This is a genomic window from Streptomyces luteogriseus, assembly GCF_014205055.1.
Lineage (GTDB): Bacteria > Actinomycetota > Actinomycetes > Streptomycetales > Streptomycetaceae > Streptomyces > Streptomyces luteogriseus.
This window is the reverse complement of the sequence record NZ_JACHMS010000001.1, coordinates 6,089,444-6,145,749: the sequence shown is the minus strand read 5'-3', so window position 1 is coordinate 6,145,749 and position 56,306 is coordinate 6,089,444. Positions and strand designations below refer to the sequence as shown.

The 56,306-nt window shown below is 72.2% G+C and carries 51 protein-coding genes and 1 tRNA gene (2 of these 52 running past the window's edge); 30 read left to right on the top strand and 22 right to left on the bottom strand.

From position 1 onward, the window contains the following. Positions 1-700, top strand: the 3' portion of a protein-coding gene (locus tag BJ965_RS27260) for a helix-turn-helix domain-containing protein (protein WP_184911921.1). The gene continues 206 nt to the left of window position 1, outside the view; 700 of the gene's 906 nt are visible here — the last part of the coding sequence; the start codon falls outside the window, past its left edge; the stop codon is at positions 698-700. Between the two features lie 3 nt (positions 701-703). On the opposite strand, the gene BJ965_RS27255 is transcribed toward BJ965_RS27260, so the two are convergent. Then, the gene (locus BJ965_RS27255) at positions 704-1,519 is read right to left on the bottom strand and encodes an SAM-dependent methyltransferase (RefSeq protein WP_184911919.1); all 816 of its coding nucleotides are present in this window, start codon (positions 1,517-1,519) and stop codon (positions 704-706) included. Between the two features lie 102 nt (positions 1,520-1,621). After that, positions 1,622-1,777, bottom strand: coding sequence for a hypothetical protein (locus tag BJ965_RS27250; protein WP_184911916.1), 156 nt, complete (start codon positions 1,775-1,777; stop codon positions 1,622-1,624). Between the two features lie 368 nt (positions 1,778-2,145). On the opposite strand from BJ965_RS27250, the gene BJ965_RS27245 reads away from it, so the two are divergent. Genes BJ965_RS27245 through BJ965_RS27225 form a run of 5 tightly spaced genes read left to right on the top strand, consistent with a single transcriptional unit; the run spans position 2,146 to position 7,576 of the window. Then, positions 2,146-3,354 (top strand): prenyltransferase/squalene oxidase repeat-containing protein, encoded by a 1,209-nt coding sequence (locus BJ965_RS27245; RefSeq protein ID WP_184911913.1) that lies wholly within the window; start codon positions 2,146-2,148, stop codon positions 3,352-3,354. Further along, a complete protein-coding gene (locus tag BJ965_RS27240; RefSeq protein ID WP_184911911.1) occupies positions 3,351-3,989 on the top strand; it encodes an SCO2322 family protein in 639 nt (212 codons plus the stop codon). The genes BJ965_RS27245 and BJ965_RS27240 overlap by 4 nt, the downstream gene beginning before the upstream one ends. Continuing rightward, the gene (locus tag BJ965_RS27235; RefSeq protein WP_313667109.1) at positions 3,982-5,073 is read left to right on the top strand and encodes an energy-coupling factor transporter transmembrane component T; all 1,092 of its coding nucleotides are present in this window, start codon (positions 3,982-3,984) and stop codon (positions 5,071-5,073) included. The genes BJ965_RS27240 and BJ965_RS27235 overlap by 8 nt, the downstream gene beginning before the upstream one ends. Continuing rightward, on the top strand, positions 5,070-6,731 hold the full coding sequence (locus BJ965_RS27230; RefSeq protein ID WP_184911908.1) for an ABC transporter ATP-binding protein: 1,662 nt from the start codon (positions 5,070-5,072) through the stop codon (positions 6,729-6,731). The genes BJ965_RS27235 and BJ965_RS27230 overlap by 4 nt, the downstream gene beginning before the upstream one ends. After that, positions 6,728-7,576: an ECF transporter S component gene (locus BJ965_RS27225; RefSeq protein ID WP_184911897.1), complete on the top strand. Its 849-nt coding sequence runs from the start codon at positions 6,728-6,730 to the stop codon at positions 7,574-7,576. Before BJ965_RS27230 ends, BJ965_RS27225 begins: the two co-directional genes overlap by 4 nt. Before the next feature lie 203 nt (positions 7,577-7,779). On the opposite strand, the gene BJ965_RS27220 is transcribed toward BJ965_RS27225, so the two are convergent. Further along, positions 7,780-9,015, bottom strand: coding sequence for a cytochrome P450 (locus tag BJ965_RS27220; RefSeq protein WP_184911895.1), 1,236 nt, complete (start codon positions 9,013-9,015; stop codon positions 7,780-7,782). A gap of 218 nt (positions 9,016-9,233) precedes the next feature. Here BJ965_RS27220 and BJ965_RS27215 point away from each other — a divergent pair, with 218 nt between their 5' ends. Next, positions 9,234-10,403 (top strand): steroid 3-ketoacyl-CoA thiolase, encoded by a 1,170-nt coding sequence (locus BJ965_RS27215; RefSeq protein WP_184911892.1) that lies wholly within the window; start codon positions 9,234-9,236, stop codon positions 10,401-10,403. Here BJ965_RS27215 and BJ965_RS27210 read toward each other — a convergent pair. After that, on the bottom strand, positions 10,387-10,581 hold the full coding sequence (locus BJ965_RS27210) for a DUF397 domain-containing protein (protein ID WP_184911883.1): 195 nt from the start codon (positions 10,579-10,581) through the stop codon (positions 10,387-10,389). The two genes, BJ965_RS27215 and BJ965_RS27210, sit on opposite strands and share 17 nt — an antisense overlap. Beyond that, positions 10,550-11,389 carry a helix-turn-helix domain-containing protein gene (locus tag BJ965_RS27205; protein WP_184911881.1) on the bottom strand — a complete coding sequence of 280 codons (840 nt, stop codon included), beginning with the start codon at positions 11,387-11,389 and terminating at the stop codon, positions 10,550-10,552. Before BJ965_RS27205 ends, BJ965_RS27210 begins: the two co-directional genes overlap by 32 nt. 124 nt (positions 11,390-11,513) lie before the next feature. On the opposite strand from BJ965_RS27205, the gene BJ965_RS27200 reads away from it, so the two are divergent. From BJ965_RS27200 to BJ965_RS27190, 3 genes are read left to right on the top strand one after another with little or no spacing between them, the layout of a single operon-like run. Then, positions 11,514-11,894 carry an ATP-binding protein gene (locus BJ965_RS27200; protein ID WP_184911879.1) on the top strand — a complete coding sequence of 127 codons (381 nt, stop codon included), beginning with the start codon at positions 11,514-11,516 and terminating at the stop codon, positions 11,892-11,894. A gap of 30 nt (positions 11,895-11,924) precedes the next feature. Next, on the top strand, positions 11,925-12,755 hold the full coding sequence (locus tag BJ965_RS27195; protein WP_184911877.1) for a hypothetical protein: 831 nt from the start codon (positions 11,925-11,927) through the stop codon (positions 12,753-12,755). Further along, on the top strand, positions 12,752-16,954 hold the full coding sequence (locus BJ965_RS27190) for a caspase family protein (RefSeq protein ID WP_184911875.1): 4,203 nt from the start codon (positions 12,752-12,754) through the stop codon (positions 16,952-16,954). The genes BJ965_RS27195 and BJ965_RS27190 overlap by 4 nt, the downstream gene beginning before the upstream one ends. Positions 16,955-16,957: 3 nt before the next feature. Here BJ965_RS27190 and BJ965_RS27185 read toward each other — a convergent pair whose 3' ends face one another. Next, positions 16,958-19,006, bottom strand: coding sequence for a bifunctional glycosyltransferase 87/phosphatase PAP2 family protein (locus tag BJ965_RS27185; RefSeq protein WP_184911872.1), 2,049 nt, complete (start codon positions 19,004-19,006; stop codon positions 16,958-16,960). Positions 19,007-19,383: 377 nt separating this feature from the next. On the opposite strand from BJ965_RS27185, the gene proP reads away from it, so the two are divergent. Then, positions 19,384-20,769 (top strand): glycine betaine/L-proline transporter ProP, encoded by a 1,386-nt coding sequence (gene proP / locus BJ965_RS27180; protein ID WP_184911869.1) that lies wholly within the window; start codon positions 19,384-19,386, stop codon positions 20,767-20,769. A gap of 89 nt (positions 20,770-20,858) precedes the next feature. Further along, positions 20,859-21,530 carry an O-methyltransferase gene (locus BJ965_RS27175; protein ID WP_184911867.1) on the top strand — a complete coding sequence of 224 codons (672 nt, stop codon included), beginning with the start codon at positions 20,859-20,861 and terminating at the stop codon, positions 21,528-21,530. A gap of 31 nt (positions 21,531-21,561) precedes the next feature. Here BJ965_RS27175 and BJ965_RS27170 read toward each other — a convergent pair whose 3' ends face one another. After that, positions 21,562-21,954 carry a hypothetical protein gene (locus BJ965_RS27170; RefSeq protein WP_184911865.1) on the bottom strand — a complete coding sequence of 131 codons (393 nt, stop codon included), beginning with the start codon at positions 21,952-21,954 and terminating at the stop codon, positions 21,562-21,564. A 91-nt stretch (positions 21,955-22,045) separates the two neighbouring features. Between BJ965_RS27170 and BJ965_RS27165 the strand changes: the two genes are divergently transcribed. Continuing rightward, a complete protein-coding gene (locus BJ965_RS27165) occupies positions 22,046-22,453 on the top strand; it encodes a DnaJ family domain-containing protein (RefSeq protein ID WP_184911862.1) in 408 nt (135 codons plus the stop codon). A gap of 18 nt (positions 22,454-22,471) precedes the next feature. On the opposite strand, the gene BJ965_RS27160 is transcribed toward BJ965_RS27165, so the two are convergent. Further along, on the bottom strand, positions 22,472-23,155 hold the full coding sequence (locus BJ965_RS27160) for a hypothetical protein (protein WP_184911860.1): 684 nt from the start codon (positions 23,153-23,155) through the stop codon (positions 22,472-22,474). A 4-nt stretch (positions 23,156-23,159) separates the two neighbouring features. Continuing rightward, positions 23,160-23,855 carry a hypothetical protein gene (locus tag BJ965_RS27155; protein ID WP_184911857.1) on the bottom strand — a complete coding sequence of 232 codons (696 nt, stop codon included), beginning with the start codon at positions 23,853-23,855 and terminating at the stop codon, positions 23,160-23,162. A 170-nt stretch (positions 23,856-24,025) separates the two neighbouring features. Here BJ965_RS27155 and BJ965_RS27150 point away from each other — a divergent pair, with 170 nt between their 5' ends. Further along, positions 24,026-24,517 carry a GNAT family N-acetyltransferase gene (locus BJ965_RS27150; protein ID WP_184911855.1) on the top strand — a complete coding sequence of 164 codons (492 nt, stop codon included), beginning with the start codon at positions 24,026-24,028 and terminating at the stop codon, positions 24,515-24,517. 2 nt (positions 24,518-24,519) lie between these two features. On the opposite strand, the gene BJ965_RS27145 is transcribed toward BJ965_RS27150, so the two are convergent. Further along, on the bottom strand, positions 24,520-26,571 hold the full coding sequence (locus BJ965_RS27145; RefSeq protein WP_184911852.1) for an MDR family MFS transporter: 2,052 nt from the start codon (positions 26,569-26,571) through the stop codon (positions 24,520-24,522). Between the two features lie 159 nt (positions 26,572-26,730). Here BJ965_RS27145 and BJ965_RS39540 point away from each other — a divergent pair, with 159 nt between their 5' ends. The 3 genes from BJ965_RS39540 (at position 26,731) to BJ965_RS27130 (ending at position 30,480) form a co-directional block, all read left to right on the top strand. After that, positions 26,731-28,188 carry a peptidoglycan-binding protein gene (locus BJ965_RS39540; protein ID WP_313667104.1) on the top strand — a complete coding sequence of 486 codons (1,458 nt, stop codon included), beginning with the start codon at positions 26,731-26,733 and terminating at the stop codon, positions 28,186-28,188. 27 nt (positions 28,189-28,215) lie between these two features. Continuing rightward, entirely contained in the window at positions 28,216-28,758 is a 543-nt protein-coding gene (cpt, locus tag BJ965_RS27135; RefSeq protein WP_184911850.1) for a chloramphenicol phosphotransferase CPT, read from the top strand. A gap of 141 nt (positions 28,759-28,899) precedes the next feature. After that, positions 28,900-30,480: a TIGR03086 family metal-binding protein gene (locus BJ965_RS27130; RefSeq protein WP_246546048.1), complete on the top strand. Its 1,581-nt coding sequence runs from the start codon at positions 28,900-28,902 to the stop codon at positions 30,478-30,480. 8 nt (positions 30,481-30,488) lie between these two features. Here the strand turns inward: BJ965_RS27130 and BJ965_RS27125 are convergent, their stop codons facing one another. Together BJ965_RS27125 and BJ965_RS27120 are read right to left on the bottom strand one after the other, a co-directional pair. Next, positions 30,489-31,148: an HAD-IA family hydrolase gene (locus BJ965_RS27125; RefSeq protein ID WP_184911839.1), complete on the bottom strand. Its 660-nt coding sequence runs from the start codon at positions 31,146-31,148 to the stop codon at positions 30,489-30,491. A gap of 212 nt (positions 31,149-31,360) precedes the next feature. Then, entirely contained in the window at positions 31,361-31,942 is a 582-nt protein-coding gene (locus tag BJ965_RS27120; RefSeq protein WP_031109598.1) for a TMEM165/GDT1 family protein, read from the bottom strand. Positions 31,943-32,334: 392 nt separating this feature from the next. Here BJ965_RS27120 and BJ965_RS27115 point away from each other — a divergent pair, with 392 nt between their 5' ends. The 6 genes from BJ965_RS27115 to BJ965_RS27090 all read left to right on the top strand — a co-directional run bounded on the left by BJ965_RS27115 (position 32,335) and on the right by BJ965_RS27090 (position 39,739). Further along, positions 32,335-32,979, top strand: coding sequence for an HNH endonuclease family protein (locus BJ965_RS27115; protein WP_184911836.1), 645 nt, complete (start codon positions 32,335-32,337; stop codon positions 32,977-32,979). A gap of 77 nt (positions 32,980-33,056) precedes the next feature. Further along, positions 33,057-34,694 (top strand): alkaline phosphatase D family protein, encoded by a 1,638-nt coding sequence (locus tag BJ965_RS27110; RefSeq protein ID WP_184911833.1) that lies wholly within the window; start codon positions 33,057-33,059, stop codon positions 34,692-34,694. Between the two features lie 278 nt (positions 34,695-34,972). Continuing rightward, positions 34,973-36,910, top strand: a complete 1,938-nt coding sequence (locus BJ965_RS27105; protein WP_246548283.1) for an FAD/NAD(P)-binding protein — start codon at positions 34,973-34,975, stop codon at positions 36,908-36,910. Positions 36,911-36,993: 83 nt separating this feature from the next. After that, the gene (locus tag BJ965_RS27100; protein ID WP_184911828.1) at positions 36,994-37,446 is read left to right on the top strand and encodes a DoxX family protein; all 453 of its coding nucleotides are present in this window, start codon (positions 36,994-36,996) and stop codon (positions 37,444-37,446) included. Positions 37,447-37,730: 284 nt separating this feature from the next. Next, positions 37,731-38,327, top strand: a complete 597-nt coding sequence (locus BJ965_RS27095) for a DedA family protein (protein WP_184911825.1) — start codon at positions 37,731-37,733, stop codon at positions 38,325-38,327. 50 nt (positions 38,328-38,377) lie between these two features. Beyond that, a complete protein-coding gene (locus tag BJ965_RS27090) occupies positions 38,378-39,739 on the top strand; it encodes a phosphatase PAP2 family protein (protein ID WP_184911822.1) in 1,362 nt (453 codons plus the stop codon). A gap of 92 nt (positions 39,740-39,831) precedes the next feature. Here BJ965_RS27090 and BJ965_RS27085 read toward each other — a convergent pair whose 3' ends face one another. After that, positions 39,832-40,062 (bottom strand): DUF2277 domain-containing protein, encoded by a 231-nt coding sequence (locus tag BJ965_RS27085; RefSeq protein WP_030836998.1) that lies wholly within the window; start codon positions 40,060-40,062, stop codon positions 39,832-39,834. Positions 40,063-40,163: 101 nt separating this feature from the next. Here BJ965_RS27085 and BJ965_RS27080 point away from each other — a divergent pair, with 101 nt between their 5' ends. Beyond that, positions 40,164-41,060 carry a ketopantoate reductase family protein gene (locus tag BJ965_RS27080; RefSeq protein WP_313667099.1) on the top strand — a complete coding sequence of 299 codons (897 nt, stop codon included), beginning with the start codon at positions 40,164-40,166 and terminating at the stop codon, positions 41,058-41,060. Positions 41,061-41,111: 51 nt separating this feature from the next. Beyond that, entirely contained in the window at positions 41,112-41,465 is a 354-nt protein-coding gene (locus tag BJ965_RS27075) for a hypothetical protein (protein WP_184911820.1), read from the top strand. Between the two features lie 15 nt (positions 41,466-41,480). On the opposite strand, the gene BJ965_RS27070 is transcribed toward BJ965_RS27075, so the two are convergent. Next, entirely contained in the window at positions 41,481-42,149 is a 669-nt protein-coding gene (locus tag BJ965_RS27070) for a DUF305 domain-containing protein (RefSeq protein WP_184911817.1), read from the bottom strand. Positions 42,150-42,244: 95 nt separating this feature from the next. Beyond that, entirely contained in the window at positions 42,245-42,673 is a 429-nt protein-coding gene (locus BJ965_RS27065; RefSeq protein WP_313667098.1) for a DUF6153 family protein, read from the bottom strand. A 178-nt stretch (positions 42,674-42,851) separates the two neighbouring features. Here BJ965_RS27065 and BJ965_RS27060 point away from each other — a divergent pair, with 178 nt between their 5' ends. Next, entirely contained in the window at positions 42,852-43,403 is a 552-nt protein-coding gene (locus tag BJ965_RS27060) for a hypothetical protein (protein WP_184911815.1), read from the top strand. A gap of 74 nt (positions 43,404-43,477) precedes the next feature. On the opposite strand, the gene BJ965_RS27055 is transcribed toward BJ965_RS27060, so the two are convergent. Then, positions 43,478-43,552: transfer RNA gene (locus BJ965_RS27055), tRNA-Val, on the bottom strand. Positions 43,553-43,764: 212 nt separating this feature from the next. Between BJ965_RS27055 and BJ965_RS27050 the strand changes: the two genes are divergently transcribed. Then, a complete protein-coding gene (locus BJ965_RS27050; RefSeq protein ID WP_184911813.1) occupies positions 43,765-44,538 on the top strand; it encodes a DUF4097 family beta strand repeat-containing protein in 774 nt (257 codons plus the stop codon). A gap of 74 nt (positions 44,539-44,612) precedes the next feature. Then, on the top strand, positions 44,613-46,013 hold the full coding sequence (locus BJ965_RS27045; RefSeq protein ID WP_184911811.1) for a hypothetical protein: 1,401 nt from the start codon (positions 44,613-44,615) through the stop codon (positions 46,011-46,013). A 19-nt stretch (positions 46,014-46,032) separates the two neighbouring features. Here BJ965_RS27045 and BJ965_RS27040 read toward each other — a convergent pair whose 3' ends face one another. From BJ965_RS27040 to BJ965_RS27030, 3 genes are all read right to left on the bottom strand, one after another. Beyond that, on the bottom strand, positions 46,033-47,205 hold the full coding sequence (locus tag BJ965_RS27040; protein ID WP_184911808.1) for an amidase domain-containing protein: 1,173 nt from the start codon (positions 47,203-47,205) through the stop codon (positions 46,033-46,035). Positions 47,206-47,312: 107 nt separating this feature from the next. After that, positions 47,313-48,590, bottom strand: coding sequence for a hypothetical protein (locus tag BJ965_RS27035; protein WP_184911805.1), 1,278 nt, complete (start codon positions 48,588-48,590; stop codon positions 47,313-47,315). A gap of 61 nt (positions 48,591-48,651) precedes the next feature. Further along, positions 48,652-50,808, bottom strand: coding sequence for a transglycosylase domain-containing protein (locus BJ965_RS27030; RefSeq protein WP_184917595.1), 2,157 nt, complete (start codon positions 50,806-50,808; stop codon positions 48,652-48,654). Positions 50,809-51,059: 251 nt separating this feature from the next. Here BJ965_RS27030 and BJ965_RS27025 point away from each other — a divergent pair, with 251 nt between their 5' ends. Beyond that, positions 51,060-51,281: an FmdB family zinc ribbon protein gene (locus BJ965_RS27025; RefSeq protein ID WP_184911803.1), complete on the top strand. Its 222-nt coding sequence runs from the start codon at positions 51,060-51,062 to the stop codon at positions 51,279-51,281. Between the two features lie 57 nt (positions 51,282-51,338). Further along, entirely contained in the window at positions 51,339-52,106 is a 768-nt protein-coding gene (locus BJ965_RS27020; RefSeq protein WP_184911802.1) for a DedA family protein, read from the top strand. Here the strand turns inward: BJ965_RS27020 and BJ965_RS27015 are convergent. The 3 genes in view from BJ965_RS27015 to BJ965_RS27005 are tightly spaced (at most 20 nt apart) and all read right to left on the bottom strand, a layout consistent with a single transcriptional unit that may run on beyond the window. Further along, positions 52,027-52,836, bottom strand: a complete 810-nt coding sequence (locus tag BJ965_RS27015; protein WP_184911801.1) for an HAD family hydrolase — start codon at positions 52,834-52,836, stop codon at positions 52,027-52,029. The two genes, BJ965_RS27020 and BJ965_RS27015, sit on opposite strands and share 80 nt — an antisense overlap. Next, the gene (locus BJ965_RS27010; protein WP_221513227.1) at positions 52,836-55,424 is read right to left on the bottom strand and encodes a phosphoribosyltransferase; all 2,589 of its coding nucleotides are present in this window, start codon (positions 55,422-55,424) and stop codon (positions 52,836-52,838) included. Before BJ965_RS27010 ends, BJ965_RS27015 begins: the two co-directional genes overlap by 1 nt. Positions 55,425-55,444: 20 nt before the next feature. Then, positions 55,445-56,306: the 3' portion of an HpcH/HpaI aldolase/citrate lyase family protein gene (locus BJ965_RS27005; RefSeq protein WP_184911799.1), read on the bottom strand. The gene runs 305 nt beyond the window's last position; 862 of the gene's 1,167 nt are visible here — the last part of the coding sequence; its start codon lies beyond the right edge, outside the window; the stop codon is at positions 55,445-55,447.

Below are 56,306 nucleotides of genomic sequence, written 5' to 3'. Positions count from 1 at the left end.
CAAACTGCGGGACGTCGCCGATCTGCTCACCCTCTACGGCGTCACGGACTCGGCCGAGCGCGCCACCCTGCTGGCGCTGGCCGAGCAGGCCAACACCCCTGCCTGGTGGCGGTCGTACAGCGATGTCGTACCGGCCTGGACGCAGACCTACCTCGGGGCCGAGCAGGCGGCGAGCCTCATCCGCTCCTTCCGGGTGCAGCGCGTCCCCGGACTGCTGCAGACCGCCGACTACGCGCGGGCCGCCGTGCGGCTCGTGCACCCGGACGCCGGTACGGCGGAGGTCGACCGCCGGGTCGCCCTGCGGATGGCCCGCCAGCGGATCCTGCACCGGCAGCCGGCGACCCGGTTGTGGGCCGTGATCGACGAGGCGGCGCTGCGCCGCCCGGTGGGCGGCATCCGTGTCATGCGGGACCAGCTCAGGCATCTCATCGAGATCTGCCGGCTCCCGCACGTGACGGTGCAGATCCTGCCGCTCGCCGTCGGCGCTCACGCCGCGGAGAGCGGCCCGGTCACCATTCTGCGGCTGCCCGGTGGGCAGTTGCCCGACGTGGTCTACCTGGAGCAGCTCACCGGCGCCCTCTACCCCGACCGGCCGGCCGAGATCGAGTGCTACTGGGATGCCATGAACCGGCTGGTGGTCGAAGCCGAGTCACCGGACGAGACTCCGACCATCCTGCACCGGGTCCTTCAGGAGACCTGAGGGTCAGCGCTTGAGGGCGACGCCGCCGTACTGGTGCACCTCCGCCGGCAGGCCCAGGGCCGCCGCGTCGGGACGCCAGCGCGAGCAGGACGCCACCCCCGGTTCGAGCAGCTCCAGGCCGTCGAAGTAGCGCGCGATCTGCTCGGGACTGCGCAGGATGTACGGGATCGAGCCGCCGTCGTTGTACTGCTGGATGGCCCGGACGTAGTCCTCGCTGGTGTCGGTGGAGTCGTACTGCACGAGGTAGCTGCCGGGCGGCAGGGCGTCCACCAGCCGGCGCACGATCGAGCGGGCCTCGTCGTGGTCCTCGATGTGGCCCAGGATGCCCATCAGCATGAGGGCGACGGGCCGGTCGAAGTCGAGTGTCTTCCCGGCCTCCCGGACGATGGCCCCCGGATCGCGCAGGTCGGCGTCGACGTAGTTGGTGACGCCTTCCGTCGTGCTGGTGAGCAGGGCGCGGGCGTGGGCCAGCACCAGCGGGTCGTTGTCGACGTAGACGATCCGGCTCTCCGGGGCCACCCGCTGGGCGATCTGGTGGGTGTTGTCCACGTTGGGCAGGCCGGTGCCGATGTCCAGGAACTGGCGGATGCCCTCTTCGGCGGCGAGGTGGCGTACGGCGCGGGCGAGGAAGTAGCGGGCGGCGCGGGCGCCGGTCTCGATCCCGGGGAAGAGTTCACGGAACGCGTCACCGGCGACCCGGTCGACTTCGTAGTTGTCCTTCCCGCCCAGCCAGTAGTTCCAGATCCGGGCCGAGTGCGGCACCGAGGTGTCGATCTTGGGGAACGGCTCCTGCTCGGCGTTCTCCACCTGGTCGGTCATGGACGCTCCTGCGTGTGTGGTCGGGGGCCCCACGTTAGCCGCTCCATGCCCTGAAGAGGATCAACTCCTCGGCGGCACCCAGGAGTTCGACTTCGGCCCGACTCATCGTCGGATGGGCACCCCGGCGGCGCAGGGCCTCGGCCAGGACGGTGCGGGTGAGCGGGGACGGGCCGTCGAGGAGGCGGTGAGCATGGTGTCGTCGGGTGCGGAGAGGGAGTCACCGGCGACGGCGGCCTGGCCGAGGACGACCGCGGTCACCGCCCGGTCCAGCCCCGGGGCACCCTCCGCCACAACAGCCGGGCGCGGGAAAACCACCCCGCCACCCCGGCCGCACCAGGCCGAGCCGTCCGCCCACCCGGCCCCCTCGGCCCGATTCCTACGTGCGGGTACAGTGAGCGGGTCGTCATCACACCGTACGGGGGAAAGCCGGTGCAATTCCGGCGCTGACCCGCAACCGTGAACTGCCGCCCGGCGGCGGTGAGCCGGATCGCTTCGTACGGTTTCGTGACCGGCTCACGTGCCCGGCGGTCCGCCGGTGCACGGCACCGTCGAGGTATACGGAGCCGAGCCGCCGGGGGGTGCCCCGTGCTGCCCGGCTCCCCCACAGGGAGAGGCACCCGCCGATCATGAACGTTCGCCGCAGCGCCGCGGTCCTGGCCGCCGTCGCCGTGATCGGCGCCGCCACCCCGGCCGCCGCCGACCCGTCCCCGTCGCCCTCCCAGGCGCTTCCGTCCGCTCTGTACGGCGGCACGGACCCGAAGTACGACGGTGTCTGGCGCCAGTCGCTCGCGCTGCTCGCGCAGGACACCGTCGGCGTGAAGCCGGCGGCGAAGTCCGTGCAGTGGCTGACGCGGCAGCAGTGCGAGAACGGCTCCTTCGCCGCGTACCGCCCCGACCCCACCGCCGCGTGCGACGCCAAGACCATGCTGGACACCAATGCCACGTCCGCCGCCGTGCAGGCCCTCACCGCGCTCGGCGGGCACGACGACGTCACCGGAAAGGCCGTCGGCTGGCTGAAGTCCGTGCAGAACGAGGACGGCGGCTGGGGCTACTCGCCCGGCGGTGCCAGCGACACCAATTCGACGTCGGTCGTCATCGGCGCGCTCGCCGCCGCGGGCGAGAAGCCGGACCGGGTCGAGAAGGACGGCAAGTCGCCCTACGACGCGCTGCTGAAGCTCGCCCTGCCCTGCGGCGGGGACGGCGACGGCGCCTTCGCGTTCCAGCCGGACAAGAAGGGCGAGCTCGCCGCCAACGCGGACGCCACGGCGGCCGGTGTGCTCGGCTCCCTGGGCAAGGGCATGGTCGTCGAGCCCGGCAAGAAGTCCGACACGACCTGCGAGAAGGCCACCACGCCGGAGCAGGCGGCGGCGAACGGCGCCGGTTACCTCACCGCCGCCCTGACCAAGGACGGTGGGCATCTGATGTCCGCCCTGGCCGGTGCCGAGCCCCAGCCCGACTACGGCAACACCGCCGACGCGGTCGTCGCGCTCGCCGCACAGGGCGACACCGCCCAGGCGGAGAAGTCGGTGCGGTGGCTGGAGAAGAACTCCGCGGTCTGGGCCGCGCAGAGCGGTCCGGCCGCCTACGCCCAACTGATCTTCGCCGCCCACGCGACGGGCACGAACCCGCGCGACTTCGGCGGCGCGGACCTGGTGAAGCAGCTGGGCGCGACGGGCCCGGCCCCGCAGACGGCCGGTGAGACCAAGGCCGCGGACGAGAAGGACGACTCCGGCTCGGGCCTCTTCGGCGTCTGGTGGTTCGTCGGCGTCTGCCTGGTCGCCGGCATCGGCATCGGCTTCCTGTTCTCCGGCCGCAAGAAGAAGCAGCAGCCGTGATCCGCCGGGTCCTGCTCCTCCTCCTGGCCTCGCTCCTGCTGTGCGCGGGCGCGGGCCAGGCCAAGGCCGCCGGTTACCGGTACTGGTCGTTCTGGGAGCGCGACGGCGAGCAGTGGGTTTACGCCACCCAGGGCCCTTCCCTGGCCCGCCCCTCGGACGGTGACGTCCAGGGCTTCCGCTTCGCGGTGAGCGAGGACTCCGCGAGCGCGACCCGGCCGCGCGGCACGGCCGACTTCGCGACGATCTGCGCGAGGACGCCCGCCAAGGACGGCAGGAAGCGGGTGGCCCTGGTCATCGACTTCGGCACCCCGGCGGACGCCCCCGGCGGCGAAACCCCGCCCGCCGCCCGCACGGCCTGCGCCCGGGTATCCTCCGACGCGACGACGGCCGAGGCCCTGGCGGCGGTGGCCAAGCCGCTGCGGTACGACACCAACGCCCTGCTGTGCGCGATCTCGGGCTATCCGGAGAAGGGCTGCGGCGAACAGGTCTCGCAGCGGCAGGACCAGCAACAGAAACCTGCGGCCGAAGAGAAGACCCCGTCGGACGACGGTCCGTCCCTCGGCCTGGTCGCGGGCATCGCCGTGGTGGTGCTCCTGGGCGGGGCGGCGATCTGGCAGGTACGGCGGCGTGGGTAGCGCCACCCGGCGCGGTCACCGGGCGCAACTGCACCCCGGAGCCTGGTGGCTCTGGGCGCTGGCGCTCGGCACGGCGGCCACCCGCACCACCAACCCCCTGCTGCTCGCCCTCCTCATCACGGTCTCCGCCTACGTCGTGGCCGCCCGCCGCCCCGACACCCCCTGGTCCCGCTCCTACGGCGCCTTCGTCAAGCTCGCCCTCGCCGTGATCCTCATCCGTCTGCTCTTCGCGATCGTCCTCGGCTCCCCCATCCCGGGCACGCACACCCTCCTCACCCTCCCCGAACTCCCCCTCCCCGCCTGGGCCCAGGGCATCCGTCTCGGCGGCGAGGTGACCGCGGAGGCCCTCACCTTCGCCCTGTACGACGGTCTGCGACTGGCCACCCTCCTCATCTGCGTCGGCGCCGCGAACGCCCTCGCCAACCCCTCCCGCCTCCTCAAGTCCCTCCCGGGCGCCCTGTACGAGATGGGCGTCGCGGTCGTCGTCGCCCTCACCTTCGCCCCGAACCTCATCGCCGACGTCCAGCGCCTGCGCGCCGCCCGCCGTCTGCGCGGCCGGCCGGACAAGGGCATGCGGGGCCTGCTCCAGGTGGGCCTCCCGGTCCTGGAGGGCGCGCTGGAGCGCTCGGTCTCCCTCGCCGCCGCGATGGACGCCCGCGGCTACGGCCGTACCGCCCAGGTCCCGCCCGCCGTACGGCGTACCACCGCCGCGCTCACCCTCGGCGGTCTGCTGGGTGTCTGCGCGGGAACGTACGGCCTGCTCACGGCCGAAGGTGCCGCCTACGGCTTCCCCCTGCTCCTCGTGGGTCTCGCCGCCGCCCTCGCGGGGCTCAGGCTCGGCGGACGCCGCTCGCCGCGCACCCGCTACCGGCCGGACCGCTGGGACGTGCGCGCCTGGCTGGTCGTCGCCTCCGGCGTCGCGGTCGCGGCCCTGCTCGCCCTCGCCGCGGCCCGTGACCCGGCGGCCCTGCACCCGGGCGTGGTCCCCCTGGTCGCCCCCACCCTCCCCCTCTGGCCGGCCGCGGCCGTACTGCTCGGCCTGCTGCCCGCGTTCGTCGCCCCCGATCCCGAGGAGCCGTCGTGATCCGCTTCGAGGATGTCTCCGTGACGTACGACGGGGCTCCCGAACCCACCGTCCGGGGCATCGACTTCGAGGTCCCGGAGGGCGAACTCGTCCTCCTGGCCGGTCCGTCCGGCGTCGGCAAGTCCACGGTCCTGGGCGCGGTCAGCGGGCTCGTCCCGCACTTCACCGGCGGCACCCTGCGCGGCCGGGTCACGGTCGCCGGCCGCGACACCCGCACCCACAAGCCGCGTGAACTGGCCGACGTGGTGGGCACGGTCGGCCAGGACCCGCTCTCCCATTTCGTCACCGACACCGTCGAGGACGAACTGGCCTACGGCATGGAGTCGCTGGGCCTCGCCCCGGACGTGATGCGGCGCCGCGTCGAGGAGACGCTCGACCTGCTCGGACTGGCCGGCCTGCGCGACCGGCCGATCGCCACGCTCTCCGGCGGCCAGCAGCAGCGCGTCGCGATCGGCTCGGTGCTCACCCCGCACCCGGGCGTCCTCGTCCTGGACGAGCCGACCTCCGCGCTCGATCCGGCGGCCGCCGAGGAGGTGCTGGCGGTCCTCCAGCGGCTCGTCCACGACCTCGGCACGACCGTCCTCATGGCCGAACACCGCCTGGAACGCGTCATCCAGTACGCCGACCAGGTCGTCCTGCTTCCGTCCCCGGGCGCACCCCCGATCCTGGGCGACCCGGCCGAGGTGATGGCCGTGTCCCCGGTGTACCCCCCGGTGGTGGCCCTGGGCCGCCTGGCGGGCTGGTCCCCCCTCCCGCTGACGGTCCGCGACGCCCGCCGCAGGGCAGCAGATCTGAAGCTACAGCTGGAAAACGCCGCTCCCGAGGGGCGCGGGGAACCGCGCGACAAGCCACAACCGCCCCGCACCCGCAAACACTCCGAACCGCCCACCCCGGTAGGCGCAGCCCACGTACAAGCTCTCTCGGTCACCCGCGCCCGCGTCCAAGCCCTGCACCACATCACCCTCACCATCACCCCCGGCGAGACCATCGCCCTCATGGGCCGCAACGGCGCCGGAAAATCCACCCTGCTCAACTCCCTCGTGGGCCTGGTCAAGCCCAGCTCCGGAACCGTCCGCCTCGGCGAAGCCACCCCCCACCGCACCGCTCCGAAGGACCTCGTCCGCAAGGTCGGCCTCGTCCCCCAGGAACCCCGCGACCTGCTCTACGCCGACACCGTCGCCGCCGAGTGCGCGGCGGCCGACCAGGACGCCGGCGCCGACCCCGGCACCTGCCGGGCCCTGGTCACCGAGCTGCTGCCCGGCGTCACCGACGACACCCATCCCCGGGACCTCTCGGAAGGACAGCGGCTCGCGCTCGCCCTGGCCGTCGTGCTGACCGCCCGGCCCCCGCTGCTCCTGCTGGACGAGCCGACCCGGGGCCTGGACTACGCGGCGAAGGCCCGGCTCGTCGCGGTGCTGCGCGCCCTGGCCGCCGAGGGCCACGCCATCGTCCTGGCCACGCACGACGTGGAACTCGCCGCCGAGCTCGCCGACCGGGTGGTGCTCCTGGCCGAGGGCGAGGTGATCGCGGACGGCCCGACGGCCGACATCGTCGTCTCGTCACCGTCCTTCGCCCCGCAGGTCACCAAGATCCTCGCGCCCCAGCACTGGCTCACGGTCCCCCAGGTCCGCGCGGCACTGGAGGAGACCGCCCGATGAGTCTCCGGACGACCACCCGCCCGCCCGCGCAGCGACAGGCCCGGGCCGTCCGTCTCGGCCCCCGCTCCGTCACCGCCCTGGCCCTGGTCAGCGCGGTGGGCGTGGCCGGCTTCGGCTGGCCCTTCCTCGCCCCGCCCACCTCGCGGATCGGCGCGCACGCGCAGGACGCGCCCTGGCTCTTCGCCGGCGTCCTCGTACTGCTCGTGGCGGTCGTGGCCGCGGCGATCTCGGAGTCCGGTCTCGGCCCGAAGGCGGTCGCGATGCTCGGCGTGCTGGCCGCCACGGGAGCGGCCCTGCGGCCGATCGGCGCCGGTACCGCCGGTATCGAGCCGATGTTCTTCCTGATGGTGCTGAGCGGCCGGGTGCTCGGACCGGGTTTCGGGTTCGTCCTCGGCTCGGTGACGATGTTCGCGTCCGCGCTGCTCACGGGCGGGGTGGGGCCGTGGCTGCCGTTCCAGATGCTGGCGATGGGCTGGTTCGCGATGGGCGCGGGCCTGCTGCCCGGCCCGGACCGGCTGCGCGGGCGGGGTGAACTGGCCATGCTCGCCGGCTACGGCTTCCTCGCCGCGTTCGCCTACGGCACGGTGATGAACATGGCGGGCTGGCCCTTCATGAGTGCCCTCGCCTCGAACGTGGCCTTCGACCCGCACGCGCCGGTCGCCGGGAACCTGGCCCGTTTCGTCGCGTACTGCCTGGCCACGTCGCTGGGCTGGGACCTGGGCCGGGCCGTCGTCACGGTCGTCCTGACGCTCACCCTCGGCCCGGCGGTGCTCAGGGCGCTGCGCCGGGCCACACGCCGGGCGGCCTTCGAGACGCCGGTCACGTTCGAGGCATCCCGGCAGTGAGGCCCCCCACATGACCCGCGTCACGTACGAACCAGGGTCGTAGGAACAAGTCCACGGTCAGAGGAGCAGAGCAGCGCTGACCTGCGGCCCGGCCTAGTAAGACAGGGCTTGGCCGGCACGGGCGGGCCCTGTTTCCCTGGACGACCAGGCGACGGCCCCCTGATCCCCGGGGCCGTCGCCTGTGCCATGTCCGGACCGGTACCTCAGCCCGTGCTCACCGGAAGCTCCTTCACCCCGTTGATCCAGGCGGACCGCAGCCGGCGCGGATCCCCGACCAGCCTCAGCCCGGGCATGGCGTCGGCGATCGCGTTGAAGATGAGGTTGATCTCCAGGACGGCGAGGGACTTGCCCAGGCAGTAGTGCGGACCGCCGCCGCCGAACCCGAGGTGCGGGTTGGGGTCGCGGGTGACGTCGAAGGTGTCCGGCTCGTCGAAGACCTCGGGGTCGTGGTTGGCGGATGCGTAGAACAGTCCCAGCCGGTCGCCCTCGCGGATGCGCTTGCCGCCGAGTTCGGTGTCCTGGGTGGCCGTGCGCTGGAAGGCGGCGACCGGGGTCGCCCAGCGCACGATCTCCTCCGCCGCCGTCTCCGGGCGGTCGCTCTTGTACAGCTCCCACTGTTGCGGGTGGGTGAGGAAGGCGTGCATGCCGTGGGTGATGGCGTTGCGGGTGGTCTCGTTGCCCGCGACGGCCAGCATCAGCACGAAGAAGCCGAACTCGTCGGAGCTGAGGTTGCCCTCGTCCTCCGCCGCGACGAGCTGCGTGACGATGTCGTGGGCCGGGCACTGCTTGCGGTCGGCGGCCATGTTCATCGCGTAGGCGATGATCTCCGTGGCGGACTCGGCGCCGACCTCCTCGGTGATGGCGTACTCGGGATCGTCGTACGCGATCATCTTGTTGGACCAGTCGAAGATCTTGTCGCGGTCCTCCTGGGGGACGCCCATCAGCTCGGCGATCGCCTGGAGGGGCAGTTCGCAGGCGACCTGGGTGACGAAGTCGAAGGGCCCGGCGTGCGCGCGGGCGGACGCGACGATGGAGTGGGCCCGGGCCCGCAGCCGGTCCTCCAGCGCCCGGATGGCGCGGGGAGTGAACCCGCGCTGCACGATCTGCCGGACCCGGGTGTGCTCCGGCGGGTCCATGTTCAGCAGGATCAACCGCTGTGCGTCGATGGCGTCGCGTTCGATGTGCTCGTTGAAGCGGATGATCGCCGTGTTGAGGGACGACGAGAACAACTCCGGGTGCGTGGAGACGTACTTGACGTCGGAGTGCCGGGTGACCGCCCAGTAGCCGTCGTCCTGGAAGCCGGCGAGACCGGTCGGCTGCGCCACCCAGCAGACCGGTTCGGCCCGGCGCAGCTCGGCGAACTCCGGCAGGGGGACGCGCTGGTGCAGCAGGTCGGGATCGGTGAAGTCGAACCCGTCGGGCAGCGCGGGACAGGGCATGGGCGGCTCCCACCACTCGTACCGGCTCTGAGGCCTGACGGCCCATCAGCTGTGCGGAGTTGCGGTGACGGTAGTAACGGGTTCTACAAGTAGCAAGAGGCACGGGCCCGCCAATTGCCCGCATGACTATTGCGGTCACCGAGCGGCCCTCAGCACACTACTCACAGAACTAGAACGCGTACTAGTTCCGCTGAGCCTCCCGGAGAGGACCCGCACCCATGGCTGCCGAACCCGTGATCGTCGAAGCCGTACGCACCCCCATCGGCAAGCGCGGCGGCGCGCTCGCCCATCTGCACCCCGCCTACCTCCTGGGCGAGACCTATCGCGAACTCCTCGGCCGCACCGGCATCCCCGCCGACTGCGTCGAGCAGATCGTCGGCGGCACGGTCACCCACGCCGGCGAGCAGTCCATGAACCCCGCGCGCACGGCCTGGCTGACCATGGGCCTGCCCTACGAGACGGCCGCGACGACCGTCGACGCGCAGTGCGGGTCCTCGCAGCAGGCCTCGCACATGGTGGCCAACATGGTCGCGGCGGGCGTGATCGACGTCGGCATCTCCTGCGGGGTGGAGTCGATGTCGCGGGTGCCGCTGGGGTCGGGCTCGAAGCACGGGCCGGGCAAGCCGTTCCCCGACGAGTGGAACGTGGACCTGCCCAACCAGTTCGAGGCGGCCGAGCGCATCGCCCGGCACCGGGGCCTGACCCGCAAGGACGTCGACGCGCTGGGTCTCGCCTCGCAGGAACGGGCCGCCCACGCCTGGGCGGAGGAGCGCTTCAAACGAGAGACGTTCGCGGTCCAGGTCCCCACGACCGAGGAAGAGCAGCATGCCGGCCAGGGCATGTGGCGCCTGGTCGACAAGGACGAGGGGCTGCGCGACACGACGGCGGAGGCGCTCGCCGCGCTGAAGCCGATCATGCCGACGGCGGTGCACACGGCCGGGAACTCGTCGCAGATCTCCGACGGGGCGGCGGCGGTCATGTGGGCGTCGAAACGGATGACGCGGGCGCTGAAGCTGCGCCCCCGGGCCCGGATCGTGGCCCAGGCCCTCGTGGGATCCGACCCCCACTTCCACCTCGACGGTCCGATCGACGCGACCAAGGCGGTCCTGGGCAAGGCCGGGATGTCGTTGCGGGACATCGACCTCGTGGAGATCAACGAGGCGTTCGCGTCGGTGGTGCTGAGCTGGGCGCGGGTCTTCGACCAGGACCTGTCGAAGGTGAACGTCAACGGCGGCGCGATCGCGCTCGGGCACCCGGTGGGAGCGACCGGGGCCCGGCTCATCACGACGGCGCTTCACGAACTGGAGCGCGCGGACAAGGAGTTCGCGCTGATCACCATGTGTGCGGGGGGCGGCTTGGCCACCGGCACGATCATTCAGCGGTTGTAGACGTCCAGTTGATGAAAGTGGTGAAGGCGGCGGGATCGAGGGTGAGGATCGGTCCCGCCGGGGTCTTGGAGTCGCGTACAGCGATGGCGGCAGAGGCTTCGGCGACCTCTACACAATCACCGCCCTGGTCACCGCTGTAGCTGGACTTACGCCACAGGATCCCCACCTTGCTGGCCATAGCGTTCCTCCATTACGCGCCGGATCAACTCCGCCGAGTCCTTGAGGGAAAGCGCGGCGGCACGAAGATGATCGTAACGGAGCGAGCAGTCCTTGACGGTGTCCGGGTTTGCGGTCGGATGCCCGCTGCCATACCCCTCGGTATAGACAATGTCCGGGTCGCGTTCGAATCGGTAGAGGTTGAATGCGCCTTGGAGCCCGACGTGCGCTCCGACCGAAAACGGGAGCACCTGGATGTTGACCCTGGGGTTGTGCTCGAAGGCCAACAGGTGGGCGAGTTGGTTCCGCATGGTCTCTGCACCGCCGATTTCCTGGTGCAGCGCCCCCTCGCTGATGACCATCCACAAGACCGGCGGCACCTCCTTGTCGAAGATGCGCTGACGGGCCAGACGTACGGCGGTGCGGTCGTCCAGATCCGCCTGATCCAGCACACCGAGGACGGAACGGGCGTAGGACTGCGCCTGGAGGAGACCGTGTACCACGTGGGTCTGAAACGTGCAGATCTCCAGCGCCCTCGCCTCCAGCTCCGCCACCTGCTGGAACCACGCCGGAAGCCGACTCCGCAGCACCAACTCGACGAGCCGGGAGAACATGCCGTCCGTGCCCAGGGCCGCATCCGCCCGTTCACTGAACTCCGGCGTCGGAAGCTTCCTGGCCGTCTCGATCTGGCCCACCAAGGAGCCGGTGTAGTTGAGGATGTCCCCCAACTGCCGCTGCGTCAGCCCGGCGGCCTCCCTGTGCCGCCGCAGCTCGAAGCCGTAGTAGTCGAGCGGCGACGCGCCCGGGTCAAGGGCGTTGATGTGGGTCACGGCAGAAGCCCCTCTCACGCAACTCGGTCCACAACGGAACCGGTTGTATCCGCTCCGTAGCCGAGGGTAGTCACCGCACGTCAGCCTCGTCCCGTGAACGAATACATTCCCGCCCCAGTACGCGATGCGCCTCACCGTCGGTGAACACGCCCCCCGCCACATCCGCCGTATCGTCCGCTCGTTCCTCGGCGAGTGGCACATGCCCGAGCTGTCGGACGCCGTCGAGCTGGGCGTGACCGAGCTGCTCGCCAACGTCGTACGGCACGTCCCGGACCGCCGCTGCGCGCTGCTGTTGCTGCGGCAGCGCACGGGCGTACGGGTGGAGGTCACGGACGGCAGCGACGAACTGCCGCGTCTGCCGGACACGTTGGACGCGGAGTCCGAGAACGGCCGGGGCCTGCTCCTGCTGGACGCGGTGGCCGACAAGTGGGGCGTGTCGCTGTGGTCCGGGGGCGGGAAGACCGTGTGGTTCGAATGCGGGGCCGACGCCGTCACTCTAGAGTGAAGGACCTTCAGAACGCGGGGGACGGATGCGATGGCGCGGATTGTCGGCGTGCACGGGGTGGGCAAGCAGCGGCTGGGGAGCAACACGCTGCTGAAGGACTGGGAACCAGCGCTTGCCGACGGCCTCGACCGGGCGGGCGGTCCTCGACTGGCCTCCGGCGACCTGCATATGGCGTTCTACGGGGACCTGTTCCGGCCCCCCGGGCGCACCCTGGCCGTCGGCGACCCGATGTTCACGGCGGACGACGTGGACGAGGCGGAGACCGAGCTGCTGATGGAGTGGTGGGCGGAGTGCGCCCGGGTCGACCCGGCCGTGCCGCCGCCCGGCGGGGACACCCTGGCCCGCTCCCCCCGGGCGGCGCAGACCGCGCTCAGGGTCCTCCAGCACTCGCGGTTCTTCGGGGGCCTCTCCTTGCGGGCCCTCGTCTTCGACCTGAAGCAGGTCCGCCGCTATCTGATGGACGACGACCTGCGCGTGGCGGCCAGGAAGCAGGTCGAGGAGGCGATCGGACCCGACACGCGGGTCGTGGTCGCGCACTCACTGGGGTCGGTCGTCGCGTTCGAGGCCCTGTGCGCGCGGCCCGGGCACGGCGTGCGGGCGCTGGTGACCCTGGGATCGCCGCTGGGCATGCGGATGGTGGTCGACCGGCTGCGGCCCGGGCCGGAGACCTGGCCCGGTACGACGTCGTGGACGAACGTCATCGACGAGGGCGATGTCGTGGCCGCGGTGAAGGACCTGTCCCTGTTCTTCGGGACGGGCGTCGTAGGCAAGGTCGTCCACAACGGCTCGCACGCGCACGACGCCACCCTTTACCTCACGGCGAAGGAGACGGGCGAGGCGGTGGCGGAGGGTCTGGCATGAGCGGGACCGGGCCGCGGCGCTATCTCATCGCGACCGCGGTCAGCCACTACCCCAATGCCCCCTCCGAGCTGGAGTGGGACCGGCCGGGCCTGGTGGAGGCCCGCCGCCGGATCGTCGAGCTGTTCACGGAGGAGCTGGGCTACGCGCATGTGTCCGATCTCGGCCTGAACCCGACCAAAAATCAACTGACGCGCGAGTTGCGCGAGTTCTGCCGGTCGCCGGAGCGCCGCGCGGACGATGTCGTCGCCGTGTACATCGCGGGGCACGGGGAGGTCCTCGACAACGGCGACTACGTGCTGCTGACCGCCGACACCGAGCCGGACGACCTGTACGACGCGCTGCTGCCCAGCACCCTGGCGCGCAAGATCCTCGCCGGGACGAAGGTGCGCCGGCTGCTGCTGATGCTGGACACCTGCTTCTCCGGCCAGGCCGGCAACGAACTGCTGTCCGCGATGGCCAGGTTGAAGAACGACTGGCGTGAGGACGAGGCCGGTCTTGCGGTGATCACCTCGGCGCAGCCGAGGGAACTCGCGCAGACCGGCGCGTTCCCGGAGCTGCTCACGGAGGCGGTGACCAGCTTCGCCACGGCGGGCTACACACCGCCCCTGCTGGCGCTGGACGCGGTCGTGAGCGCCACCCGCACCAACCCCAAGCGCCCCGACTTCCAGCACATCGGCCTGGAGATCATCGGCCTGACCGGGGAGATCCCGCCGTTCCTGCCGAACGCCAAACACAGCAACCGCCTCTCCCACACCGACCTGGCCCTGCAACAGGCGGCCGAGTGGGACGAGCAGGACAAGCGCCGGGACGTGGAGTTCCGGACGCGGCTGCTGCGCCGGGCGATGGGCCACAGCGACCCCAGCCGGGTGGGCTGGTGGTTCTCGGGCCGCCACCAGGCCCTGCACGACATCACCGCGTGGCTCGCGGCCCCGGCGGCCGAGGCGCGCCCGGCCCTGGTGGTCACCGGTGCCCCCGGCTCCGGCAAGACCGCCGTCCTGGGGCTGCTGGCGGCGGTGAGTGATCCCGAGTACCGGCGCACGGTACCGCTGGCGTCGATCGGCGTACGCGCCGGTCACCTGCCGCGTCCGAAGGCGATCGGCACGGCGGTGTACGCGCAGAGCCTCACCGACCAGCAGATCATCCGGGCCGTCGCGGCGGCGCTGCGCCTGCCGCAGGTGGAGGCGGTGGCGGACCTCCTCAACCACCTCGGCGCCCGCCCAGTCCCCGACCGCCCGCACGTCGTCCTCATCGACGGCCTGGACGAGGCGGCGACCCCGACGACCTTGTGCAGTCAGGTACTCCGCCCCCTGATGGAACTGGCCGCCCCGCACCTGCGCCTGTTGCTGGGCACCCGCCCGCACCTGTTCGGCGCGCTCGGCCTCAGCGCGGACGGCCACATCGACCTCGACTCGCCGCGGTACGCCGACCCGGAAGCCGTGCTCGTCTACACGGTCCGCAACCTCCTGGACGCCCACCGCGACTCCCCGTACGTCGACTGCCCCCACGACATCCGTCTGAAGGTGGCGCACGCGGTCGCCGCCGCGGCGGGCACCTGCTTCCTGGTCGCCCGCATCACGGCGGGCACCCTCGCCGCGACCCCGGACCTGCCCGACCCCTGCGATCCGGCCTGGCGCCGCTCCCTGCCCAGCGCGGCGGCCGACGCCATGCACCGCGACCTCCACCAGCGCTTCGGCGCCGACGCGGCCCGCATCCTCGCACTGTTGCGCCCCCTGGCCTACGCGGAGGGCCAGGGCCTGCCCTGGGAGGACATCTGGGCCCCCCTCTCCTCGGAACTCGCCGGCCGCCCGTACACCAACGACGACCTCCACCAACTCCGGCGCGACGCCGGGGCGTACGTGGTGGAAGCGGTGGAGGACGGCCGCTCGGTGTACCGGCTGTACCACGAGTCGATGGCCGAGTATCTGCGGCAGGGGCAGGACGCGCCGCGGGTGCAGCGGGCGTTCACGGAGGTGCTGCGGCGTTCGGTGGGGTATGCCGTCGACGGCCTGCCCGACTGGGCGCGGGCACACCCGTACACGCTCCGGCACCTGGCGACCCACGCGGCCGACGCCGGTCTGCTGGACACCCTGCTGTCCGACATCGAGTTCCTGGTCCACGCCGACTACGACACGCTCATGCCGTGTCTGCTGGAGGCCGAGAGCGACGAGGCCCAGCTGAACACGGCGGTGTTCCGGTCGTGCCTGCATGTGTTGCGGCATCTCGACGCGGCGGCCCGGCGGCAGGTGCTCGCGGTGGAGGCGGCCCGGTTCAACGTGCCGCATCTGGTCGAGGCGCTCAACGGCAAGGCGGACCGGCGGGCGTGGACGCCGGTGGCGGCTTCCGGAGGGCAGGTGTCGAGCAACCTGCGCAACGCTCTGACCGGGCACACGGGGCTGGTGAAGGGGCTCGCGTGCACGGAGGTGAACGGGCGGCCGATCGCCGTGACAGGGTCGCAGGACCTGACGGTGCGAATGTGGGATCTGATCACGGGTGACCCCGTGGGCACTCCCATGACCGGGCACACCGCGGAGATCGAGGCGGTGGCCTGCACCGAGGTGAACGGCCGTCCGGTCGCCGTGAGCGTCTCCCGCGACCAGACGGTACGGGTGTGGGACTTGGAGGCCGGGCGGGCCGCCGGGGAGCCGATGCGTGGCCACTCGGACGCGATCCACGCGGTCACGTGCTCGCGTCTGGACGGCAGCCCGGTCGCCGTCACCGGCAGTTGGGACGGGACGGCACGGGTATGGGACCTGACCACCCGTCAGGCCGTGGGCCGGCCGGTCAACGGCACCGGGATGGTGAACGCGCTGGCGTGTGGCGTGCTGAACGGCCGTCCGGTCGTCGCCACCGGATCGACGGACTCGCTGCGCCTGTGGGATCTGACCACCCGTCGACGCGTGGCGAGGCTGGACCGCAGGTGGGACTCGGACTGGTACAACGCGGTGGTCTTCGAGGAGCTGGACGGCCGCACGGTCGTCGTGACGGCCGACCGCCGGGGGCGGGTGCGGGTCTGGGATCCCCAAAGGCGCCGGGTCATGGCCGAGTTCACCGGCCACGAGGGCTGGGCGTCCTCGGTGGCGTGTGCGGTGATGGACGGGAGGCGGGTGGCCGTCGCGGGCTACGAGCACGGGACCGCACAGATCTGGGACCTCGAGGACGGTCACCCAGTCGGACCGCCCATCGGCGGTCACGCCTTCCCGCTGCTGAACGTGGCCTGGGCCGAGTTGGCCGGACAGCCGGTCGTCATCACCAGCGCCTACGACACCCTCAGGATCTGGGATCCCTCACAACGGGGGTTCGGCAGTCCGGTCGTCGGGCACACCCAGCGCGTTCTCGCCGTCGACCAGGCGGTGCTGGACGGCCGTCCGGTCATCGTCACCGGCTCTCAGGACAGCACCCTGCGCAGCTGGTATCTGTCGCCCGACTTCCACAGCACCGAGCCGGTGATGGACCACGAGGGCGAGGTCGCGACCGTGACGTGCAGAGTCGTCAACGGCCGCCAAGTGGCCGTCTCCAGCTCCCGCAGCGCGACGGTGGTCTGGGACATCGCCACGGGCCGGGCGGCGCACCCGCCGTTCGTCAACGAGGAGGACTCCTCCGCGCGCACGAGGTGTGTGGAGCTGAACGGCCGTGAGGTGCTGGTGACCGGGACGATGGAGGGCTCGGTTCGGCTACGGGATCTGGCGACGGGTGAGTCAGCCGAGCGCTACACCGCGGGCAGGACCGGAATCTGGGTGGACTACTGCGTCATTGACGGGCACCTCGTCCTCGCCGCCGCCTCCGTGGACGCGCCACTGCGTGTAAAGGACGTGGCCACTGGCCGCACGCTGGGCGAGACGGCGCACAGTCACCTGTTCAGAGCCCTGACCATCGGATGGCTGAAAGACCGTCACGTGGTGGTGACCGGAACCGAGGCGGGGACCGTGCACCTGTGGGAGCTGCCCGGGTGCCGGCCTCTCGGCGAGCCCCTGACCGGCCACACCAGATCCGTCTGGTCCGTCGGCCTCGCCGAACTCGACGGCCGCCCCGTCGCCCTCACCGGCTCCGCGGACAACACCGTACGGATCTGGGACCTGGAGCACCGCACCACCCTCGCCGTCATCCACCTGCCCGGCCCCTGCAGGGCCGTTTCGCTCAGCGAGGACGGTCTCCTGGTCTGCGCCTTCGGGAACGACATCGCCGTTTTCACCCGCCGATGAGGATCACCTCGGGGTACGGTCCCGCAGATCCGTGGTCCCGCTGCCGACCTCCGTGGCCGCCACCGCCCGCGCCCGCGGCCCCTGGAGGAAGTACGTCACCCCGAAACCCACGGCCACCACCGCCGCTCCCCCCACCGCGTCCAGCACCCAGTGGTTCGCCGTCGCGACGATCGAGGCGAGGGTGAGCAGCGGATGCAGCACGCCCAGCGCCTTCATCCACCACCGTGAGGCCAGGACCGCGATCACGACGCCGCACCACAGTGACCAGCCGAAGTGCAGGGACGGCATGGCCGCGTACTGGTTGGTGAGGGCCGTGAGCGTGCCGTAGTCGGGCTGGCTGAAGTCCTGGACGCCGTGCACGGTGTCGATATAGCCGAGCCCCGGCATCAGGCGCGGCGGGGCGAGGGGGTAGAGCCAGAAGCCGACGAGGGCGAGCAGCGTGGCGAAGCCCAGGGCGGAGCGGGCCCAGCGGTAGTCGCCGGGGCGGCGCCAGTAGAGGACCGCGAGGACGGCCAGGGGCACCACGAAGTGGAACGACGTGTAGTACTGGTCGAGGAAGTCCCGCAGCCGGTCGATCCCGACGACGGTGTGGTTGGCCCAGCGCTCGATGTCGAGGTGCAGGACGCGCTCGAGGTCGTAGATCTGCCTGCCGTGCTCCTCGGCCTCCGTGCGCCCGGCGGAGTTGCTGCCGCCGCCCGCGGCGAGGCGGACCTGGGTGTAGGCGGCGTAGGTGACGCGCAGGAGGAGCAGTTCCAGGAGGAGATTCGGCCTGGTGAGGGCCCGGCGCAGGAACGGCGGCAGCGGCACGTGCCGGAAGCGGGCCGGGGCGGCGGGCGCGTAGGAGGCCGACTCGGGCGACCGGTAGAAGGGCGAGCCGCGGGGCAGGAACGGCACGGCGGTGGCGGCGGCGAGCGCGGCGAGCAGGACGACGTTGTCCCGCAGCGGGTGGAGGGCGTCCATGTCCGGCAGCAGCATGCCGGCCGGCAGCGTCATGACCAGGACGACGGCGACCGGCCACACATAGCGGTCGCCGGCGCGAGTGCCGGCCCGGCCGACGACCGCGAGCAGCACCCACAGCAGCTGGTGCTGCCAGGCCGTGGGGGAGACGACGATCGCCGCGCAGCCGGTGATCGCGACGGCGAGCAGCAGCTGTCCGTCGTCGAAGTACCGCACGGCCCGGCGCAGGGCCAGGACGGCGACGGCCGCGCCGAGCGTCAGGAAGAGCGCGATCTCCAGGGGACCGTTCAGGCCGAGCCGGAGCAGGGCGCCGTGCAGGGACTGGTTGGCGAGGTCGTCGGCCCGGCCGCCGAGGCCGGCGCCCGCCATGTGGTGGACCCAGTAGCGGTGGGAGTCGTGCGGCATCGCCGCCCAGGCGAGCCCGGTGCCGGCGGCGAAGGTGACGCCGGTGGCGAGCGCGGCGCGTCTGCGGCCGGTGCACCACAGCAGGGGCGCGAACAGCAGCAGCGTCGGCTGGAGCGCCGCCGCGAGGCCGATGAGCAGACCGCTGGTGCGCTGACCGTGGGCGGTGAAGCAGCCGAGCAGGACGAGCAGGACCGGGATGATGCTGGTCTGGCCGAGCGAGAGGGTGCTGCGCACGGGCAGGGACAGCATCAGCAGGCTGACGGCGACCGGCGCGGCCAGCAGTGCCGTGCGGCGGCCGACCGGCTGGGGCAGGGCGCGGGCGGCGATCACACCGAGGGCGACGACGAGCAGCAGCGTGCCGAAGGTCCATCCCCAGCCGAGGGCCTGTTCGGCCGAACGGGTGAGGGGCTTGAGGACGAGCCCGCCGAAGGGCGTGCCGGTGAAGCGGGTGGAGTCGTAGAGCGAGCCGTTCACGTGCAGGACGCCGTTCGGGCCGACCCAGGTCTCCAGGTCCGTCAGCCGCTCACCGCGCGGGGTGGCGAGGACGACGGCCACCTGCCGGGCGGCGAGGACGGCGGCGATCAGCCACAGCCCCGCGCGGGCGACCCGCAGACGTGTGCGGGCCCCGCCGACGGCCGTCGCTCCGAAGCCTTCCGCCGGCCGTCCGCCGCCGTGATCCGCATTCGCCACGCCTCGTCGGCCTCCCACACCAGTCCATCCCGTATGTCCCGAATATGGGTATTTCTCCTGCGAACCCTATGGGGACGGTGTGGCTTCGGGGAAGCAGACGCGGCTTCCGGGAAAGGAGGAGGGGGGCGACATCGACCGCGCACAGACGGCGTGGCGGCCTCTCGCGGAAGCGATAAGGATCACATGAAGATCGACGGTGAACCGCTTTCCGCGGGGCAGAAGCGCCTGCACAGCGCCGATTTGCGTGCAGTATGCAGCCAACTCCGTACCGCCCGTAAGCGGAGCAAATCCGCCTATCGTCGCTTTTCGGCCCGTACGACAGCGCCGCCGCGCGGGACCACGTCCCTGTCCCCCGTCGAAAGGTAGGCGAGCGAGTCTTGTCGACTGCCTCAGTCGTCGCCCCCGCGTCCCTCGTGAAGACCCGCACGGCGAAGGCCCCCGACCCCACGGTCACCGACCCCGCGCTCGTCAAGCGCGCCGTGAAGGCGGCCGCGCTGGGCAACGCGATGGAGTGGTTCGACTTCGGCGTCTACAGCTACATCGCGGTGACGCTGGGCAAGGTCTTCTTCCCCTCGGGCAACCCCACCGCCCAGCTGCTGTCCACGTTCGGCGCCTTCGCCGCGGCCTTCCTGGTCCGCCCCCTCGGCGGCATGGTCTTCGGCCCGCTCGGCGACCGCGTGGGCCGCCAGAAGGTCCTCGCCCTCACCATGATCATGATGGCGGCGGGCACCTTCGCGATCGGTCTGATCCCGTCGTACGCGACGATCGGTGTCGGCGCGCCGATCCTGCTCCTGGTGGCGCGGCTCGTGCAGGGCTTCTCCACCGGCGGCGAGTACGCGGGCGCCTCCACGTTCATCGCCGAGTACGCCCCCGACAAGCGGCGCGGCTTCCTCGGCAGCTGGCTGGAGTTCGGCACGCTGGCCGGCTACATCGGCGGTGCGGGCCTGGTCACGATCATGACCGCCCTGCTCTCCACCGACGACCTGACCTCCTGGGGCTGGCGCATCCCGTTCCTGATCGCGGGCCCGATGGGCATCATCGGCCTCTACCTGCGGATGCGCCTGGAGGAGACCCCGGCGTTCGCGGCCGAGGCCGAGAAGGCCGAGAACAACCGCCCGAAGACGCCGCTGCGCGAGATGGTCACCGGCCAGTGGCGCGCGCTGCTGCTCTGCGTCGGTCTGGTGCTGGTCTTCAACGTCACCGACTACATGCTGCTGTCGTACATGCCGAGCTACCTGACCGGTCAGCTGCACTACGACGAGACGCACGGCCTGCTGGTCGTCCTCGGCGTGATGGCCGTGATGATGATCGTCCAGCCGTTCGCCGGCGCGCTGACCGACCGCGTCGGCCGCCGCCCGGTGATCGCCACCGGCTGCGCGGGTTTCCTGCTGCTGTCCGTCCCGGCCCTGCTGCTGATCCGCGAGGGCAGCCTGCTCGCGGTCGCGCTCGGCATGGGTGCCCTCGGCATGCTGCTGGTCTGCTTCACGGCGTCGATGCCCTCCGCGCTGCCGGCGCTGTTCCCGACGAAGGTCCGCTACGGCTCGCTGTCGATCGGCTTCAACGTCTCGGTGTCCCTGTTCGGCGGCACGACCCCGCTGGTGGTCACGGCCCTGATCGGCGCGACCGGGAACATGATGATGCCCGCGTACTACATGATGGCCGCGGCCGTGGTCGGCGGTTTCGCCGTGTGGCGCATGGCAGAGTCGGCGGGGCGTCCGCTGCCCGGCTCGGCGCCCTCGGTGGCCGGCCGACACGCCGAGTGAAATCCCGCTGACAGCGACCCGCGCACCAACTATCTTCGTCAGCGCCAGTAGTTAGGGATGCTAACTATGCTGACGAAAGGTAGAGGCGCATGAGCGAGTCGCACGTCTGGGACGAGGTCGACGCCTACTTCACCGCCCACCTCGCCCCGGACGACGAAGCCCTGGCGGCCGCCCTGCGGGACAGCGACGCCGCCGGGCTTCCGCACATCAACGTCGCGGGAAACCAGGGCAAGCTCCTGCAGCTCCTCGCCCAGATCCAGGGCGCCCGCCACATCCTGGAGATCGGCACGCTCGGCGGCTACAGCACCATCTGGCTGGGCCGCGCCCTGCCCGCCGACGGACGGCTGGTCTCCTTGGAGTACGACCCGCAGCACGCCGAGGTCGCCGTCCGCAACATCGCCCGCGCCGGCCTGGACAGGCTGGTCGAGGTGCGGGTGGGTCCGGCCCTGGAGTCGCTGCCCAAGCTGGCCGACGAGAATCCGCCCCCGTTCGACCTGGTCTTCATCGACGCCGACAAGGCCAACAACCCGCACTACGTGGAGTGGGCCATCAGGCTCACCAGCACGGGCAGCCTGATCGTCCTCGACAACGTCGTACGGGGCGGCCGGGTCGTCGACGCGGACAGCACCGCCCCGGACGTGACGGGCACCCGCACCGCGATCGAGCTGATCGCCGCCCACCCGAGGCTGAGCGGCACCGCGATCCAGACGGTCGGCATGAAGGGCTACGACGGGTTCGCCCTGGCGCGCGTGCTGGCGTGAGGCGCCGCCGCCCGGGGTGCCGGGCGCGCCGTCACACCTCGTGATAGAAGCCCACGTTGACGCTGCGCGGGGCGGTGCGGTCCTGGATGATGATCTCGCCGCTGCCGCCCCTGGGCAGCGGGACGGTGCCGCCGTAGGCGAGGGGCTGGATGTACTCCCCCATGATCAGCCGCACTTCGGAGGACGGGTCGGGCTGGGAGCCGCGCAGCCAGGTGAGCTGCCAGGTCCCCTCCGGCCCGCACAGGAACTCCAGGTGGACGCGGGAGACGAACAGCCAGTCGTCCGGCGTGCTCAGCCGGCACACGGACTTGTCGCGGCCCACCCGCAGCACCGCGCCCGGCTCGCTCGGCGCGTCGGCCATGAGCATGCCGGCCGTGGCTCCGGCCTCCGCCTCCGCGACGGTGGCCATGGTGAGTTCGAGCACGTGCGCTCCTTGTCCGAGACGTCCTGGGTGGGACTGCAAGCCCGCCGAATGATAGAACGCCTGGCTGCGCGGTGTCCGGCACAATGGCCTCATGACCGAGCGGAAGCCACCAGGCGTCGACTTCGAGTCCTGGGTCGACAAGCAGATCCGTGACGCGGAAACGCGCGGGGAGTTCGAACGACTGCCGGGGGTGGGCGAACCGCTCCCCCCTGAGATCGAGAGCACCTACGACGAACTGTGGTGGGTCAAGCGGAAGATGGCCCGCGAGGGCTTCTCCGTCCTCCCGCCGGCGCTGGCCCTGCGCAAGGAGGCGGAGGACGCGCTGGAGGCCGCGCTCGCGGCCCCCTCGGAGCGGATCGTCCGGAAGATCATCGGCGAGATCAACGACAAGATCCGCGAGATGATGTTCAAGCCGCCGCCCGGCCCCCCGCTGGGAAAGAAGCCGTACGACGTCGAGGACGTCGTACGGCAGTGGCGGGAGCGCCGGGCGGATCACTGACCGGGGATTCACCCCGGCTCACACGTGCAGCAGCCGTTCGGCCAGCTCGCGGTAGTCCTTCAGGGCCAGCCGGAGCTGCTCGGTGTCGGCCGACGACACGGACCTGCCCTCGCCGCCCTCGACGGACTGCCAGGAGTGGCGCAGGGTGCGACGGCGCTGTGTCACGGCCTCGGTGAAGCGGGCCGCGATCTCCTCCAGCACGTGGTCGGCCTCCTCGACGGCGGCCCGGGGCCCGTCGACGAACCCGGCGACGGCGTGCTGCAGCTGCGAGCCGAACTTGTCGGAGTCGTCGTGGTCGAGGAGATGGGCCCGGTTCTTGGCGGAGCCGACCTTGTCGGGGCCGGTGCCGTGATCGCCGCGGGGTGCTTCGGCGCCGAGCCGGTCGGTGGCGTGCCGGTCGGTGGCGTCCGGACCGTGCCGGTCGGTGCCGTGCCGGTCCGTGCCGGGCAGGTCCGTGCCGTGCCGGTCGGCAGCGGGTACGTCCGTGCCGTGTGCCGCGGCGCGGTCCGCGTCGGTGCCGTGCGTGGCGCCGCGTTCGGTCTCGATGCCGCGCGTGGCGCCGCGGTCCGTGTCCAGGTCCCGGGCCGTGTCGTGGCCCGGGCCCGGTGCGGTGGTGCGGTGGCCGGTGCCCAGGGCGCTCTCGCCGCGGGCGTCCGGCGCGGCCGGCGTGTGGTCGCCGGGCGGTCGGGTCATGTCGGTCATTGCCTCAACTCTCCTTCGCCTGACGTCGGTTCATCGCCCACGGCATGTGGCCGCCGCGGGACGGGGCCTTGCGGCCGCCGTTCAGAGCGGCGCGCTCGCGGCCGCTGTCGTGCCGTCCGCCGGTGTGGCCGTCGCCGTCGTGGCGGGCCGGCTTCACCAGCTCCTCGAACAGGGCGCGGGCCGCCACAAAGGCCTCACGCATGTCTTCCGTACCCTGGCCGCCGTCACGGGCGTCCTCCGCGCGCAGGTGCGCCGCGCGGTGCACGCGCCGGTAGCCGTCCACGTGGTGGGCGTGGTGCACGGACAGCGCGGCAAGCTGTTCCTCGTACTGCCCGCCGTCCGGGAAGCCCCGGGCACCGGCGACCTCGGCGAGCAGCCGGTCCGCCTCGGCGACGGCCTCGCGCGGCGAGTCGACGAACCGCTCCTGGGCGGCCGTCCAGCGCGCCTCGTACTGCTCGCGCCGCGCCGGCTCCAGCGGCCGCTCGCGCAGCTCGCCGTGGCGCTGCACGCGCTCGGCCAGTTCGCGCTCGGCCGCTGTGGCGTCACCGTCGTGCCGGGCGACGGCACGGTCGTACTCGGGTCCGAAGCGCCGCTTCAGGCTCGGGCCGCGCCGAGGCCCGCGGGCGCGCAGGGTCATGACGGCCGCGATGATGACGACCGCCGCTATCACGATCAGAGCAATGATCAGGCCAGTGGACATGAATGCCTTCCGGGTTCTCGGCCCAACCGGCTCTCCTCGCGAGCCGGTTCGCCCGTCGGGTGTCCCCAAAGCCCGCCCCCAAACGGCGCCCGGGCGCAACCGGGGCGCGAACAGGTGGCCGGGACTATTCGCTTGCGTGTCCGGTGGGGCGCCTGAGGAGAATGCGGTTCATGACCTGGACCGTGACTCCGGAGCCGTACGACTCCCCCGTGGCCGCCGCTCTGTGGCGTGCGTACTACACCGAGGTCAGCGACCGCTGGTACCTGCTGCACGAGGGGCGCCGGACCGACCCCGCGGAGCTGGAGCGGGAGATCGCCGCCCAGCCTGGTACCGACCTCGCCCCGCCGGACGGCCTGCTGCTCGTTGCCCGGTACGGCGGTGAGCCGGCCGGCAGCGCGGGCGTACGGCTGGTGGACGGCACGACCGCCGAGCTCAAGCGGGTGTTCCTGCGCGAGCCGATGCGCGGCAGGGGCGGCGCCCCGCTGCTGGTCGGGGCCGCAGAGAAGGCCGCCCGCGCGCTGGGCGCAACCCGGATGATCCTCGACACCCGCAGCGATCTCGTCGAGGCCCGCGGCCTCTACTCCCGCCTCGGCTACACCGAGACCGGGCCGCACAACGACGACCCGTACGCGGAACACTGGTTCAGCAAGGTGCTGGCCTGAACTCAGGCCCTCTCCCGCGTGGAGCGCACGCTGTACGGCCGCTCGCGCCGCGATCCGCACAGTTCAGCGGTCAACTCCCGCACGAGCCGCTGCAGATCGGTCGGCCGGTCCGGCCCCCACCAGTCGCCGAGCAGCTCGGCGAGGGACTCCTCACGGGCCTCGGCCAGCCGGTCGGCGACCCCACGCCCCTGGTGGGTCAGGACCATGTCGACGCCCCGGCGCACGGCGAGACGGCGCTCTTCGGCCTGCCGGGCTGCCTCCATGACCACGGTCAGCGGGATGGACATCGCGTCGGCGAGCACGCCCGGTTCCACGGAGCCGTGGCGCCGCATCCGCAGCAGCAGCCAGCTCGTGGCGGGCATCAGGTCGTAGCCCGCCCGGGCGGTGATCTTCCGGTAGATCTCGCGCCGCCCCGCGCGGGTGCCGAGCACCGACAGCGCCCGGCACACCTCGTCGTACGAGGACCGCTCGACGGGGTTGCTGGCGAGGGTCTCGGTGACGTCGGGCGCGGTGACCGAGCCGCGCAGCCGGTCCTCCTTGAGGAACCAGGCCAGGACGAAGCCGGCGAGCGCGACGGGGGCGGCGTACAGGAAGACGTCCGTGATGGAGACGGCGTAGGCGTGCAGGGCGGGTGGGCGCAGGCCGGACGGCAGGGCGGCGATGCCGCGCGGGTCGGCCTCCAGGGTGTCCACGGAGATGCCGGGCGGGAGCCGGACGCCCCGGAAGGCGTCCGTGAGCTGGTCTCCGAGCCGCCCCGCGAAGACCGTGCCGAAGACGGCGACGCCGAACGAGGCGCCGATGGACCGGAAGAAGGTCGCGCCGGAGGTGGCCACGCCCAGGTCCTCGTAGGGGACGGCGTTCTGCACGATGAGCACGAGGACCTGCATCACCAGGCCGAGTCCGAGGCCGAAGACGAAGAAGAAGCCGCTCAGCTCGGCGGTGGAGCTGTGCTCGTCGAGCTGGTGGAGCAGGAGCAGCCCGAGCGTGGTGATGCCGGTGCCGGCGATCGGGAACACCTTCCAGCGGCCGGTGCGGCTGACGATCTGCCCGGAGGCGGTCGAGGCCAGCAGCAGGCCCAGCACCATCGGCAGCATGTGCACCCCGGACATGGTCGGGCTGATGCCCTGCACGACCTGGAGGAAGGTCGGCAGGTACGTCATGGCGCCGAACATGGCGAACCCGACGACGAAGCTGATCAGGGCGGCGAGCGTGAAGGTGCGTACGCGGAACAGCTTGAGCGGCAGCACGGGTTCGGCGGCCCGCCGCTCGACGGCGACGAAGGCGACGGCGAGGACGACGCCCAGGACCGCGAGACCGACGATCTGCCAGGACCCCCACGCCCAGGTCGTCCCGCCGAGCGAGGCGACCAGCACCAGGCAGGTGGCGACGGCGGCGATGAGGAAGGTGCCGAGGTAGTCGATGACGTGCCGTTGCGCCGTTCGCGGGATGTGCAGCACTGCGGCGATCACGGCGAGCGCGACGACGCCGACGGGCAGGTTGACGTAGAACACCCAGCGCCAGCTCAGGTGCTGGGTGAACAGCCCTCCGAGCAGCGGCCCGAGCACACTGGTCGCGCCGAACACGGCACCGAACAGGCCCTGGTAGCGGCCGCGTTCGCGAGGCGGCACGAGATCTCCGACGATGGCCATCGACAGCACGATCAGCCCGCCGCCGCCGAGCCCCTGAAGGGCCCGGAAGGCGATCAGCTGCGCCATGTCCTGCGCGGCGCCGCACAGCGCGGACCCGATCAGGAAGATCACGATCGCCGTCTGGAAGAGCCTCTTGCGTCCGTACTGGTCGCCGAGCTTGCCCCACAGCGGGGTGGCGGCGGTCGCGGCCAGCAGATACGCGGTGACCACCCAGGACAGGTGGTCCAGGCCGCCGAGATCGCTGACGATCGTGGGCAGCGCGGTCGACACGATGGTCTGGTCGAGGGCGGCCAGCAGCATGCCGAGGAGCAGGGCGCCGATGGAGACCAGGACGTTCCCGGGCACCTGCTCCTGCGGGGCCGCGCCCGGGGGCGTCAGCGTGGTGGCGTTCGCGTCCCCGGCCATACGACCTCCCGAGTCTCCTGTGACATTTTCCATCGTGACCGCTGTGACCGGTTATGGCCCGCCGGGCCCTTTTGGAAGCTGCGCTTCCGGGGGCTCCTCGACCGCGCTGTGGAGAAGATCTGGATAATCTCTGGAGTTCGCGAGGGGAGGGAGGAACGCGTGGAACCGCCCAACGGCCACCCGTGCCCGGAGTGCGGCGCGCCCAGACAGCGGGACAACACCCCCGCCTGCGCCTGCACGCACCGCGCCGCCGAGGCCCTCCGTGACGCCCGCACGGCCCAGGCGGCGGCAGCGGAGGACTTCGACCCGCTGCGGATCCGCCCGTACGTGGAGATCGACGCCGGGGCCTCCGGCGGGCCGGACGCGGACACGGCACGCACCGCCGACGAGGGACAGCGGACCCCACCGGCCGGGGCGCCGACGCCACCGCGCCCGGGGGGACCCACGGGGGCGTCACCCCAAGGCACACCGGGCCCGGCCGCGACGGTCCACAGCACCGCACTCCCGCACGCAGACACCCCCAGGCCGCCCGGAAACAGCTCCGCACCGACTCCGCGGGCCCAGGGCTCAGCTTCGGCGACCGGAGGCGCACCAGGCCCGGCCACGGCGGACAACCGCACCGCACCCCCGCACGGAACCGCCCCCAGGACGCCCGGAAACGGCTCCGCACCGACACCGCGGACCCAGGACCGAACGGCCGAGGACGCACGGGGCCCGGCCCTCGCGGCGGACACCGAAACCACCCTCCCGCACGCCGGGGCCTCCCGCCCCGGCAGTGCCGCCCGGCCGCCCTCCCCCGCCGACGCCACCATGCCCCTGTGCCCCGTGGCCCCGGACGCGACCGCCGTTCTGCCGGCCGCCGCCCCCGTCACCGCGGCGCTTCCGACGCCCCTGGCTCCCGCCGCGACCGAGCCGAGCGTCACCGATCTGCGCATGTTCGACGGCACGAGGGGGGCGGATCGCGCCGCGCCGGAAGGCGGCGGGCCCGGCAGACGCCGGCCGCGCCGGCGCAGCACCCTCCTGATCGCCGCCGCCGGCGCCTGTGTCGCCGTCGTCGCCGCGGCCGGGTACGCGAGCGGACTGTTCTCCTACGAGAGTCCGTCCCGGGACACCGCCCTGCCGGACGACATCCGCGCGAGCGTGCCGGACGCCCCGTCCAGCAGCGCGGCGTCCACGCCCCCGCAGGGCGGCGGTGCGGCCGCTCCCCCGGCACCGGCCGCACCGCCGCCGTCGCCGTCCCGCAGCGGGAGCCCGTCTGCTTCACCGTCTCCGTCCGCGCCGAGCGCCTCGGCGAGCCCGTCGCGGTCGCCCTCCCCGTCGGCCTCACAGCCGTCCGCCTCGGCGACCGGTCCCGAGCAGGCGCCCCCGGACAGCGGCCGCCAGAAGGGCGGCCCGACCGTCCTGCGCCTCGGCGACCGCGGCCCGGAGGTCACCGAACTCCAGCTCCGTCTGCGGCAGTTGCACCTCTACGACGACGACACCGACGGCAGTTTCGACGACCGGCTGGCCGACGCGGTCCGTACCTACCAGTGGTCGCGCGGCATCCAGGTCGACGACCTCGGCGTCTACGACCGGGCGACCCGGGAGAAGCTGGAGTCGGAAACCCGCGAGCCATGACCGGTCCGGGCCCCCTACCGTGATGGCGTGACCACTCAGGTGATCGTCCTCAACGGCGGTTCGAGCTCGGGCAAGTCCGGGATCGTCCGGTGCCTGCAACAGGTCCTGCCCGATCCGTGGCTGGCCTTCGGGGTCGACTCGTTCGTCGACGCGCTGCCCGCGAGGCTGCGGGGCTCGGACGGCGGGATCACCTTCGCGGCGGACGGCGGCGTGAGCGTGGGCGCGGAGTTCCGGGCCCTGGACGCGGCCTGGACCGAGGGCATCGCCGCCATGGCCCGTGCGGGCGCCGGGATCATCGTCGACGACGTCTTCCTCGGCGGCCCGGCGTCCCGGCAGCGGTGGGAGAAGGTCCTGGCCGGCCTCACCGTGCTGTGGGTGGGCGTCCGGTGCGACAGCGCGGTCGTCGCGGGGCGCGAGATCGCCCGGGGAGACCGGGTCGGGGGCATGGCCGCGTCACAGGCCCGGGTCGTGCACGAGGGCATGAGCTACGACGTCGAGGTGGACACGACGCACACCGAGTCCCTGGAGTGCGCGCGCGTCATCGCCGCCCACGTGACGGGCTGCCGGTAGGGCGTCCACCCCACGTCGTCGGCGGGACCGCCGCGGTGTCCGGCGAGGGCAGCACGGGCCGGTGGGAGGTATCGGTGTCTGCCGCGTCGGAGCATGAGGCTGCTTGACTCTCCCACGAAGGGAGAGTCGAAGGTGGAGCACATGCGCAGCGACGATGCGTCGCGGCCCACGTGGAGCATCGGGGCCGTGGCACGGCAGACCGGGTTGCCGGTGAAAGTGGTCAGGCACTGGTCGGATGTGGGCGTCGTGACACCGGTCGGCCGGACGGCCGGCGGCTACCGCCGCTACGACACAGCCGGCGTGGCCCGGCTGCACCTGGCCCGCACTCTGCGGGACCTGGGGTTGGGGCTCGGTGAGATCCGGGCCGCCCTGGATCACCAGGACGGGCTCGCCGAGGTGGCGGCCGCGCACGTCGATGCACTGGAAGCCCAGATCCGCCGCCTGCGGACTCATCAGGCGGTCCTGCGCACCGTCACCCATCGCACCACCCATGAAGGACTCGACCTGATGACCCGTAATGCCCGCATGTCTCCCGACGAACGCCGCAAGCTGGTTCACGACTTCCTCACCGACACGCTCGACGATCTGGATGTGCCCCACTTCCGCGAGGGGCTCCTCGCGGCCGGCTCCGGCCTTCCGGAAGATCCCACCGATGAGCAGGTCGCGGCGTGGCTCGAACTGGGCGAGCTGGTCGCCGACGGGGAACTGCGTCCCGCCATGCGGCGCCTCGCGGAGTACGCCGCCCGTCATGGGCGGGGAGGGCAGGACTCCTCCGTGGCGGAGGAGATGCGCACACTCACCGACGCCTGGACCGCACGCGTCCGCACCGCCATGCGGGCCGGCACCGCAGCCGACTCCCCGGCTGCCGACGAGGTCGTCGCCGACATCGTCGCCGCGTGGCTGCCCAGCCGCGCGAACATCGACCCCGCCGTGACCACCGACGGCGCCGAGGCACGCGAACGCTTGAACGAGCAGCTCACCGCAGCGGCCGAGCCCGCCGTCGAGCGCTTCTGGCAACTGCTGTGCGTCCTCGGCGGCCGTCCCGCACCCGCCGGGATCGCCGAGGAAGGGCAATGGCTGACCACCGCGCTGCGCGCCAACCCCGCACCCGGCGCGCACGACGCCCGGCTCGAAGCCCTCTACGCGGATGACACCGACCCCTGGCCGGGCGGTGTCCTGGACGCTTTCACACGGGTCCAGGACACTGTCGGCGCACTCGTGCGCGCGACGGCGCCGGACCGGTTCGACCTGCCGACTCCCTGCGAGGACTGGACCGTACGGGATCTGCTCGACCATCTGGTGTGGGAGAACATCATCTGGGGCGGCCTGGCTCACGGCACGCCCCCCACCGACGGCCACACCGAGAACCACCTCGGGGACGACCACGTCGCCGCCTTCGAGGCCGCCGCCTCCCGGGCTCGCGAGGCCTTCCGGCAGCCGGGCATGCTGGAGCGCCCCTTCGGCCCCGCCCCCGGCCGTCGCGTGGTCGAGCAACTGCTCGTGGAGCTGCTCGTGCACGGCTGGGACCTCGCGACCGCGCTCGGTCACGACCGGGACCTGGAGCCCGACATCGCGCGCGCCGCCCTGCCCGTCGTCCGGGAGATCTACGGCGGCCTCCCCCGCACCGCCGGCGGATCCATCGCCTCAGCGCAGCCCGCTCCCGAGCATGCGCCGGCTCTTGATCACGTGGCCGCGTTCCTCGGCCGCCGCACCTCGGACTGAGCGGCCGGTCACCCGATGTGCAGCCGAATCGTCCCGTCCGCACCGGCTTCCACACGCACCGTCGTCAGGTCCTCCACCACCACGTCCGGCTCGTGGAAGGCGGCCCGCGGCCCGATGCCGACCACCGTCATCCCGGCGGCGCGCCCCGCCGCTATCCCGGCTCCGGAGTCCTCGAACACCACACAGTCCGCGGGGGCGATCCCCAGCTCGGCGGCGCCCTTCAGGAAGCCCTCGGGGTCGGGCTTGCTCGCCCCGACGGACTCCGCCGTCACCCGCACCTCGGGCAGGTCCAGACCGGCCGCCGCCATCCGCGCCGTCGATAGCGGCACATCCGCGGAGGTCACCAGCGCGTGCGGCAGCCCCCGGAGCGAGGCCAGGAACTCCGGCGCCCCCGGGATCGCGACGACCCCGTCGGTGTCGGCCGTCTCGTCGGCGAGCATGCGGGCGTTGTCGGCGTGGTTCTGTTCCATCGGCCGCTCGGGCAGCAGCAGCGCCATGGAGGCGTAGCCCTGCCGGCCGTGGACGACCTTCATGACGTCGTCCCCGTCGAGCCCGTGACGCTCGGCCCAGCGCCGCCAGACGCGTTCGACCGAGGCGTCCGAGTTGACGAGGGTGCCGTCCATGTCCAGCAGGAGGGCGCGGGCGGTGAGCACGGCGGTGGCCGTCATCGGCAGCTCCAAGGCTCGGGGCGCGTTCCAGCGCGAGTGGGGGCGGACGACGGATCGCGACCGGCACGCCCCGGGGGGGGACAAGGCGGCCCCGCCCGCCGGTCAGGGAAAACGGGCGGAGGGCCACTTTGTTCCTCCACGGTACAAAATAAGTCCGCCTTCGCGCCAGGGGAACCCCCGCGGACGTTCATCCACTGTTCAGCCCACCCGGCTCAGCCGGTCACGGCCTCCCACAGGCTCCACAGCCCGAGCGCCAGCATGACCAGCGCCGCGATCTGCGTGATCAGCCGCAGCGGCACCTTCTTCATCAGCGCCTTGCCGCCGACGATGCCGAGCCCCGCCACGGCCCACAGCGCCAGTACCGCGCCCAGGCCGACGGAGAGCGGGTCGTCGTAGCGGGCGGCCAGGTTCGCGGTCATGATCTGGGTCAGATCACCGAACTCGGCGACCAGGATGAGCATGAAGCCGGCGCCCGAGACCTTCCAGAAGGACTGGTTCTCCGGCTTGCGGACCTCCTCCTCGTCCTCGCCCTTCCTCAGCAGCAGCACCGCGGCCCCGCCCAGGAAGAGCACGCCCGTGAGGGCCTGCACGATCTGCTGCGGCAACAGCGTCAGCACACTGCCGGCCGCGACGGCGAGCACGACATGCAGCGCGAAGGCGGCGGCGACACCGGCGAAGACGTAGGAGGCGCGGTAGCGGGTGCCGAGGACGAGGCCGGCCAGGGCGGTCTTGTCCGGCAGTTCCGCGAGGAAGACGACGCCGAAGACGACGGCCGTCACGGTCAGGCTGATCAAGGGTTCCTCAATCGGTCGGGGCTGCCCCACCGAGAGTGCTGGACCTTCGCACAGGACACCTCGGCACGGCAGCGCACACGGCACCCGCGCCGGGGGGCACGGGTGTGCACTGCTTTGCCGAAGGTCTCGCTGGCAGGTCCGGGAAAGGACCGGCCTCCGGGCGCCGGCTCAGGCGGGCTGAGCAGTATGTCGACGGTCCGGCGAAGAGCTACTCCCCTTCTGCGCCGTCCATGGTACGGGACGCGCCGGAAGTGAAAAGTTCCGTCTCGAACCTTGTCATGTCATGACCTCGTCACTAACTTCTCACCGGGCGCACACCTGTGCGCAACACGGCGCCGCGAGCATTGCCCTCGCTCGCAAGCCAACATCCCCACCCCCCCCAGGGAGTTCGCATGCCCAGGTTCTACGCGCGTCGACGGCTGAGCGTCGCCGCGGCGGCCACCGCGCTCATATCCTCCGTGGCCCTCTTCAGCGCCCCCACGGCCTCCGCCGCCCTCCCCACCCCCGTGAGCGGCGCCACCGCACGCTCCTACCTGGCCTCGCTCACCGTGGCGACCGAGGACCGCACCGGCTACAACCGCGACCTCTTCCCGCACTGGATCACCCAGTCCGGCTCCTGCAACACCCGCGAGGTCGTCCTCAAGCGCGACGGCTCGAACGTCCAGCAGGACTCCTCCTGCGCCGCCACCAGCGGCAGCTGGTACTCCGTCTACGACGGCGCGACCTGGACCGCCGCCTCCGACCTCGACATCGACCACCTGGTCCCGCTGGCCGAGGCCTGGGACTCCGGCGCCGACTCCTGGACGACGTCCCGCCGCCAGTCGTTCGCCAACGACCTCACCCGCCCGCAGCTCATCGCGGTCACCGACAACGTCAACCAGGCCAAGGGCGACCAGGACCCGGCCACCTGGATGCCCTCCCGGACGGCGTACCGCTGCACCTACGTCCGCGCCTGGGTGCAGGTGAAGTACTACTACGGACTCTCGGTCGACTCGGCGGAGAAGTCCGCGCTGCAGAACTACCTGGCGAGCTGCTGACACGCTGATTCACGCCGGGACCTCCCCGCTGACCTCCCTCGTTCCGTACCGTACGGGGCGACGGAGAGGGGAACGACATGAGCGCACTGCGCCTCGGACCGCTGCTGAGGTACACCGACGGCTCGTCCGCGACCGTGTGGGTCGAGACGAGCCGTCCGTGCACCGCCGAGGTGCGCTGCGCCGACGGCGCCGGCGGCACGGCCCGCAGCTTCCAGATCGCGGGCCACCACTACGCGCTGGTCCCGGTGACCGGCCTGACGGCGGGTACGACCACGACGTACGAGGTGCACCTCGACGGCACGCGGGTGTGGCCGCTGCCGGGCTCCCCCTTCCCGCCCTCGGCGATCCACGCGCCGGGCCCGGACGGCGACTTCAACGTCGCCTTCGGCTCCTGCCGCTGGGCCTCGCCGCCGGCGGGCGGCGACGACCCCGTCGGCCCGGACGCCCTGGACGCCCTGGCCACCCGCCTCGCCGCCGACCCCGAGGGCGAGCGTCCGCACGTGCTGCTGCTGCTCGGCGACCAGGTGTACGCCGACGAGACCTCCGACTCCACGCAGCGCTGGCTGGCGGGCCGCCGCGACCTGGAGGAGGGGCCGGGCAGCGGGGTCGCGGACTACGAGGAATACACGCACCTCTACTACGAGTCGTGGCTCGACCCGCGCATCCGCTGGCTGCTGTCCACCGTGCCCAGCTTCATGATCTTCGACGACCACGACGTCATCGACGACTGGAACACCTCCGCCGCCTGGCTCACCGACATGCGCTCCACCGACTGGTGGCAGGAGCGGCTACTGAGCGGCCTGATGTCGTACTGGGTCCACCAGCACCTGGGCAACCTGTCCCTCGAGGAGCTGGCGGCCGACCCGGTGTACGAGGCGGTCCGCGAGACCCCCGACGGCACCGATGTGCTGCGCTCCTTCGCCGCCCGGGCCGACGCCGACGCGGCCACGGCGCGCTGGAGCTACCGGCGCGACTTCGGACGGGTGCGTCTGGTGATGGTGGACAGCCGGGCCGCCCGGGTCCTCGCCGAGGACGAGCGCGCGATGCTCGACCCGGGCGAGGAAGCCTGGCTGCGCGAGCAGATGCTGGACGGGCCCGAGACCTACGACCACCTCCTGATCGGCACCTCGCTGCCCTGGCTGCTGCCGCACCTGGTCCACGACGCCGAGCAGTGGAACGCGGCCCTGTGCGGCGGCGAACGGGGCGAGCGCTGGGCGCGGTTCGGGGAGAAGGTGCGGCGCGCCGCCGACCTGGAGCACTGGTCGGCGTTCCCCGAGTCCTTCGCGGGGCTGGCGGAGCTGATCGCCGAGGCGGGCTCGGGGCGGGACGCGCCGGCGACGGTGTGCGTGCTGTCCGGGGACGTGCACCACGCCTACATCGCCGAGCCCTCGTGGCCCGGCCCGGGCCCGGACGCCCGGGTGGTGCAGCTGGTCTGCTCCCCCGTCCACAACTCGGTGCCGCTGTCGATGCGGCTGGCCTTCCGCATCGGCTGGAGCGCGATGGCGCGGGGCCTCGGCCGCGGTCTCGCCCGGCACGCCCGCCTCCCCGACCCGCCGGTGGGCTGGCGCAAGACGGGCGGCCCCTGGTTCGGCAACCAGCTCATGACCCTGACCCTGCGCGGCCGCTCGGCCCGGCTGCGACTGGAGCACGCCAAGGCCCGTGAGGGCACGGGCCCCCGCCTGACGACACTGCTGGACGCCGAGATTGCCCCGTAATCATCCCATTCCGCCTGCTTGTTGTGTTGTGTCCGGTGATGCCCCGTCGTGCTGGTGAGGCATCCCACAGCGACCGTCAATCCTTCCCCACGAGCCTCCGTTACCTCGCCCGGCGACGGCATGATGAGGCGGACCGTCCGCTTCCATTCCGGCGGACCGCCGACACGCGCCCCACACGCCCGGGAGTACCACCCTTGTCTGCGCCGCCCGAAACCGAGGCATCCGTACCGTCCGAGGGTCCCGGACCGGCCGCGAGACCCGCGCGCGTCTCCGTAGCCCTGGTCGGCGCGGGACCGCGCGGCACCAGCGTCCTGGAACGCCTGTGCGCCTCCGCCCCCGAACTCCTGCCGTCCGGTGCCCGGCTGACGGTCCATGTGATCGACCCGGACCCGCCCGGCCCTGGCCGTGTCTGGCGCACCGCCCAGTCGCCCGAGCTGCTGATGAACACCGTGGCCTGCCAGGTGACCCTGTTCACCGACGACAGCGTGGACTGCTCGGGCCCGATCCGCCCCGGCCCGAGCCTGCACGAGTGGGCGGGCGGCAGGCTGGGCCCGGACGAGTACCCGGCCCGGGCCGACTACGGCCGCTATCTGGAGTGGGTGTTCGCCGAGGTCGTGCGGCAGGCGCCGCCGGAGGTACGGGTCGAGACACACCGGGCACGCGCTGTACGGCTCGACGACGCTCCCGGCGGCCGCCAGACCCTCACCCTCGACGACGGCCGCACCCTGACCGGCCTGTCCGCGGTGGTGCTGGCCCAAGGGCACCTGCCGAGGACCGCCGGCCCGGACCTGCTGCGGCCCGCGGCCCACGCCGCGCGGCACGGCCTGCGCCACGTCCCGCCCGCGAACCCGGCCGACGTCGACCTGTCGCCCGTCCCCCCGGGCGAACCCGTCCTGCTGCGCGGCCTCGGCCTCAACTTCTTCGACCACACGGCCCTGCTGACGACCGGCCGGGGCGGCCGTTTCGTCCGGGACGACGAGGGCCTGCGCTACCTCCCATCCGGCCGTGAGCCGCGGCTCTTCGCCGGTTCACGGCGCGGCGTCCCGTACCAGGCACGAGGCGACAACGCGAAGGGGCCCTACGGCCGGCACGTCCCGCTCGCCCTCACCCCGGAGGTGATCGCCGGGTTCCGCAAGCGCGCGGACTCCGGAGAGGCGCCCGATTTCCTCACGGAGATATGGCCGTTGGTGGCGAAGGAGGTGGAGACGGTCTACTACGGCGCGCTGATCCGGCGGGCCGCGTCCCGCGCGGAGCCGGGGCCGGAGCCGGAGCGGAAGCCGAAGCGTGAGCGGGAGCCGGAGCGGAGACAAGAGCCGGGGCGGGAGCGGGAGTTCACCGAGCGCTTCCTCGCCGTCCCGCACGGCGATCCCCTGGAGGCGCCGCTGCTGGAGGAGTTCGGGGTGCCGGACAGTGAGCGCTGGTGCTGGGAGCGGGTCTCCCGCCCTTACGCGGGACGGGACTTCGCGCATTCCGGCGAGTGGCGCGACTGGCTGCTGTCGTATCTGCGCGAGGACGCCGCCCAGGCCGCCCTGGGCAATGTGCACGGCCCCCTGAAGGCGGCCCTGGACGTGCTGCGCGACCTGCGCAACGAACTCCGGCTGATCGTCGACCACGGCGGCCTCTGCGGCGCGTCCCGCCGCGATCACCTGGACCGTTGGTACACCCCGCTCAACGCGTTCCTCTCGATCGGCCCGCCGCGCCGCCGCATCGAGGAGCTCGTGGCGCTGGTGGAGGCGGGGGTGGTGCGGGTGCTCGGGCCGCGGCTACGGGTGACGGAGGAGAACGGGGGCTGGGCGGCGCACTCCCCCGACGTGCCGGGACCGCCGGTCCGTGTGAAAACCCTCATAGAGGCCCGCCTGCCGGAGCCCGACCTGCGGCACACCGCCGACGACCTCCTGGCCGGTCTGCTCCGGAGGGGGCAGTGCCGACCGCACGTCGTGGACGGTTACGAGACAGGGGGGTTGGATGTCACAGCGCGGCCCTATCGGCTGATGGATCGTCAAGGAGTTGCACACACAAGGCGGTTCGCGTTCGGCGTGCCGACAGAAGGCGTCCACTGGGTGACCGCCGCGGGAGCCCGCCCAGGGGTGGATTCGGTCACGCTTTCGGACGCGGATGCGGTGGCGAGAGCCGTTCTACGTGCGGCTGAACCCGACACCGAGCCTCAACGGGAGGCAAAGCAGTGGCCAAATGTTGAACTTGCAAGCATCAATTAGGCGCACCTAACGTGGGCTACTCCGCGGTATCCGTCCCCGACCGGCCTCCCCAGGGCCGGCCAACCGAAGGAGTGACCCCCCACATGACCGCTCGCCTCAACGGCGCCCAGCCGTACGCGCTCGGCCTGTTCCGGATCGTCGTCGGCCTGCTGTTCGCCTGCCACGGCGCCGTCGCCCTCTTCGGCGTCCTCGGCGGCGTGGACGGAAAGGGCGGCACCGCCTCGACCGGCGCCTGGCCGAACTGGTACGCGGCCGTCATCGAACTCGTCGGCGGCATCCTGGTGCTCCTGGGTCTCGGCACCCGCATAGCGGCGTTCATCTCCTCCGGGGCGATGGCGTACGCGTACTTCAAGGTCCACCAGCCCCAGGGCCTGTGGCCGATCGAGAACAGCGGCGAAGGTGCGGCGATGTACTGCTGGGCCATGTTCCTGCTGATCTTCACGGGCTCCGGCGCGTTCGGCCTGGACCGGCTGCTGGCCAAGCGCACCTCGACCCAAGACCGGCGCTCCGCGGACCAGACGCCGGTGGCGGCCTGAGCTGCCTGGCCCGTCGAACGCCCAGCGGCGCCTTCCCCTCGGGGGGAGGCGCCGTTCCGTCCGTACGGGCCCTCGATCAGGGCGTCGACGGCGACGCTCGCCCATATACCGACAAAGCCGGACGAGCCGCGACGAGGTGAACAGTCCACACCGAACGTATGAGCCCCCCGTGAACCGCCCGTCACACCCCAGGCGTACGCTCTATGGCTGTCATGGCCACTCCTGCCGCTCCCCCGCGCCACCGCGGCACGGTCTGGCCCACGGGGGAGCCACGGGGAGTTGCGGTGCTGGAGCAAGTGGGGCTGCCGATCGGCAGCCCATGGATCTACGCGGTGGTGGCCTTGTCCGTCCTGCTCGACGTGTTCCTGCCGGTGCTGCCCAGCGGCGTCCTGGTGATCACGGCGGCCACGGCGGCGGCAGCGGGCACGGCGACCGACGTGCCCGACATCCTCGCCCTGACCCTCTGCGCGGCCACCGCCTCCGTCCTGGGCGACCTGGTCGCCTACCGCCTCGCCTGGCGCGGCGGGGCCCGTCTGGACCGGGTGATCTCCCGTTCCCGGCGCCTGACCACCGCACAGGAACGGCTCGGCGCGGCCCTCGCCCAGGGCGGCGGCGCCCTCGTCGTCCTCGCCCGTTTCGCACCCGCCGGCCGCTCGGTGGTCTCCCTCGGCGCGGGCGCCGCCCACCGTCGCGCCCGCGACTTCCTGCCCTGGTCGGCCCTGGCCGGCTTCACCTGGGCCGTGTACAGCGTCGCCCTCGGCTGGTTCGGCGCCCACTGGCTGGGCGCGAGCTGGCTGGCGGCGGCGGTGTCGGTGGGGGCGCTGTTCGGCGCGGGGGCGGGGGCGGCGTTCTTGATGCGGCGCGAGCCGCGGACGTCGTAGCACGGGCTCCGGCCCACCACCACGATCACCCGGACCTGGAAGCGGGGGACATGACCACCACGGCGTCGCGGAAGGACTCCCCGACGAGACGGATCGCGCTCGCCGCGAGGCGGCACCCCCGGGGGCTGCTGTGGGTCGCGGCAGGCGTGATCACTCTCGGATTCCTCGTCGCGCTCCAGATCACCGCGCACCACTTCGGCTTCCAGGGGCCGATCACCGCACAGGCCCGCGAGGTGATCCACGCGCCGAAGTCCGGGTTCCTGCTGTACGCGAGCCTGGCGCTGACGATGGTGGTGCTCACCTGGCGGCAACGGCTCATCGCCCTGGGCACCGCGATGGGCATCGACCTCGCCTTCCTGCTGGTGCGGTGGGCGACCGGCACCTATCCCGACGAGGGCCACCCGTTCGGCAACGGCGCGCTGTGGGTGATCCTCGGCCTCGCGGTCATCGCCCTCACCCGGCGCACCGGCCCCGAGCGCGTCCTGATGCTGAAGGGCGTAGGGCTCGGCCTGCTGCTGGTGACCGGCCGCAAGACCGGTGACACCTGGCTGCTGATCACCTCGAAGACCCGCCCGCTCACCCTCGACCCGTACGTCGCCATGGCCGATCACGCGCTGGGCAACCCGTCGTGGCTGGCGGGCCGGCTCCTGCGGGCGAGCGGCCCGGTCGGCGAGCACGCCCTCGACTACGTGTACGCGCAGCTCGCCGTGGCAGCGGTCTGCGTGGCGCTGTACCAGCTGCGCAACGTGGCGGCCGAGCGGCGCTTCCCGCGCCACCACCTGGTGCGCACCTTCCTGCTGATCGGCCTGCTCGGACCGGCCTTCTACATGATCTACCCCGTGGTCGGGCCGATGTTCGCCTACGGCCCCGAGGGCGGGCACTGGGCGGCGGCCAACCTGTGGCCGGACACCCTGCCGCCGGTCATCACCCCGTACGCGATGCCGTTCGACGAGATCACCCCGCGCAACTGCATGCCCAGCCTGCACACGGCCTGGGCGACCACGATCTTCATCCACTCCCGCAAGGGGCCGCGCGCCCTGCGTTACGCCGGCACGTTCTGGCTGGTGGCGACCCTCGCCGCCACACTGGGATTCGGCTGGCACTACGGCGTGGACCTCATCGCCGGTGTGGTGTTCGCGTACACGGTCGAGGCAGGGCTGCGCACGTACGACCGCGGCTGGGACCGGGCAGGTCTCCGGCTCATCGGCTACGGGACGGTCGTCTTCGCGGTGCTGCTGGCGTCCTACCGCTTCGTGCCGCTGGAGATGGCCGCGTACCCGTGGATATCCGGCCCCCTCCTCCTGCTGGCCATGGCCTCGGTGGTCTACGGCTACCGGCGGACCACCAGGCTGTGGGAGGCGGAGCCCGCACCCGCCCCGAGGCCCGAACCGCAGCCCGAACTGGCGGTCTGAGGCCGGCCCCCGGGGCCATCTGACCAGCCCTGGGATGTCTGAGGTGGGGGTGTCGGGGATGTCCAGGGGCGCCCCCGGGGGTGTCCGCCCCCTCAGCTCGCCTTCCGCGCCCCGGCCCCGCGGACCTCCAGACCGTCCAGCAACTCGGCCGTGGCCTGCGCGACGGCCTCCACGGCGCGGTCGAACACCTCCTGGTTGTGAGCGGCGGGGGCGCGGAAGCCCGACACCTTCCGCACGTACTGCAGGGCGGCAGCGCGCACGTCGGCCTCGGTCGCCTCTTCGGGCATCGCGGGCGGGCGCAGCGTCTTGATACTCCGGCACATGCCCCCAGTCTCACCCGTCCGGCCCTCGTACGACAGCGATGCCTGCCATGATCGTCCGAGGCGGCCACCATCCCGGGGCCGACCGACGAGAGGAACTCCTCGTGGCGAACGAACTCGGCGTGGCCGTCCTGGGCCCCGGCGGCGTGGGCGGCCTGCTCGCCGCCCTGCTCTCACGCGCCGGCCATCGCGTGATCTGCCTGTCCGGCGAGAAGACCGCCGAGGCCCTGCGCACCGACGGCATCCAGGTCCGCAGCGCCCGCTTCGGCGACTTCACCGCCCGCGTCGAGGCCGACACCGAGCTGCGCGAACCGGTCGACGCGTGCCTGATCACCGTGAAGCACACCGCCCTCGACGCCGCCCTGGCGCGCGTTCCCGCCCCGGTGCTGTCCGATGGGCTCCTCGTGCCGTTCCTGAACGGCGTCGAGCATCCGGCCGCCCTGCGCGCCCGCTACCGGCCCGACCGGGTGGCCCCCGCCGTGATCCGCGTCGAGTCCACCCGGGTCGCGCCGGGCGTCATCGAACACGGCAGCCCCTTCGCGGAGATCGACCTGACCGGCACGGACGTGCCCCGGACCCTCCTCGACGCCCTCGCCGGAGCCTTCGCCGCGGCCGGTCCGGCCACCCGCGTCCTGGAGGACGAGACGGCGGCCCTGTGGGCGAAGATGTCGTTCCTGGCGCCGTTCGCCCTGCTGACCACGCGCTACGGCCTCCCTCTCGGTGACGTCCGCACCCACCACCGCGACGAGCTGACCGCCCTGGTGGAGGAGACGGCCGCCATCAGCCGGGCGTGCGGCGGCCCGGCGGACCCGGCCGGGGCCCTCGCCCGCTACGACGCCTTCCCGCCGGCGACGAAGTCCTCGATGCAGCGCGACGCCGAGGCCGGCCGGCCGCTCGAACTGGACGCCATCGGCGGGGCGTTGCTCCGCGCGGCCGAACGGCACGGGATCCCGGCCCCGGTGGCGGCCCGGGTCGTGGACGAGGTACACCCGTTCGCCTGAACCCCAGGAAGGAACTCGCCTGCCAAATTCGAACAGGCGTATCATTGGGGCGTGGCTACGACCTATGACTTTCCGAGTGACCTCCTGGCCGGTCAGGAGGAACTCCATCAGGTCCGGGCCGAGCTGTCGGCCCTGCTGAAGCGGCTGCCCTGGTCGGTGGTGCCGCTGGACGGCTTCAGCGACGACAACGGCTGGCGCAAGGTGGAACGCCCCGCCTCCCCCGGCTGGACCGCCGACGAACAGGCCGAGGTGGAGAAGCTCCGGCAGCGCGAGCACGAGCTCGCGGTGTTCGTGAGCACGCACCGCTACTGGTCCGAGCTCGCAGGCTCCGACCGAGTGGCGGCCCGCTCGCAGCTGAAGCACGCGCACGGGGTTCCGCCGGAGAAGACCGACGGAACCCCGTGACGCCCGGCCGTCAGGTCAGCTCTTGCTCTCGCTCTTGCCGAGGAGCTTGTTCATCTCGCTGATCTCGGCGTTCTGGGCGGTGACGATGTCGTCGGCCATGGCCTTGGCGGCGGTGTGACGGCCCTTTTTCTGCTCGGTCCCGGCCATCTCCACGGCCCCCTCGTGGTGCTCGACCATCATGGTCAGGAACTGGACGTCGAACGCCTTGCCCGTCAGCTTCTCCAGCGCGGCCATGTCCTCGCCGCCCATCATGCCGGGCATGCCGGAGTGACCCGACGCGGAGTGGTCCATGCCGCCGGCTCCGGTCCCCTCCGGGACCTTCTCGCCCCAGGTCTTCAGCCAACCGCTCATGGTCCGGATCTCCGGGTCCTGCGCCTTCTCGATCCGCCTCGCGAGGTCCTTGACCGTCCCGGAGGAGGCCCGGTCCGCGGCCAGCCGCGCCATCTCCAGCGCCTGCCGGTGGTGCGGGATCATGCCCTGCGCGAAGGCCACGTCCTGGGGGTTGTGGGCGCCGGCGGGCGACGGGCTTCCGGCGGGGGCGTGGCTGCCGGCGTCGCCGTGCCCGGCACCGCCCGCGGGCCGGTCGGCACCGTCACCGCCGCACGCGGCGAGGACGAGGGCCGCGGCGCCCGTGGCCGCCACCAGGGCGGCGCGGCGCGCCAGGGTACGAATGCTGCTGCTCATGTGTGAACTCCTGCTTCTGCGAGGACTGGCAATCCCGGACACGAGGGGGCGCCACACCGCCGCCGGTCGGCACCGGCCGGCGTGACGCGTGGTGTCTAGATCCGCAGAAGCTGAAGCTCGGAGAGGGAAGGCGGGGCCCGGGCACCCTCCGTATTCACGACGGCATACGCCCGAACGGCGCTCTCCCCCTCGCCCACGGGGACCGGGTCGGGAACGAGCGGCGGCACCAGCGGCCCCCCGGCCACGGCCCCCGACGCACAGGTCGCATCGGCGTGCTGGACATGCCCGTCACCGCAGTGCCCGCAGTGCACGACGTGGGTCTCGGGCTCATGGGCCGCGGACCCATGGGTCCGCTCCACGGCCGCCTGCGCTGCGTGCGCCTGCTCCCCATGGCCCTGCCGGGGCAGACCACCACCGGGCGCCAGCCCGTGCATCCCCAGCAGCCCCACCAACAGCCCCAGCACACACAGCACATGCCACCGCCGCACGACGGTTCGCTGAGTACGCTGCCCGGGGCTGTCCACCCGCTCATCGTAGAGAACGGCCCGGCTCCGGCATCGACCCGGGGTGCACGCGCGTACGGGTCGCCGCCGGATGTGCGACCGGCCGTACCCCCATCAGGTGAACTCGTCCAGGCTTCTACAACCACGCGGCTCCCCCGGCAGGTCGTACGCACGACACGAGTGATCCCGAGGGAGACCCATGAGCCAGCAGTACCCGCAGCAGCCGACCCAGCCCCACCCGCCGCAGCCCGGTTACGGCGCCCCGGCACCCCAGCCGCCCAAGAAGCGCGGCGTGGGCAAGATCGCGGGCCTCGGCTGCGCGGGCGTCCTCGCCCTCTTCGTCATCGCAGCCGTCGCCACGGGTGGCGGAGGCGACGACAGCGGCGACACCTCCAACAAGGACAAGGCCGTCGCCGCCGACGGCAAGCCCGGGGGCGACAGCGCCGAGAAGGCCGGGGCGGCCGAGGAGAAGCCCCAGGCCGAGCAGTTCAGGGACTGCGTCGCCAAGAACGGCACGGCGACGGAGAAGGCCGCGGTCGGACACGTCACGAAGGTGACCGGCGCGGACAAGCGCAACGACATCCTCGACGCGGCGGAGGTCTTCACCGACTTCAGCGGCGGCCTGATGGGCCCCCACCAGGGCGAGGGCAAACTGATCGCCTCCGCGTTCACCTCCTGCTACGAGTCGAAGAACGGCCTCGTCACGGTGTACGACAAGGACGGGGAGCTCCTCGCCAACGCGAACTACTGATCCCAGCCCGCGGGCACCGACGGCGGAGGCCCTCCAGGAACATCCCTGGAGGGCCTCCGCCGTATGGATCGGTGTGGTGGGCGCGGACGGTTTCGAACCGCCGACATCCTGCTTGTAAGGCAGGCGCTCTACCCCTGAGCTACGCACCCCGGATCCCGGGCCGTACGCCCAGGACGAGTCGACAGCCTACATGGCCCGGGGCACGGTCCCGCAAACCCGTTTCACGGGGCCGTGGCGGGGCCGCGGCTGGGGTTAACCCCACCTCTCATCCGGGAGTGGCCCGGATCCCCCTGCGGGCCCCGGATCCATACGGTCGTAGAGCGCCCCAGAGCGCCCGTCGTCCGTCCAGGGGGAGATCGTCATGACCACACGCACCGCCACCGCCCGCACCTTCGCCCTCGTCGGTGCCGTCGCGGTGCTCGTCGCCGGGCTCAGCGCCTGCGGCGCGTCCGCCGGGGACGACACGGACCCCGACCACCGGTCCTTCGGCCTCCAGGGCCGCACCCTCACCGTCGACTCCGACGACTCCGCGCTGGAGATCGTCGCCGCCGGCGACAACCCCGCGGGCAAGGTCGAGGTGACCCGCTGGTTCAAGGGGTCGGTCGTCGTCGGCAACGAACCCGAGGTCACCTGGGCCATGCGGGACGACCGCCTGAAGCTGCGTCTGAAGTGCTCCGGCATCGTCGCCGACTGCTCGGCCAGGCACCGCATCGAGGTGCCCCGCGGCATCACCGTGAAGGTCGAGGACGGCGACGGCAGCGTCCGCGCCCGGGGCTTCCGGGACTCCCTCGGCATCCGCACGGGCGACGGCTCCGTCCGCGTCACCGACAGCACCGGCCCCCTGGACCTGCGCACCGGCGACGGTTCCATCCGGGCGGACGTCTCCTCCCGCGACGTCCGCACCCACACCGGCGACGGCTCCGTCCGTCTCGAACTCGGCGTCGTACCGGACCGCGTCGAGTCCCGCAGCGGCGACGGCTCCGTGACCATCGCGGTGCCCCGGGCCACCTACCGCGTGACCACCGAGACCGGTGACGGCGGCGTCGATGTGTCCGTGCCCCGCGACGAAACCAGCGCCCACGTGGTGTCCGCCCACACCGGCGACGGCAAAGTGACGGTGCGAACAGCGAACTGACCGGCCCGTGTGTTCGTCCTCAACCGGTGGGAGAATGACACCGGGCAGGGTGGATGACAGCACGGGAGAGGGATGTGACGGCGACACCAGGACAGCCGGACTCGCCGTCGGTGCCGCGCGCACATCGTGCGCGCCGCCGTATCCCCCGCACCCCCGGCCCGCTCCGCGACACACTCACCCTGGTCGGGCTTCCGCTGCTGGCCGCGCTGGCCCTGCCCGCCGCCTTCGCGGGCGGGGGCACCCGGCGCTGGTTCGGCGGCCGGGCCGAGAACCAGCGGGCCGAGGCCCAGGCGGCGAAGGACGCCGCCGCCGCGGCCTTCTACGAGCTCGACACCGCCCAGCGCGACCTGCGCATCTCGATCGAGACGATCACCGCCGTCGACGACTCCCCCGCAGCCCGGCGCGCGGTCGCCGACTTCGACGCCCTCGGCAACCGCATCGACGAGGCCAGCCACCGCTACATCAACGCCGTCGACGCCCACGACCTGGACCGGGACGACCTGGAGGCCTCCGCCGCCTCCCGCGCCCGCAGTGAGCTGACCGCCGCCAAGGAGGAGCTCGGCCGGGTCAAGCAGGAGCTCGACCGGTTCACCGACGGTCTCGGCCCCCTCCTCGGCAAGGCCGAGACGCAGCTGGCCCGCCTGGCCCCCGCGGTCGAACGGGCCCGCCAGGCCCTGCTCGCCGCCTCCAACGCCCTCGACTCCGTCCGGGCGTCCGGTCTGACGGCGGACGACCTCGCCGCCCGGCTCGCCGCCCTCTCCCCGGAGCTCACCAAGCTGAACCAGGGCGCCGGACAGCACGGCGTCCCGCAGACCCTGGAGCGCGCCGAGCGGGTCACCCGCGAGGCGGAGGCGGTCCGCGTCGAGGCCGAGCGGCTGCCGGACCGCGCCGCCGAGATCGACCACCGCCTCGTCTCCCTGCGCACCCGCGCCCAAGCCCTCACCACCCGCTCCGAGCAGGTCGAACCGACCCTGAGCGAACTGCGCCGCCGCTTCGCCGCGGCCTGCTGGCAGGACCTGCAGCACGTCCCCGACGCCGCCGCAGAGAACGTCCGCCAGGCCGAGGCGAAACTGGCCGAGGCCCAGACCGCCCGCGGCGCACAGCGCTGGGCCGACGCCACGGCCCTGCTGTCGACCGTACGGGCCCTGCTGAACGGCATCGACGAGGCCGTCTCGGCCGCCGGTGACCGGCTGCACCGGCTGAACGCCGTGCAGAAGGACCCCCAGCAGGAGATCGACCGCACCCGCTTCGCCATCCGCGACGCCCAGCGCCTCGCCATGGCCGGCCGCAACACCCCCGACCCGCGCCACGCCCGCCCCCTGGACGACGCCGTGGCCCGCCTGGACCGCGCCGTCGCCACCCTGGAGGGCCGCCACCCCGACTACTGGCACTTCCTCACGGAGACGGAAGCGGTCCGCCGGTCAGTGGCCCACGTGGTCTCCGAGATCCGCGAGGAGCGCGGGGCCGGACACTGAGCCCGGCCCCCGCCCGGTCTCAGGTGCGGTAGGCGTAGTAGTACGCGTTCGGGTACGACGCGACGAGGCTCGCCACCGACCTGCGGAGGGTGTTGTTGGAGTGGTAGGTCACGTACGGCACACCGCCGCTCTTGTACGTGACGATCATCGTGTGGTCCTTGGACCCGTCCCGGTCGAAGTCCATCTGGAGGACGTCGCCGACCTCCATCTGGAAGACGTTGGCGAGCGGCGTGGTCCGCTTGGAGTTCTGGGCGAACCAGGACCACTCGTTGACGCCGACGAAGGAGTCGGACTGGATGTCGGCGTTGCCGAACCACTTGGTGTAGTCGTACACGTAGCCGGGGGCGTGCTTCCAGCCGCCCGCCTTCAGGGACTGGCTGACGAAGTTGGTGCAGTCGCCGCCGGCGCCGTGCCCGCTGAAGTCCGGGTAGTCCTTGTTGTAGACGTTCCAGTACTTCTCGGCGTAGGCCGCCATGGCCTTGTAGTCGTACGTCGTGGCGGTCTTGGGGGCGGCGGCCGGGTTGCGGGTGATCGCCGCGCGCGGGGCGTTCGGCGTGGTGTTGTCGGCGGCGGTGGTCGCCTTGACCGGGGCCGGCTTGGAGAGCGTGTTCACCGCGAGACCGCCCTGGTCGGTGTCGCGGATGCCGGTCAGCCGCCAGTCGCCCTGCCGGTCGGCCTTGAAGGTCAGCTCGTGCCGGGCCTGGAAGCCGGTGGTCTTGGGCGCGTTGCCGCGAGCCCGGGCGTAGGTCAGCGTCGTGGTCTCGGTGACGTCCGCCTTGGCCGTACGGCCCGTCACGCGCGTGGCGTTCAGGGTGACGGTGGTGCTGGCCTTGCCGTACGTCTCGCCGGCCTTCGCCAACTGCTCCTTGCGCTGCCCCAGCTCGGACAGGGTGGCGTCCTCGGTGCGGGCCGTGCCGGAGGACAGCGCGACGTCGCCGGAGAAGCCGTCGGTCAGCGGCTTGTCCGCGTCGGCCCGCCCGCCGTCGACCAGGGCGTTGGTGCGGTCGGTGAAGACCGCGTCCGCCAGCCGCTGGAAGGTGGCCTTGGTCCGCGCGTCCACCGTCGGATCGTCGCTGACGGCCGCGCCCGCGCTCCAGTTGGGCAGCAGGGCGACTCCCGCGACGACCGAGGTCGCCGCGGCCCCGAGTATCGTGACGCGACGCCGCGTCCCGCTCAGTTTCCTTGATTTCACTGGTGTTTCCCCTCTTGCCCCGGCCAAAGGGTTGCCGGGGTAGCAGATCTTTGCATGGAATGTGCGGCTGCTGTGAAGGGTGTTGCGCGGGTTACTTTCGGACCTGATCACTTCACGACGGTGGACCAGTCGGGCGACTGCGCCGGGTCCAGGCCGCGCAGCCGCTGGAGGGTCTCGGGCTTCTGCACGTCGAGCCAGTCGGCCAGTTCCCTGAAGGACACGCACTTGACGTCCTTCTTCGTGCAGATGTCCTTGACGACCTGGTCGACGGCCCGCATGTAGATGCCGCCGTTCCAGTCCTCGAAGTGGTTGCCGATGAACAGCGGGGCCCGGCTGCCGTAGTACACGCGGTTGAAGCCGGACATGTAGGAGGCGACGGTCTCCTGCTCCCACTCGGGGTACTTCGCCGGGTCGCCCTCGGTCTCGCCCTCGGACTGGTTGTAGAGGAAGTTGAAGTCCATCGAGAGGCCCTGGTACTTGCCGCCCTCGTACGGGAGCATCTGCAGCGGGAAGTCCCAGATGCCGTCCTTCTTGACGGGCCATATCTGGAAGTCGCCCGCGGAGCTGGCGTCGTAGCGCCACTTGTAGTCCTTGGCGGCCTTCAGCAGGTTCTTCTGGCCTTCCAGGCAGGGCGCCCGCCCGCCGGTGACCTCCTTCCTGATGTCGAACGGCAGCGGGTCGACGTCCTGGAAGCCGGTGTTGGTCTTCCACTTCTCGGTGAACGCGTAGAACTGGTCGATCTCGCTCTTCCACTCCGCGACGCTCCAGTCGCCGCCGCCCTTCTCGCCGCAGAAGTGGCCGTTGAAGTGGGTGCCGATCTCGTTGCCGCCCTGCCACGCCTTGCCGAGTTGCTCCAGGGTGGTGCGGATGTGCTCGTCGGTGGCGAAGCTGATGGCCGCCGAGCCCTTGGTGTGCTGGGGCGGGGAGTAGAGCTCCTTCTTGGCCTTGGGCAGCAGGTAGATGCCGGTGAGGAAGAAGGTCATGTGGGCGTCGTACTCGGCGGCCAGCTCCCGGTAGTGCGAGAAGAGCCCGTCGTCGCCCTGCAGCGCGCCGTCCCAGGAGAAGACCACGAACTGGGGTGGCTTCTGGCCCGGCTTGAGCGGTACCGGCTTCAACTGCCCCTTCTGCGGGCCGGTGTAGGAGGTGGAGCCGTCCCCGAGGACCTTCGTCCGGCCGTCCCACCGGGGCTCCTGGTCCGGCTTCGGGGAGGCCCCCTTGCGGGCCCCGGAGGAGGCGGTCGGCGCGGTGGGGTCCGAGCGGGTCAGGGCCAGATAGCCCCCGACCAGGGACGCGACGACGAGGAGGGCCGCGAGCGTCAGCACCCCCGGGGGTGTGGTGCGGCGCGATGCGCGGGGTCGGCGGCGGCGGCCGGACGGCTGTTTCATACGCGGCTCATTCTGCGAGGGGGGGAAAAGCGGTAGGGGGCGGCGGTGCCGGACTCGGGGGTCAGCCGATGCCGCGGGCACCGGACCAGATGCGGTACGGGACGCTGTCGCCGGGGGAGCCCGCGATCCCGTCCAGTGGCAGGGGTTCGAGGCTCTTGGTGAGGTCGATGCGGTAGGCCACCACGGCCGTCGACACGGAGTTGGCCGTGCCGACGTACCAGGCGGCGGTGTCGTTCTGCGTGGTGCCGGCCTTCCCGGCCACCGGGGCGGTCGTGACCGCCCCCGGGCGGGCGGTGCGGAAGGCGTCCGTGAGGGCGGACTGGACCGCCCCGGCCACGCTCGCCTTCATCGCCCGACGGGACCCGGGCCTGGTGAGCGGAACCTTGGAGCCGTTACGGGTGATCCGGGCCACCGAGTACGGCTCGACGTGCTTGCCCGCGGCTGCGAATGTGGCGTATCCGCTCGCCATGCGGATCGCGCTGGGCGTGGCACTGCCCAGCGACATCGCGGGCACCTGCGGGCCGAAGCTGGAGGGGAGCAGGCCCGCCCGCTGGGCGGTGTCCCGCACCTTGTCCAGGCCGGTGTCCATGCCGAGCTGCATGAACGGCGTGTTCACCGACAGGGCGAGCGCCCGGCCCAGGCCGATCCGCCCGTAGGACTTCCGGCCGTCGTTGTGGGAGGTGACCTGCTTGCCGCCGCGGTCCCAGTAGGGGCCCTCGGGCGTCCTGACGGCGATGCCGTCGTCCCCGTCGTACAGCGTCTGGGGGGTGACCTCGGCGGCGGCTCCGTCGCGGGTCGGGTGCACGCCGTGTTCCAGGGCGGCGGCGTAGACGAACGGCAGGAAGGCCGAACCGGCGGGGACGGTGGTCGCGTTCGACTCGTTGTAGCCCTGCTCGCGGTGGTCGGGGCCGCCGTGGACGGCGAGGATGCGCCCGTCGGTGGCCACCGAGGAGGCGCCGAAGTGCAGGGACTTCGCCTTGGCCGGGTCGCCCTTGCGCGCCTTCTTGCGGGCCTTGTCCACGGCGTCGGTGAGCGCGGTCTCCTGCTTGCGGTCGAAGGTCGTGTAGATCTGGTAGCCGCCGAGGTCGTACTCCCGCTCCGAGAGGTGCGCCGCCTTCTTGGCGTACTGGGCGGCCAGTTCCACGAGGTAGTCGCTCTGCTTGCCGGTGTCGAACCCGGGCGCCCGCTTCAGCGGCTCGGGGAACTCCTTGTAGCGGGCGCGCTCGGCCTTCGTCAGCGCGCCGGTGTCGACCATGCGGTCGAGGATCCAGGACCAGCGCTCCACCGCCCGGGCGTGGTTGGCCTTGCTCAGGGCCGGGTCGTAGAGCCCGGCGCCCTTGAGGAGGGAGGCGAGGAAGGCGGCCTCGCCTGCGTCGAGTTCGCCGACGTCCTTGCCGTAGTAGGCCTGGGCGGCCCGCTGGATGCCGTAGGTGCCGCGGCCGAACCAGCTGGTGTTGAGGTAGCCCTCGAGGATGTCGTCCTTGCTCATCTCGTTGTCGAGCTTGAGGGCGAGCATCGCCTCGGTGAACTTGCGGCCCACCGAGCGGTCCTGGTTGAGGTAGACGTTCTTGACGTACTGCTGGGTGATGGTGGAGCCGCCCTGGGTATCCCCCTGGCCGAGGGTGCGCCACACGGCGCGGGTGAGGCCGCTGAAGGATATGCCGGGGTCGCTGTAGAAGCTCGCGTTCTCCGCCGCCAGCACGGCCCCGCGGACGTCCTCGGGTATGTCCTTCAGGGGCATCGCCTGCCGCCGCACCCAGCCGGTGCGGGCCATGGGCGTCCCGTCGGACCAGAAGTAGACGTTGTCCTGCTGGGTGGCGTAGGTGTTGAGGTTCTCCGGTATGTCGGTGGCGGCGTAGGCCGAGCCCAGGAGGACGACGCTCAGGCCGGTGAGCGTCGCGGCGGCACCCAGCCACTGCCGCCAGGAGGGCGCCCAGCGGCGCCAGCCGGTGCGGTCGGCGTGCGGGTAGCGGGGCCGCAGGCGGCGGGCCTCGGCCGCGACGCGGGTGGCGAGCCGGGCCAGCCCGGGGGCCGTGGCGTTGAGACGGGTCAGGGGGGAGGGCCGGGGGGCCCTGCGCCGCCGACGCGATCCGTCCGATGCGCTCCCGTCCTTCACCGCGTCGGCCGCCGTGTCCCCCCGGTCGGTCGAGGCCGCCCCGACGACGCGCAACATCATGGTCTCGTCCGCGGCCACGGAGTCGGGGACCTTCAACTGCATGGTCTCGTCCGGTTCCCGCCCAGCCTTCGACACGGCTGTGTCTCCCTCCCCCTGACGGTGGTGCTCGCGCGGAAGGTCTTGGCTGCAGTGGTCGACGGCAGCGACCCCTCGTCATCCCCCGCCTGTACGGCTCCTCGCGCGTTCGAAAGTTATCAGCGGCCTTTACATGTCCTCCACACCGGTACGGCAACAATGGTCGGGCGGGGTCCGCGAAAGGCGGCATTTACGCCGGCGCGGATTAATCTGTCCGCATGCCTCGCTACGAGTACCGCTGCCGGACCTGCGGCGACACCTTCGAACTGAGCCGTCCCATGGCCGAGTCCTCCGACCCCGCGGCCTGCCCCTCGGGCCACGACGACACCGTGAAGCTCCTCTCCACGGTCGCGGTCGGCGGCTCCGCCTCCGCCCCGTCGTCGGCACCCCGTGCGAGCGGCGGCGGGGGCGGCTGCTGCGGAGGCGGCTGCTGCGGCTGACGCCCTCCCCCGGGTTTCCTCAGGAACCCTTCAGCTTCGGTTTCCTAGCGTGGTGGCATGACAGCCATCGCAGCGGACGCCGGGCCGCAGTGGGTCAACGACCTGATGGACGCGCTGGGCGCGCCGGGAGCCGGTCTCGCCATCGCCCTGGAGAACCTGTTCCCGCCGCTGCCCAGCGAGGTGATCCTGCCCCTCGCCGGGTTCGCCGCGAGCAGCGGCCGGATGAGCCTGCTCGCCGTCCTGCTGTGGACGACGGCCGGCTCGGTGATCGGCGCGCTCGCGCTGTACGGAGTCGGCGCGCTGCTCGGCCGTGACCGGACGGTGGCGATCGCGGCCCGGCTGCCCCTGGTGAAGGTCTCGGACATCGAGAAGACCGAGGCCTGGTTCCTGAAGCACGGCACCAAGGCCGTGTTCTTCGGCCGGATGATCCCGATCTTCCGCAGCCTGATCTCGGTGCCCGCGGGTGTCGAGCGGATGCGCCTGCCGGTGTTCCTCGGCCTGACCACCCTGGGCAGCGCCATCTGGAACACGGTGTTCGTCCTCGCGGGCTACTTCCTCGGCGCGAACTGGCACCAGGTCTCGGACATCGTCTCCACGTACTCGAAGGTGGTCCTCGCCGTGGCGGCGGTGGCGGTGGTGGCCTTTATCGCCGTACGACTCCTGCGACGCCCTCAAGGGGCGCGGGGAACTGCGCGACCGGCCACGACGGCGCCGCACCCGCACCACGACCAGGACACCCGAACGCTCAGGCGCCCTCAACTGCCTCCAGAAACTCCCGCAGGATCCGCTCCCCGGCGAGGACACCCCGGTCGGGAAGCACCCTGAGCGAGGGAGCCGTGAAGCCCGCGTCGGCCAGCTCCCCGTGCCCCGGCCGCCAGCCCTGGTCCGCCGCGAGCAGCAGGTCGGTGTCGAGCAGGGAGTCACCCGCGGCGAGCGTGAGATCGGCCCCGGTCCGCCGCGCGACCTCCCGCATCGCCGCGCTCTTGGTGAGCGGCTTGGGAACGGCGTAGATCTTGCGGCCCTGGAGGGACACGGTCCAGCCGCGGTTCTCCGCCCACACCGCGAGTTCCTTCACCCAGTCCTCGTCGAGCAGTTCGCGCTCGACGACGAGATAGGCGAAGAGGTCGTCGGCGACGCGGTGCTTGCGCACCCAGACCGGGTCGGCGGCCCTCAGCAGGTGCTCCTGCACCTCGGCCAGCGGTGCGCACTCGTCGGCCAGCCGTGCGGTGACCCTGGCGTGCCAGTCGGGGTCGGAGACGCCGTCGACCAGCAGATGGCCGCCGTTCGCGCAGATCGCGTACGCGGGCTCCGGGCCCGGCAGGTTGATGCGCTGGTACTGCTTGCGCGTCCGGGTCGTGGTGGGCACGAACACGGCCGCGTCGCCCAGCTCGGTGAGGAGCCGGGCCGCCGTCTCCGTCATGTACGACAGCGGCTTGCTCTCGTGCACCTCCACGCACAGCAGCCGGGGCGCCCGCGCGTCCGGCATGGTGAGCGCCAGGGCGGCGGCGGAGTAGATCAGGGTGCGATCGAGGTCGCTGGCGACGAGGACGGGCATCAGACCGACACCGCCTTGCCGTCGGCGCCGGTCGCGCCCCGGGTGTACTTCGGGTGGATCAGGCCGACGCAGGTGTAGGGCAGTCCGTCGACCTCCTCCACGGGCACCCCGCGCTGCTCGGCCAGCAGGCGCACATGGTCGAGGTCGCTGCCCGCCCCGGCGCGTGCCAGGACCTTCCAGGGCACGCGGCGCAGCATGACCCGGGTGGTCTCGCCGACGCCGGGCTTGACGAGGTTCACGTCGTGGATGGCGTACTCCTCGCTGATGCGCTCGACGGCGGCCCAGCCCTCCCAGGTGGGTGAGCGGTCGGCCGCGAGCAGTTCCTTGGCCTGGGCGCAGGCGGCGTCGGCGACCTCGGGGAAGCGGGCGGAGACGGCGTCCAGGAAGGCCACCGAGACGTCGGTGCCGGCGAGTTCGCGGTAGAACTTCGCGCCGTGGAAGTCGTCCGGGCCGACCAGGTCGGCGCGCAGCACGGTCCGCGAGATCAGGCCGGAGACGGTGGAGTTGAGGCAGGCGGAGGGGATGAGGAAGTCCTCGCGGGTGCCGTAGGTCCGGACGCAGGAGCCCGGGTCGGCCAGGACGGCGATCTCGGGGTCGAAGCCGGTGATGCCGTCGGACTTCCCGAACTCCTCCAGGGCCTGGGCGAGTTCGCGGGTGATGGCGCCCTTGCCGGTCCAGCCGTCGACGAAGACGACGTCCCGGGGGTCGTGGTGCAGGGCGAGCCAGCGCAGCGCGTTGGCGTCGATCCCCCGGCCGCGGACGATCGACACCGCGTAGTGCGGCAGGTCCAGGCCGTGCCGGTGCTGGGCCCAGCGCCGCATCAGGATGCCGACGGGGGTGCCGGCACGTGCCAGGGAGACCAGCACGGGGCGCGGGGACCGCTCGGCGAGGACCATCTCGGTGACGACGCCGACCGCCTGGGCGATACGGGCCGCCGAGTCCTCCAGCGCGGCGTGGAACAGCTCCTGGTACTGCTCGCTCGGCTGGTACTCCACGGGCAGCGACTCCGCGTAGTGCGCGCCGCCGCTCTGGATCGCCTCCTCGCGCTCCTCGGTCGGCGCCTCCAGCGTCACGTCCGAGAGGTCCTGGAGCAGCCAGCCGACCTCCTCGGGCGCGTACGAGGAGAAAGCGGGGCCGCGGAGGGGCTCGGGCAGCATGGAGGGCCTTTCGGGGGCGTACGACGGTATGACGGCGAGCAGGACCCGCGGCGTGTGCGCGGCGAGGCGGGCCAGCAGACCGTCGGGCGCGTGCAGCGCGGGGGTGTCCCCGGCCGAGTCGACCACCACGACGACGGCGTCGAATCCGGCGCCGGCGACGTTGTAGGCGTACCGCTCGCCGGGGCCGTCGGCGGGGTCGTCGTGGGCGGGGAAGGCGAGACGGGTGCGTATCGCGTAGCCGGGGTCGTCGACGGCCAGGACGGGTGAGCGGGTGGTGGTGGAGTAGCGGACCTCGACGTCGGCGCTCCGCTCCAGCTCATGGGCGAGCCTGAGCGGGGCGTACATCAGCTCCTCGAAGCCGAGGATGTGCACGCGGCGGGCGTTGTGAGGCAGCGCGTCCGCCAGGCGGCGGGCCATCGCGGGGAGGGCGTTCTCCAGGAGCTCCCGATGTGCGGGGGTGAACCCGTGTCGCCCGCCGTCGGGGAGGCCGGCGGGCCAGTGCAGGTCTATCCGGCCCTCGTCCGGGTGCGGGCCGGTGGGGGCTGTCCGCGCAGTTCCCCGCGCCCCCAGGGGGGCAACGCGGCCGTTCGGGGGCGCGGGGAACTGCGCGACCGGCCACGACGGCCCCGCACCCGCCGGCGAACCCTCCGCCACACTCTCGGACGCGCTCTTCGACTCGAACCGCGCCACCAGCTCCTGCCCCTTCTCCAGCACCCCCTCGGGCAGCCGCACAGTCCCCGAAGCCGCAGCCACGAGATCGACCCGCGCACCGATCTCCCGCGCGAACTCCTCCAGCCGCCCCGTATCGGCGGCGGACCGCATGTCCACCAGCGCCACCACGACATACCTCCGCCGCGGATAGCGCGCATGAAGATCGCGCACGGTGTTCAGCACCGTGTTCCCCGTGGAGAACTCGTCGTCGACCAGGACCAGCGGTCCGTCACCCCCGAGCAGCGCGGGATCCTCCGGGAGCAGCAGGTGCGAGGTCGCGTGGGAGTGGGCCTCCTCGAAGCCCCCGGCCGCCGCGACACCGGCGACCGGGCGGCGGGTGGAGTGCAGGTAGGGGGCGAGGCCGAGCCCGTCGGCGACGGAGTGGCCGAGGCCCGTCGCGGTCTCCGCGTAGCCGAGGACGACGGCCCTGCCCGCCTCCTCGGCGCCCAGCAGCTCCCGCACGCGGCGGCCGAGCTCGACGCCGTAGCCGTAGACGACGGACGGCGACTGGGGCACGTGCTTGCCCAGCACGTTCGACACCAGCAGATGGGCCCGCTTGGGGTTGCGGCGCAGCGCCAGCCCCAGCAGGCCGGTCAGCCGGTCGTCGCCGACGAGCTCGACGCCGAGCCGCTCGGCGACCCAGCTGCCGGACCAGACGCGGTCGGCCTCGTCGCTCACCTGATGTTCCCCCTCGTTCACTGCCTGCTCAGCCTTCTCCATGGATCCCTTGCGTCGTGCCGTCAGCCCGGCAGACCCGCCGCCAGCAGTTCCACGAAGCCGATGTCCTGGTTCGCCACGCCGAAAACCTCGGCCCGCAGCAGGGTCCGCTCGGCCCAGGCCCGGTGCGGCTTCACCTCGTTCATCTTGTTCGTGTACGCCGATCTCAGCACACCCCCGCCCCCGCGCTCGGGCCGCAGGATGTCCTGGGCGTCCGAGAACTCCTCGTGGCTGACGACGGACAGGGCGTGCACCGGCAGCACGTGCGAGGGGTGGATGCAGGTCTTGCCCAGCAGGCCGTTGGCATGGTCCAGGGAGATCTCCCTCAGCAGGCCGTCCATGGCGTGCTCAATCAGCTTCTCGCGCAGTTCCGCGGCCTGCACCTCAAGGAAGGGGCTCTGCCGCAGCTGCGGCTTGAACATGCGCTCCTGGACCCGGAAGTACTCCCACACCGGCCCGGTCACGGTGAAGCCGGTCCCGTCGGCGCGGCCCAGCATGTTCACCACGTCGGCGATCACGGAGGCGACGATCTGCACGTCGTAGGCCGTCATGTCGGGGCCCCTGCGCAGCCCGTAGGAGGAGCAGAAGTCCGTCACGCCGAGGCGCAGGGCGAGCACGCGGTCGCGGTACTTGTCGATCGCGCGGGAGATGCCCTCCAGGGTCTCCACGCGTGACTCCCGGTAGAGCAGCTCCGGGGACTCCAGCACCGGCATGGCGAAAAGGCGCCGGCCGCTATCGGCCTCGGCGGTGGCCAGGGCCTCGAGGAAGGGGATGCCGCGTTCCTCGGTGAACTTGGGCAGGACGAATCCGGAGAGCTGCCGGACGGCGGGGCCGAGACGGCGCACCAGGTCGGGTATCTGCTCGGGGGTGCGGACCCGGATGAAC

Excerpts from the sequence above, each read along its gene's own strand:
- BJ965_RS27165 (WP_184911862.1), top strand. The coding sequence starts at position 22,046 with ATGACCGAGCGGAAGCCACCAGGCGTCGACTTCGAGTCCTGGGTCGAC.
- BJ965_RS27150 (WP_184911855.1), top strand. The coding sequence starts at position 24,026 with ATGACCTGGACCGTGACTCCGGAGCCGTACGACTCCCCCGTGGCCGCC.
- BJ965_RS27050 (WP_184911813.1), top strand. The coding sequence starts at position 43,765 with ATGACCACACGCACCGCCACCGCCCGCACCTTCGCCCTCGTCGGTGCC.
- BJ965_RS27110 (WP_184911833.1), top strand. The coding sequence starts at position 33,057 with ATGAGCGCACTGCGCCTCGGACCGCTGCTGAGGTACACCGACGGCTCG.
- BJ965_RS27035 (WP_184911805.1), bottom strand. The coding sequence starts at position 48,590 with ATGAAACAGCCGTCCGGCCGCCGCCGCCGACCCCGCGCATCGCGCCGC.
- BJ965_RS27255 (WP_184911919.1), bottom strand. The coding sequence starts at position 1,519 with ATGACCGACCAGGTGGAGAACGCCGAGCAGGAGCCGTTCCCCAAGATC.
- BJ965_RS27160 (WP_184911860.1), bottom strand. The coding sequence starts at position 23,155 with ATGACCGACATGACCCGACCGCCCGGCGACCACACGCCGGCCGCGCCG.
- BJ965_RS27175 (WP_184911867.1), top strand. The coding sequence starts at position 20,859 with ATGAGCGAGTCGCACGTCTGGGACGAGGTCGACGCCTACTTCACCGCC.
- BJ965_RS27030 (WP_184917595.1), bottom strand. The coding sequence starts at position 50,808 with ATGCAGTTGAAGGTCCCCGACTCCGTGGCCGCGGACGAGACCATGATG.
- BJ965_RS27225 (WP_184911897.1), top strand. The coding sequence starts at position 6,728 with ATGAGTCTCCGGACGACCACCCGCCCGCCCGCGCAGCGACAGGCCCGG.
- BJ965_RS27220 (WP_184911895.1), bottom strand. The coding sequence starts at position 9,015 with ATGCCCTGTCCCGCGCTGCCCGACGGGTTCGACTTCACCGATCCCGAC.
- BJ965_RS27130 (WP_246546048.1), top strand. The coding sequence starts at position 28,900 with ATGCGCAGCGACGATGCGTCGCGGCCCACGTGGAGCATCGGGGCCGTG.
- BJ965_RS27070 (WP_184911817.1), bottom strand. The coding sequence starts at position 42,149 with ATGAGCAGCAGCATTCGTACCCTGGCGCGCCGCGCCGCCCTGGTGGCG.
- BJ965_RS27085 (WP_030836998.1), bottom strand. The coding sequence starts at position 40,062 with ATGTGCCGGAGTATCAAGACGCTGCGCCCGCCCGCGATGCCCGAAGAG.
- BJ965_RS27200 (WP_184911879.1), top strand. The coding sequence starts at position 11,514 with ATGCGCCTCACCGTCGGTGAACACGCCCCCCGCCACATCCGCCGTATC.
- BJ965_RS27060 (WP_184911815.1), top strand. The coding sequence starts at position 42,852 with ATGAGCCAGCAGTACCCGCAGCAGCCGACCCAGCCCCACCCGCCGCAG.
- BJ965_RS27125 (WP_184911839.1), bottom strand. The coding sequence starts at position 31,148 with ATGACGGCCACCGCCGTGCTCACCGCCCGCGCCCTCCTGCTGGACATG.
- BJ965_RS27115 (WP_184911836.1), top strand. The coding sequence starts at position 32,335 with ATGCCCAGGTTCTACGCGCGTCGACGGCTGAGCGTCGCCGCGGCGGCC.
- BJ965_RS27015 (WP_184911801.1), bottom strand. The coding sequence starts at position 52,836 with ATGCCCGTCCTCGTCGCCAGCGACCTCGATCGCACCCTGATCTACTCC.
- BJ965_RS27145 (WP_184911852.1), bottom strand. The coding sequence starts at position 26,571 with ATGGCCGGGGACGCGAACGCCACCACGCTGACGCCCCCGGGCGCGGCC.
- BJ965_RS27090 (WP_184911822.1), top strand. The coding sequence starts at position 38,378 with ATGACCACCACGGCGTCGCGGAAGGACTCCCCGACGAGACGGATCGCG.
- BJ965_RS27210 (WP_184911883.1), bottom strand. The coding sequence starts at position 10,581 with ATGGCCAGCAAGGTGGGGATCCTGTGGCGTAAGTCCAGCTACAGCGGT.
- BJ965_RS27100 (WP_184911828.1), top strand. The coding sequence starts at position 36,994 with ATGACCGCTCGCCTCAACGGCGCCCAGCCGTACGCGCTCGGCCTGTTC.
- BJ965_RS27215 (WP_184911892.1), top strand. The coding sequence starts at position 9,234 with ATGGCTGCCGAACCCGTGATCGTCGAAGCCGTACGCACCCCCATCGGC.
- BJ965_RS27155 (WP_184911857.1), bottom strand. The coding sequence starts at position 23,855 with ATGTCCACTGGCCTGATCATTGCTCTGATCGTGATAGCGGCGGTCGTC.
- BJ965_RS27245 (WP_184911913.1), top strand. The coding sequence starts at position 2,146 with ATGAACGTTCGCCGCAGCGCCGCGGTCCTGGCCGCCGTCGCCGTGATC.
- BJ965_RS27195 (WP_184911877.1), top strand. The coding sequence starts at position 11,925 with ATGGCGCGGATTGTCGGCGTGCACGGGGTGGGCAAGCAGCGGCTGGGG.
- BJ965_RS27010 (WP_221513227.1), bottom strand. The coding sequence starts at position 55,424 with ATGGAGAAGGCTGAGCAGGCAGTGAACGAGGGGGAACATCAGGTGAGC.
- BJ965_RS27190 (WP_184911875.1), top strand. The coding sequence starts at position 12,752 with ATGAGCGGGACCGGGCCGCGGCGCTATCTCATCGCGACCGCGGTCAGC.
- BJ965_RS27020 (WP_184911802.1), top strand. The coding sequence starts at position 51,339 with ATGACAGCCATCGCAGCGGACGCCGGGCCGCAGTGGGTCAACGACCTG.
- BJ965_RS27025 (WP_184911803.1), top strand. The coding sequence starts at position 51,060 with ATGCCTCGCTACGAGTACCGCTGCCGGACCTGCGGCGACACCTTCGAA.